The sequence below is a fragment of the Blautia caccae genome, from assembly GCF_040095955.1.
Classification (GTDB): domain Bacteria; phylum Bacillota; class Clostridia; order Lachnospirales; family Lachnospiraceae; genus Blautia; species Blautia celeris.
This window is the reverse complement of sequence record NZ_JBBMFP010000003.1, coordinates 57,672-115,342: the sequence shown is the minus strand read 5'-3', so window position 1 is coordinate 115,342 and position 57,671 is coordinate 57,672. Positions and strand designations below refer to the sequence as shown.

Here is a 57,671-nt window from a genome sequence, read left to right as displayed (position 1 = left end):
TAAAGACATCCATATTATAGCTGACGATCAGAACATTTTTCACTTTTTTAAGCCCGGTCCTGTTGCCGATCAAAGGATATGCCACGTGAAAAAGGCGCAGGTCAGAATCCTGCGGATGCACACTTGGCTCTGTGGATGCCATGTACAGGGGAATATAGTAGTTATTCGTATTGTTCATGACCTCCTGAAACATTTCACGCAGATACTTATCGTTGTCATCATCCCACATAGCCCCGTCGGAACGCTTATAACGGTCATACTGGCACATCAGGCCATCCTCACCCACAATGGCTACGGCAACTGTATTCTTAATATAATCATAGTCTGACAGGGTATTATATAATGCACTATATCCATTGCTGTCATAAAAAGATTGGACTTTATTATATATATCCGCAGATACCACCATCTCACTGCCAAAATTTATATGCTCTTTAATAGAATAATTCACATTTTTCTGAACAGATACCAATACTGCATTCTCTGTTTCAAAGCTTTGTTCCACAAGATAGTTCAGGTACTCATTTTTCAGATATCCCTGAAAAACCAGTGCCATCACCAGAACCGCCAGCGTGAACACAAGAACAAAAGAAGAAACGATATGCTCTTCAAAATATGTCTTTATCTTTCTGTATATACGCATCGAATCCCCCCTTTTCTTTTTACAGCCATACCGTTAGTGCGTTCACACCCTGGTGGCTCCTTAAGACCAAACGATGTTACCCTTCTGCCGCCTTCACTTCCTCAGCCACCACCTGGATCTGCCCGTCCACATCCTTTTTAAACTGCTCCCAGGCATCGGGGTGGTCCACAAAGTATTTGGGGCAGATTTTCTCTGTCACATCGTAGTGGCGGATCACATCACTGCTCTTTAAATCAAAACGGTAGCAGAGCCACCCAACCAGCTTCACAAGGGAATCATAGGTTGCCTGGGTAAATTCGCCGGTCTCATCCTTGTGGCAGCACTCGATGGACAAGGTGTCGTCATTGCGGGAATTGGAGGCATAGGCGATCTCTGAACTGGGAATGCACTGGACGATCTCGCCCTCGATCCCTATGACGAAATGGCTGCTCACTTTTGTCTCGTGGCTGTCCTTCAGGCCCTCAAAATAGTTTCTGTTTTCCGCTGCCGTGCTTCCCGGATTGGCGGTATAATGCACCACAACGCCTTTTATTTTCTTCAGAGGGATACCCGGCCTGGAATACTCGTTTACATCCAGCAGGTTCACGTCAAAAGGCGGCGCGCCGATAAAACTGCCGTTCTCCTGGGTGACCTGGGCCTGCAGTTTTTCCAGTTTGGCCTCCTGTATCTTTCCTGTCATTATTTTTATAACCCCTATTGCGAAAATGATTCCCAGCAGGACCAGGCCGAAAAGCATGAGCCTTCTGTTTCTCTGTTTCCTTCTGTTTATCCTTCTGTAATCCCTTCTGGTATTTCCTCTCCTTTGTCCCATAAGCGTTTCTCCCCATTTATGTACATTTCCTGTATCACAGGCTTCCCCTTTATAAGACAAAAGGCTGTTGCCACTTTAGCAACAGCCTCTGTTCTTGTATCGATAGGAGATACACAATGCCTGTGCTTCCTATTATTCGTCTACACTGTAATTCGGTGCTTCTTTTGTAATGTGAATGTCGTGCGGATGAGATTCTTTCAGAGACGCAGCTGTGATTTTTACAAACTGACCGGTCTGCTTCAGAGTCTCGATATCTTTTGCACCGCAGTAACCCATTCCGGAGCGGAGACCACCCACTAACTGGAATACGGTATCCTCCACATGGCCTTTGTAAGCAACTCGTCCTTCCACGCCTTCCGGAACCAGTTTCTTGGCATCCTGCTGGAAGTAACGGTCCTTGCTGCCGTTCTCCATTGCCGCAATGGAACCCATGCCGCGGTAAACTTTGTATTTTCTTCCCTGGTATAATTCAAAATCTCCGGGGCTTTCGTCACATCCTGCGAAGATACTGCCCATCATGCAGACATTGGCTCCTGCCGCAATGGCTTTTGTCATATCTCCTGAATACTTGATACCACCGTCTGCGATGATCGGGATGCCTGCCTCTTTTGCGGCAGCATAGCATTCCATAATTGCAGTGATCTGCGGTACACCGATACCTGCAACCACACGTGTGGTACAGATGGAACCGGGTCCGATACCAACCTTGACAGCATCCACACCAGCCTCGATCAGGGCTTTTGTAGCTGCTCCGGTTGCCACATTACCTGCAACTACCTGCAGATTCGGATGTTTTGTTTTGATCTCTCTGACTGCTTTGAGAATGTTGGCGGAATGTCCATGGGCTGAGTCCACAACAACAACATCGACCTGTGCCTCCACTAACGCGTCAACACGTGCCATGACATTGGCTGTGATACCCACTGCGGCACCGCACAGCAGTCTTCCCTGCTCGTCCTTTGCGGATAACGGATATTTTATCTGTTTCTCAATATCTTTAATGGTAATAAGACCTTTTAAGTTGAAGTTTTCATCGACAATCGGAAGTTTTTCTTTTCTTGATTTTGCCAGGATTTTTTTTGCTTCCTCTAAAGTCACTCCTTCTCTGGCTGTGACCAGATTCTCTGATGTCATGCTCTCTTTGATCTTCTTACTGAAATCCTCTTCAAATTTCAGATCACGGTTGGTGATAATACCTACCAGCTTCCTGCCCTCAGTAATGGGAACACCAGAAATACGGAATTTTGCCATCAGATTGTTGGCATCCTCCAGAGTATGTTCAGGTGAGAGATAGAAAGGATCTGTGATAACACCGTTCTCGGAACGTTTTACCTTGTCCACCTCATCTGCCTGTGCTTCTATAGACATATTTTTATGAATGATACCGATACCTCCCTGTCTCGCCATGGCGATCGCCATACGATATTCGGTAACTGTATCCATCCCTGCACTCATCATCGGAATATTTAACTTCACTTTTTTTGTCAGATTCGTCGACAAATCAACCTGATTGGGGATTACTTCGGAATATGCCGGAACCAGCAGCACATCGTCAAAAGTAATGCCTTCACCAATAATCTTACCCATTTTCGTTCTCCCTTCGTTTGTTTATAGTAAAATAATATAACAAATTACGACAAACCTGTCAATCCGTAAAAACTTTTCTCGGACAGCTTTTTTCAATATTTTTGATCAATTCCATGTCCGGCTCGATCAGCACTTTACAAACCTCTTTGTCGTCCGGGATGATCATGGCATAAATATTATGAGATGGATTTCCGGATGAAAAATCAAAAACCTTCATATTTTTATTATGATTCTGGTAGTCCAGACGATGTGACTTGAGGGGTGCCATAATTTCCATCTTGGAAAGGTCCAGGCTCTTTATTCTCTTTCTCTTTGCCTTGGAAGCGATCCTGTCAATGTCCAGTTCTCCATTCACATAGAGATATTCAAATTCCAGATCCAGGTTCGGCAGCAGAAAATAGGCAGCCACTCCCAGAACCACAGCTACAACCAGGGCAATCGGTGTAAATAAAATACCGGCAACTGCAGCCAGTACGATCAATGCGATAACCAGTACCTTGATTGCCTTCTCCTTCATCGTCTGCTCCTTTTTCACGAGCAGCTCTGAGTACGCGTCGTTCATGTTTTCCTCCTTTAGTATCAGCTTTTGCTTATAAGTCTATCACAAAGAAATGCCGGTGTCCATATGACACCGGCATAAGAAATGTGAAATTTCTATTATATATTACATCATTCCCATTCCAGGAGCACCGCCTGCCGGCATAGCCGGTGTTTCTTCTTTGATGTTGGAAACAACAGCTTCTGTTGTCAGCAGAGTACCTGCAACGCTTGTTGCGTTCTGCAGTGCGCTTCTTGTAACTTTTGTAGGATCCAGGATACCTTCTTTGACCATATCCACATATTTCTCGTTTAATGCGTCAAATCCTACACCTGTCTCGGATTCTTTTACTTTGTTGATGATAACAGAACCTTCCAGACCGGCATTTGCTGCAATGTGGTACAGCGGGGATTCCAGAGCTTTCAGAACAACCTTAGCACCTGTCTTCTCATCTCCGTCCAGTCCTGCGATCAGTTTCTCAACTTCTTTGGATGCGTGGATGTAAGCAGATCCGCCGCCTGCGATGATACCTTCCTCAACTGCTGCTCTTGTAGCATTCAGGGCATCTTCCATACGCAGTTTTGCTTCTTTCATCTCTGTCTCGGTAGCAGCACCTACACGGATAACAGCAACGCCGCCGGCCAGTTTTGCAAGTCTTTCCTGTAATTTTTCTTTATCAAATTCAGATGTTGTCTCAGTGATCTGATGTTTGATCTGAGCGATTCTTGCATTGATATCTTCTTTGTTGCCTTCGCCGTCAACGATAACTGTGCTTTCTTTCTGTACTTTAACAGATTTTGCACGTCCTAACTGATCCATGGTAACGTCTTTTAATTCCAGACCCAGTTCGTCGGAGATCACAGTACCGTTTGTCAGGATCGCGATATCCTGCAGCATCTCTTTTCTTCTGTCACCATATCCCGGAGCTTTGACTGCTGCCACGGAGAAGGTTCCTCTTAATTTATTTACGATCAGGGTTGTCAGAGCTTCGCCTTCAATGTCTTCAGCGATGATCAGCAGTTTTGCGCCTGATTTTACGATCTGCTCTAAAATAGGAAGTAAATCCTGGATGTTGGAGATCTTCTTGTCAGTGATCAGAATATAAGGATCATCCAGAACAGCTTCCATCTTATCCATATCTGTAGCCATGTATGCGGAGATATAACCTCTGTCAAACTGCATACCTTCTACCAGATCCAGCTCTGTCTTCATGGTCTTGGATTCTTCAATTGTGATAACACCGTCATTGCTTACTTTTTCCATAGCATCTGCTACCATTTCGCCCACTTCATCATCGCCGGCGGAGATAGCTGCTACTCTTGCGATCTGGTCTTTTCTTTCGATCTTGCCGCTCATCTTCTGAATAGCGTCAACTGCAACATCTGTTGCTTTCTTCATACCTTTTCTCAGGATGATCGGGTTAGCGCCTGCTGCCAGGTTCTTCATACCTTCGTTTACCATTGCCTGTGCCAGAACAGTTGCTGTGGTGGTACCATCACCTGCTACATCGTTTGTCTTGGATGCAACTTCTTTGATCAGCTGAGCACCCTGGTTTTCAAATCCGTCTGCCAGCTCGATCTCTTTTGCGATTGTAACACCGTCGTTTGTGATAAGCGGAGCGCCGAAAGATTTGTCAAGAACAACGTTTCTTCCTTTCGGTCCTAAAGTTACACGAACGGTATCAGCTAACTGGTTTACACCACTTTCAAGGGCAGCTCTTGCTTCTGCGCCGTATTTGATTTCTTTTGCCATGATTCGATTCCTCCTGAAATTAAATAATGTCTATTTCTGTTTTCTGGTTTTATTCATGTTAATAGAGTTTCCGTAAAATCAGCTTCTGCTGCTGTCTCTTCGCCGACAGCTTCCTGTTATTTTACTACTGCAAGGATATCGCTCTGCTTAACGATGATGTACTCTTCGCCGTCAAGCTTCACTTCTGTACCAGCATATTTGGAGTAGATCACCTGGTCACCTTCGGCAACTTCCATTTTGATCTCTTTGCCGTCAATCACTCCGCCCGGTCCTACTGCTACAACTTCTGCCTGCTGTGGCTTTTCCTGTGCCTGGCCCGGTAACACGATTCCGGATTTTGTGGTCTCTTCTGCAACCAACTGTTTTAATACAACTCTGTCTCCTAATGGTACTAATTTCATATCTATTGCCTCCTTTTAGAATTCTCTGCTTGTTATTAGCACTCATTTGATTCGAGTGCTAACCGTTAGTCATATATTAGTGAATCTGCCGCATTTCTGCAACTTCTTTCATCTCCAATTAATTGAGTTAATACTAATTATTTCTCATTTTTTCTCTTGTATTCTCGTTTTATCTCATCTTTTTAATTTTCATTGAATTTTATATTTATTTTAGAATCTTTATATTTCCGCATGAAAACCGGGTTCCGGGCCATCCCATAGCAAAAGTTTAGCCCAAATCTGCTGACCGCATACAGTATTTTCCGTAAAAATATAAAAACCCAAAGAAAACCGGAGGTTATTTCCTACTATATGAATAACCTCCGGTTTTCTTTCCATGCATTTACTGTTTTTTCACCAGTTTGCGTTTCTTGATCTCTTCCAATTCATCAAAGATCACTTCATTGAGCACTTTGATATAGGTTCCTTTCATGCCTGAGGACCTGGACTCAATAACGCCGGCACTCTCGAATTTTCTCAGCGCATTGACGATCACGGAACGTGTGATTCCCACTCTGTCTGCGATCTTGCTGGCAACCAAAATTCCTTCGTCCCCGTCCAGCTCATCAAAAATATGGATGATCGCTTCCAATTCTGAGAAAGAAAGCGTATTGAACGCAGATTTCACAACCTGGATCTTCCGGTTCTCCTCTGCATTCTCCTCATGTACAGAACGCATCATTTCCAGCCCAACCACTGTTGTTCCATATTCACTTACAATAATATCCTCAATATCATACCCTTTCTGATCCCTGTACATAAAAAGGGTACCCAGTCTCTCGCCGGCAATATCAATGGGGCTGATGATCGCCATATACTTACTGATGTTCTCGCCTTCAAATCCCAGTGTCTGGAGATTCACGTTCTCCTTTGTTGACAGCACGCCCAGCAGACGTTCATTGAGCAGTTTATCAATATATCCTCCCACTTCACTGTCAATCAATTCCGTAATCTCCTCCACGCCCGGACAGGTACCTACACCAAGCACCTTTCCTTTCCGGCTGATAACCAGGATATTAGAATCCAAAGTCTCCACCATCACCTCACAAATGTCGTTGAACAGCACCTTAGAAGAATTGTTGTTATGAAGCAGTTTGTTAATCTTTCTGGTTTTATCCAATAACTGTACGCTCATAGCGACCTCCTTTCACTCTATTCCTACAGAATATAACCGCTAATTTCTATTCTCTATATCCTTTTTTATTTTAACACACAATTATTCTGAAATCAATGCATGATTTTTTTATTTTCTGTCTATTTATCTCTTTCCCACAAACTTAACTTTCAAAACAATTGAAATTTCCCAGACTTCCCTTACTTTCCCCGTCTGTCAGATACTTTCCCCCATTCTCCAACTCTTCCCTCCCCCCATCCCCCAATGTCAGATACCACCCCCTTTTCCCCCAACCTTACCCCCAACTCCTCTTTCCCTACACATCCCTTTTCTCACTGCCAAATACCTGTGTGCCCCCCATCCAGCACCTTCCACATACACTGCCTTTCCCACTTCCAGATACCTGTATTAACACCTATCCAGCACTTTCCGCATGCACTGTTTTTCTCACTGCCAGATACCTGTGGACCATCTATCCAGCACCTCCCGCATACATCTCTTTTCTCTCTACCAAATACCTGTGTAAACACCCATCCAGCACTTTCCGCATGCACTGTTTTTCCCACTTCCAGATACCTGCTGCACAAAGTCCCTGGGGGCCATTGGAGGCAGATGGCTGGATGGACTTATGGGAAAAAGCGGGAAGAATGGGTGATAGAATTTGCTTCACAAAAGCAAATTCTAAGGATAGCTGAGCAGACAAAACATCAGTTTTGTCTGCGGTTCTATCCGGTTCACCCATTCTTCCCGCTTTTTTCCATTAGTCCATCCCCATCTGCCGACTGGCCCCCAGGGACTTTGTGCGGCAGGTATCGTCCGCCTTAGACAACCTCCGCTCCTGCCACCCTCTCACTTACACAGATCAGGCCTCCTGCTCCACCTCATCCTTCTTCCGTATCATCACAAACCCACAATGCTCATCCGCACAAACAATCTTATTCCCCTTCTCCAGCATATACCCACCGCAATTCGGGCATTTCTCCTTAGAAGGCTTCTGCCATGACATAAACTCGCATTCCGGATTATTCTCACATCCATAATACCGGCGCCCCTTCTTACTCCTGCGCAGCACCACATCTTTCCCGCAGACAGGACAGGGAACACCGATTTTTTCAAGATAAGGCTTCGTATTCCTGCAGTCCGGAAATCCCGGACAAGCCAGGAACTTCCCGTGCGGTCCATATTTGATCACCATATTCCGCCCGCACAGATCGCAGATAACATCTGTCACCTCATCCTCAATCTTCACTTCCTCCAGCTCTTTCTCCGCAGTCTGCACTGCATCCTCCAGATCCGGATAGAAATTCCGTATCACAGTCTTCCACTGCACAAGTCCTTCCCCCACACTGTCCAGCAGTTCCTCCATTGTGGCCGTAAAATACACATCCACAATACTGGGGAATGACTTCTTCATAATATTATTAACGACTTCGCCCAGCTCCGTCATATACAGATTCTTATTCTCCTTCGCCACATACCGCCTTGCAATGATCGTGGTGATCGTAGGGGCATAGGTACTTGGACGTCCGATTCCCAGTTCCTCCAGCGCTTTTACCAGTGTAGCCTCCGTATAATGTGCCGGCGGCTGTGTAAAATGCTGCTGCTCATGGAATCCCTGGAAGGAAAGCTCTGTGCTCTCGTCCAGTCCTTTTGCAAGGAAAGAATTCTCTGTCTTCTCCTCATCCTCCTGCACATAGACAGCCATAAAGCCGTCGAATTTCAGCTTAGAGGCAGCCATGGTAAAATAATACTCTCCGCCCTTGATCTTCACGGATGTAGTCTCATATTTTGCATTCTGCATCCTGCTGGCAGTAAAGCGTTTCCAGATGAGCTGATACAGCCTGAACTGGTCTCTGCTCAGAGATTCCTTCAGAGAAGCAGGTGTCCTTGAAATATCTGTTGGACGGATGGCTTCATGGGCATCCTGTATTTTTTTCTTCTTATCATCCTTTTTCTCCTGGGTCAGAGTGTATTCCGGCCCATACTGGGAAGTGATGTATTCATGAGCGGCAGATTCAGCCTCCTCAGAAATCCTGGTGGAGTCTGTACGCAGATAGGTGATAACACCCACTGTGCCGTTCCCTTTAATATCAATTCCCTCATAGAGCTGCTGCGCCAGACGCATGGTCTTCTGTGTGGAAAAATTCAGCACTTTCGATGCTTCCTGCTGTAAGGTACTGGTAGTAAACGGAAGCGGCGGCTTTTTCGTTCTCTCGCTCTTCTTCACCTCAGCCACTTCATAGCTGGCGCCCTCCAGCCCGGCAAGGATCTTATCCAGTTCTTCCCTTGAGCCGATGCTCATTCTTTTGTTTTTATTTCCATAGAACTTGGCGATCAGCGGCTTCTTTTCGCCTTTGACAGCAAATTCCGCATCCAGTGTCCAGTATTCCTCAGGGATAAATGCATTGATCTCATCCTCACGGTCCCCGATGATGCGCAGGGCCACTGACTGTACACGGCCCGCACTGAGCCCTCTTTTCACCTTAGCCCAGAGTACCGGACTGATCCTGTAACCAACCATGCGGTCCAGCATTCTTCTGGTCTGCTGCGCATCCACCAGATTCATGTCAATGTCGCGCGCCTCTTTAATAGAAGCTTTCACTGCAGTTTTCGTAATCTCATTGAATGTAATTCTGCGCATCTTCTTCTCGTCCAGTTTCAGCGCTTTGGACAGGTGCCAGGAAATGGCTTCTCCTTCACGGTCGGGGTCAGTTGCAAGATATACCTTGTCCGCTTTTTTCGCGGCCTTGCGAAGCCCCGCCAGGATATCCCCCTTTCCCCTGATAGTTATATATTTAGGTTCGTAATCATTCTCCACGTCGATTCCAAGCTGGCTTTTGGGAAGATCCCTTACATGTCCGTTGGACGCCATGACCTCATAATTTGAACCGAGAAATTTCTTGATTGTCTTCACTTTTGCCGGTGATTCCACAATCACTAAATATTTCGCCATCTCAACCTCCCGTTCTGGCATAATAATTTTTGACTGGCTCTGCTACAAGCCCCTTCAATTCCAGTTTCAATAATATTTCCTGAATTTCCCCAGGATTTAGTTCTACCTGAAGGAAAATCTCTTCCAGATATTTTGGCCTCAAATCCAGACAACTATACACCATTTCTTCCCGGCTTGCAAGCCTAAAGTTTGATTTTGCCTCCAAATCTGTTTTTAATTTTTCCGAAATCTGAAGTTCATCCAGAATAATATCCACGGAGTTTGCAATGCCTGCGCCTTCAAAAATCAAGTTGTTGCATCCCTCACTGAGTGTATCCCCCAGGCGCCCCGGAAGGGCATAAACGGTCTTTCCCTGCTCCAGTGCAAAGTTCACAGTGATCAGGGAACCGCTCTTTTTCCCTGCCTCTATGACCAGTACCAGATCCGCCAGTGCACTGATGAGCCGGTTCCTCCTTGGGAAATGGTAGGGAAGGGCCGGTGTCTGCGGCTCATACTCTGAAAGTACGCCTCCCCGGAACGGAATCCTTCTATATATATCCATATTCTGCCTGGGGTAACAGATATCCACACCGTTGCCCAGAACCGCAAAGGTCTCTCCTCCGCCGTCCAGCGCTCCCCTGTGCGCCCAGCCGTCCACACCTCTGGCCATTCCGCTTATGATCTGGATCCCGAACCGGGACAGCTCTTTTGCAAAGTAATACGCCTGGGAGCTGCCGTAACTGCTGCACCTTCTGGCCCCCACAATAGCCACACTCTTTTTACGGCTGTCCGGAAGTTTTCCCTTCACATACAAATATTCCGGCATGTCCTCAAAACATCTGAGCTTGTCCGGATAGGCTTTTCCTGTCTTGGAACAGCAGAAAATCTTCTCTTTTTCCATGTATTTCATACCTTCTTTCTCTCCAGTCCTCTGTAGCACACAGCCTCACTGATCTGTGCTTCCTTGATCTCTTCTTCCCCATCCAGGTCTGCGATCGTACGTGCTGTCTTTAAAATCTTATGATAGGCCCTGGCACTTAAATTCATCTTTTCGTAAGCTTTTTCCAAAAGGCGCTGTCCTTCACGGCTGACACTGCAGTATTTTTCCACCTGTTTTCCGGACAGTTCCGAATTATAGCATACCTTCAGCCCCTGATACCTGTCCTGCTGTGCCAAAAATGCCTTTTCTACCCTTTTCATAAGCTCTGCCGAACTCTGTCCTGCCTTCCCGCCGGAAATCTCCTGATACGTCATGCAGGCCGCTTCTGCGCAGATGTCTATCCGGTCCAGTATGGGGCCGCTGATTTTCCCGGCATACCTGCTGATATCCCTGTCCGTACAGGTACAGCGCTTCAGATCCGGATATCTGCCGCAGGGACAGTGGTTCATTGCTGCCACCAGCATACAGTGTGCCGGAAATTCATAAGAACCCCCGGTTCTGGCGATCATTACCTTATGCTCCTCCAGGGGCTGTCTCAGTATTTCTATGGAATTGTGGGAAAATTCAGGAATTTCGTCCAGAAAAAGAACGCCTCTGTGTGAAAGTGTGATTTCCCCGGGCCTTGGAATTCTGCCGCCTCCGGCCAGCGCCTGGGGAGAAATGGTGTGATGCGGTGCCCGAAATGGCCTTGCTGACATAAATGGCTGTTCCTCTGTCAAAAGCCCTGCGACACTGTATATTCTGGATACTTCCAGACTCTCCTCTCTGGAAAGCCGCGGCATGATGGTGGGAATCCTGCGGGCGATCATCGTCTTCCCCGCACCCTGAGGCCCTGTCATGAGAAAGTTATGGAACCCGGCAGCCGCGATCACGGCAGCCCGTTTCACAGTCTCCTGTCCCTGGATCTCCCTGAAATCCACATTATAAACAGGTTCCTTAAGATTCTCCCGGTCATATATCCTCTGGTCTTCCACACCCCATTTTTCCCTGCCAGACGTGTCCAGAAACTCCTGCAGGGACTCCACTCCCAGAACCTTTATCTTTCCTGTTGCCAATGCCTCCCTGCAGTTGCCCACAGGAACGATACAGAGCCAGCACCCGTTTTGCGCCGCGGTCTCTGCCAGAGGCAGGATACCTCTGACGCTGTTTATCCTGCCGTCCAGCCCCAGTTCACCGGCCAGCATCACACCGCTTAATTTCTCCTCTTCTATGTATCCGAACGCTGCCAGAAGTGCGGCTGCAATGGGCAGGTCAAACCGGTTCCCCTCCTTCCGCACATCTGCCGGCGCCAGATTAACCGTGATCCTTTTGGGCGGCAGGCTGATCTTCGTGTTTCTGATCGCCGTTTTCACCCGCTCCTGAGCCTCCCTCACCTGGGATGACAGGTATCCGACCATATTAAATACAGGCAGACCGCTGCTCACATCCGCCTCTACCCGTACAGGAACGCAGTTCACACCGCAGATAGCTGCTGACATAACACTGCTGAACATACAGATACTCCTTTCCCCCGCAGCAGGACAGAAATACCCCTCCGGCGCGGGTGTACATATTCTCTTTTTACTTGCTTCATTTGTTTTGGAAACAACGGTGGAACCACCTGGAAAGAAATGCGGGAATCCGCTTTCTGACTTATTATTACTGTATCATATTTTTTTCTGCCACGCAATGGCTGACTGGATTTTTTATTATAAAACCCAATCACCCTGCTTACCTGCAAATCATATATTACTCTGAAAAATTATTGGTATTCCAGGACTAAATTTATGCCAATGCCTTCTCAATTACCTATAATTTCTCTACCCTTCTTAAGAATTATTGGTATTTCAAAACCAAAAAACGGCTATTTCATCCTCGATTACCTATAATTTCTCTACCCTTCTTAAGAATTATTGGTATTTCAAAACCAAAAAACGGCTATTTCTTCCTCGATTACCTATAATTTCTCTACCCTTCTTAAGCATTATTGGTATTTCAGAACCAAAAAACGGCTATTTCTTCCTCGATTACCTATAATTTCTGTATCCTTCTTAAGAATTATTGGTATTTCAGAACCAAATACCGGCTATTTCTTCCTCGATTACCTATAATACACATAATCTTCTTAAATATTATCCGTTTTCATGGGCCTGATCCTTCCTGTACTCCCTTGGCCCTATCCCACATTTTTCCTTAAAGATATGCGAAAATGCCAGCGCATCCCTGTATCCTACCCGGGCAGCGATCTCACCAATCGTATCCTGCGTATCACGCAGAAGTTCCTTTGCCCTCTCCATCCTCACCTGCAGGAGATACTGCTGGGGCGGGCATCCCATGACTGTCCGGAATTGTCTGGTCAGACCGCTTCTGTTCATTCCATGTTCCCGGGCGATCTGCTCGATTTTCAGGCTCTGCTCCATATGCGCTTTCATATATGCGGCAATCTCCTGTATTTCTCCGGCTCTGCCCCTGCTGTCCGGCACTTTATATCCTGTCTGCCCCAGGGATCTCCTGTAATCCTCGATCAGATCGATCCATATCTTCGTCACACGGCAGTTCTGTTCCAGCCGCTCCACATAATCCGCACTTCCCGCCTCAAGCATATCTCTGACTGTCCTTGTCAGTTCCGCCAGACAGTCTGCAGAACGAAGGGGCGTCTCCCCGGCAAGACCGGCCTCCCTGACACATTCCTCCACCTGGGCACCACAGGAACACAGACGGATATAATAGAAGAAATTCTGCGCGTTTCCCTGGATTTTCACTTCCGTCTCCGGGGTGACCGCCAGCACATTTCCCACGTTTACGCCATAATCTTTCCCGCCTGCTGTTATACTTCCGCTCCCTTTGGTTATGATAAATAAAGCATATTCCCCGCTCCCTGTCCGGTACTTAGCCATCCCCTGTCCCGTACAGCTCCACTCCACAGACAGCAGGCTCATGCCGCCCTGCGTACAGTCACTTCCCTGCTGCTGACTATTGTAATTCCCGCCCATATAAACAGCCCTCTGCTTCTACTCTTTTTCATAAGATTATAGGTCAATTTCACCCTAGAGTCAATAGGTCACAACGCCATAATTGATTAACAATGGAGAGCTGTAGTAACCATTCAGACAAATCTTTGCATTTCCAGCGCTGACCGTACGGAACCCCAATGCCAATAGGCATCCGGCCTTATGAAGCGGCTTCCAGACGACCGGATGCATAAAGATGAACGGTTACAGGCTGTTTCAAAAAAGAAAAGAGGTATATGAATTGTCCAGATTAAAAGACTTAAGAATCAAAAGGGGATATACCCAGATCAAAATGCAGCACCTGACCGGCATTGATCAGAGCGATTACTCTAAAATCGAAAACGGAAAACGCTACTACACCTTTGAACAGTGCAAAAGGATTGCTCTTGCCCTGGATACCAGCATGGACTATCTTGCAGGTCTGACAGACGAGAAAAAACCTTATCCCAGAAGCATGAACTGAGTTTTTTTGCAGCCTACCCGTCCCTAAATGAGTGGGAAAAGCACAATTTGGCGGATTTGCTCATAGACTATAATTAAATCCCTTTGAGGTAAAGCTGCTTGAAAACATTTCTTAAGCCCTTGACTTCCGAAGAAGAGAAGTATTATCTTCAAGAATACAAAAGGGGCAGCCAGGAAGCTAAAAATATTCTCATAGAGCGCAATCTGCGCCTTGTTGCACATATTGTGAAAAAATATCAAGGGGTTGAGGAAGATTTAGATGATTTGATTTCCATCGGAACCATTGGGCTTATTAAGGCCATCCATACATTCAACGGAGAGAAATCCAACCGTCTCTCCACCTATGCTGCGCGATGTATTGACAATGAACTCCTTATGCTGCTGCGTTCCAAGAAAAAGACCAACAAGGAAGTTTCCCTCTACGAGCCTATCGGAACAGACAAGGAGGGCAATGAGATAAATCTTCTGGATGTGATTGAAAATGAACCGGTAGACGTGGTGGACCACTATTCGCTGAAGGAGGATATCAGAAAGCTCTACGGGCTTCTGGACCAGGTGCTCAGTGAACGGGAACTGGAGGTGCTCAAGCTGCGGTACGGCCTCTACGGAGAAAAGGAACTGACACAGAGGGAAATAGCAAAGCGGCTGAATATCAGCCGCTCTTATGTCTCCCGTATTGAAAAAAATGCTGTCTTAAAGCTCCGGAACTGCTTCCTTCCGTCTTAAAATATCGTACAGTTCAAGTCCTTCCCCCAAATCCACATACAGCACCTGCTGGGGATGCGGGGCACTTTCACAGGAATTCCCTTCCTCATCATATATGGCTTTCACAACCACCGGGCGGTTCTCTCCGTCCGGTTTCATGGCCTCTATCGTCTCTCCCACGAGGAATTTATTCCTCTGGGTGATGCGGTACAGCCCTTCCGGCGTCCTGTCTTCCAGATATCCCAGATAAGTATAGTCCTTGGCATAAGTATTGCTGTCATATATCTGTGCAGTTTCATCCGGTTTCCCATAGAAAAATCCGGTGGTGAACTGTCTGTAGGTGCATCCCATAATCTGTTCCCTGTACCAGGGCATATTTTTCTGATAAAGTTCAGGGCTGTCAAAATAGTCATCTATGGCTTTTCTGTAGGTTCTGGCCACTGTTGCCACATACAGGGCGGTCTTCATGCGCCCTTCTATTTTCAGGCTGTCAATCCCCGCTGTCAGGATATCATCCATGTGCTCGATCATGCACAAATCCTTGGAATTGAAAATATAAGTCCCTCTCTCGTTCTCATAGACGGGCATATATTCCCCCGGCCTTGTCTCCTCCACAATGGAGTATTTCCAGCGGCAGGGATGGGTACAAGCCCCCTGGTTGGCGTCTCTTCCTGTGAAGAAATTGCTCAGCAGGCATCTTCCCGAATAGGAAATGCACATAGCCCCATGGATAAATGTCTCAATCTCCATATCCCTGGGAATATTGGCACGAATCTCCCTGATCTCCTCCAGGGAAAGCTCCCTTGCACACACCACGCGCTTAGCCCCCAGTTCATGCCAGAACCGGTAAGTGCCGTAATTGGTGTTGTTGGCCTGGGTGCTGATATGCCGCTCAATCTCCGGGCAGACTTCCTTTGCGATCATAAAAATACCGGGGTCTGATATGATCAGTGCATCCGGCTTGATCTCTTTTAACTCTTCAAAATATTCCCGCACACCCTCCAAATCCCTGTTGTGAGCCAGGATATTGGCTGTCACATACACTTTCACCCCGTATCTGTGGGCAAAGGCAATACCTTCCGCCATATCCTTCATGGAAAAATTCCGGGCTTTTGCCCTCAGTCCGAACACCTCGCCGCCGATGTATACGGCATCTGCGCCGTAGATCACAGCGATCTTCAGAACTTCCAGGCTGCTGGCGGGAATCAGTAATTCTGGTTTTTTTCTCATTTTATCCATCCTGTTTCTGTTTCTTTATACTCAGAGTCACTCCATCTCCCAGAGGCAGTATGGAGGTTTCCAGTTCTTCATGGTTCTTCAGCACATAGAGATACTCCCGCATCCTTTTGTAAATGGTGCGGTTCCTGCGCTCCACGGCAAAATGGGACTCGATCAGGTCCCCGTCCTGCAGCACATTGTCGGACACTAGGATTCCTCCCGGTCCGAGAAGCCTTAACACTTCCGGCAGAAAATGGATATACTGCGCCTTGGCAGCATCCATAAAAATCAGGTCATAAGGACCCTCCAGCGTTGTTAATACCCGGGCAGCATCCCCGCAAAGCAGGGTGATCCGGTCCTCTTTGCCCGCTTTTTTGAAATTTTCCTGCGCAATGGGTATCCGCTGCTCATAGTTCTCTATGGTGGTGATCCTGCACGTCTCCGGCGCGTATTCGCTCATCAGAAGCGTGGAGAACCCAACAGCAGTCCCCACCTCTAAAATGAGGCGGGGACGTTTTATCTGAAGCAATACTTTCAGGAAACTCTGCATCTCCCTGCGGATGACAGGCACCCTGTCCTCCCTGGCTTTTTTCTCCAGTTCATTGAGAAAGGGGGTGTTTCCTCTGTCCAGGGAATTGATATAGGTTACCATTCTCTCGTCAACTATCACTTTTATTTCCTCTGCTATTCTGTTCCCTGGTCTGTGCCTTCCCCGCCGGTCTCCGAGGTATCCTGTACAGCCGAATTGCCGTCTGTACCGCCACCCTGGGTGGGCTGGCCGTCCACATTCTCCCGGGCCAGAATTGCCATCATCTCTTCTGCTGTCATATTGGTATTCAGAATATAGGTACCTGCCTGAAGTTTATTCTTATAATTGGACAGTTTCTCCTGTACTACGAAGACCTTTGCGTCCTCGATCAGGCCCTTTTTCTTCAGGATCTTGCCTATCTGATAGACAGAGGAACCATCCTTGATCACAACCGTGATATCTGTTCCCTCTCCCTCAGCCATCGGAACCTCATTGAAGATCGCATACCCGAAATCATAGGCAGACTTGCCCACAAAAATGACCGCAAATATAATACAGGCATAAACTGCCAGCCTGAAAAATCCGCTTGCCATTATAGATGCCGCACCCTGTTTTCTGATTCCTTTTGCCATGTTGTTCTCCTTATAACCCGTTTCCGGCCCGGCATGAAAAGCGCCGGCCGAAAACAGCCTGTTTTGTTAAAGATCCGGAATATCCAACTGTATTCCCTGATGAATGGAAGCGTCAATACTCTGAAGCTGTCTGCACAGCGTAAGCTCCGCTTCCAGGAAACGGTTTACCTCCGGAATCCTGCACAGTTCATCCATCTTGCTGTCTATATCATCAATCGCATCATAGAGATTGATATCGTCACCTTCTGCCTGAATCTGATAATTCAGCTTGCGCAGCTCATCTACCTGTTCCTTCAGCCCCGGGACCGCCTTGATCTCTTCCAGAGCCGTGCAGTACTGCTTGTAGACAACGCCGTTTTTGATTGCATGCACCAGCTTGTCCACGCAGACGTCGATTATACTCATCTTCTTAAGCCTCCATGATGATGGGCAGAATCATGGGATTTCTCTTGGTTCTCTTCCATAAAAATTCACCCAGGGAGTCCTTGATCACATTCTTGATTTTGCCCCAGTCTGTTATATGCTTGTCCAGGCACACATCAATGGCGTCCTCCACCACAATTCTGGCCTCATCCATCAAATCTTCCGATTCCCTTACATACACAAAACCACGGGAGACTATGTCCGGTCCTGCCAATAGACGGCTGGAACGCTTCTCCAGAGTCAGCACCACGATCATGATACCGTCCTCTGCCAGATGCTGGCGGTCACGAAGCACGATATTTCCCACATCGCCCACACCAAGTCCGTCAACCAGGATAGCGCCTGTGCGCACTTTGCCTGTAACTTTAGCAGGTTCCTCCTCATTCAGTTCCAGCACATCGCCGGACTGCAGGATAAACACATTTTCTTTCGGGATTCCCAAATCCAGGGCAAGACCTGCCTGGGCTTTCAGGTGGCGGTATTCACCGTGCACCGGGATGGCGTATTTGGGTTTTACCAGGGAATAGATCAGCTTGATTTCCTCCTGGCAGGCATGTCCGGATACGTGGGCATCCTGGAAAATAACGTCTGCGCCTTTCATGCTCAGTTCATTGATCACCTTGGATACTGCCTTTTCATTACCCGGAATGGGGTTGGAACTGAAAATGATCGTATCGTTGGGCTTGATCGTCACTTTCTTGTGAATGCTGGCTGCCATCCTGGACAGGGCTGCCATGGACTCGCCCTGGCTTCCCGTGGTGATCAGCACCACCTTCTCGTCCGGATAATTCCTAAGCTGGTCAATCTCAATAAGCGTCTTGTCCGGAATCCTCAGATATCCCAGTTCAGAAGCTGTTCCGATGACATTGACCATGCTTCGGCCCTCCACAGCCACTTTCCTGCCGTATTTGTAAGCAGAATTAATGATCTGCTGCACCCTGTCTACATTGGATGCAAAGGTGGCAATGATGATCCTGGTATTCTTATGCTCTGCAAATATATTGTCAAAGGTCCTTCCAACCGTGCGCTCGGACATGGTAAATCCCTTGCGCTCTGCATTGGTACTGTCGCACATAAGTGCCAGTACACCTTTCTTTCCGATTTCCGCAAACCGCTGCAGATCAATGGCGTCTCCGAACACAGGAGTATAGTCCACTTTGAAGTCACCGGTATGCACCACGATTCCCGCAGGTGAATAAATTGCCAGCGCGGAGGCATCCTGAATGCTGTGGTTTGTCTTGATAAATTCTATACGAAAGCAGCCCAGATTGATGGACTGTCCATGTTTGATCACTTTTCTCTTGGTACTTCTAAGCAGGTTATGCTCTTTGAATTTATTCTCGATTAATCCGATCGTAAGCTTTGTTGCATAGATGGGGATATTGATCTCCTTCATCACGTAAGGAAGCGCCCCAATATGATCCTCATGACCATGGGTGATAACGAAACCTTTGACTTTGTCAATATTGTCCTTCAGATATGTGATGTCCGGTATAACAAGGTCAATTCCCAGCATATCGTCCTCCGGAAATGACAGACCGCAGTCCACTACGACAATACTGTCCTCATATTCAAAGGCAGTAATATTCATTCCTATCTGTTCCAACCCGCCCAAAGGAATGATCTTCAATTTTGAGTTGTTGTTTTTTTTCAAGTTAATTCCTCCAATTTCTCCGTTCAATTTTCAAATTCAATGTCCTCTAACATGGCTTCAAAGACCTTAAAAACCGCATCGTATTCCGTATCGTCTTCCACGAACACGTAGCAGCCTTCTTCTTCGCCATCCTCTGAAATGTCCTTTAAAATATATGCTGCTGCCCCTTCATCGTCCGAATCGTCGGGATCCACTACCAGCAGATATACGCTTCCGTTCACTCTTGTCTGTTCCAGAATTCCTAACTCCAATTCTGTTCCGTCTTCTCCATCAAAAATAATTGTCTCCATACATTCTTCCTTTCTGTCGTTCTTTTTACGTGCATAAACGCCCAAACCCGGAAACGAGCCTTCTTTCCCTCAATAGTCCAAATACGGTATCAAGCTGAAATCAAACTGTACCCGGGTTTGCTTTTGCATCCAGATAGCCCTGCAAAATAAACACTGCAGCTATCATATCCACGTATTTACTTCTGTTCTCTCTGCGCACGCCGCTTTCCATGAGCGTACGGTTGGCCTCAACAGTAGTCAGCCTTTCATCCCACATGATCACAGGCAGTCCGCATCTTCTCTCCAGCATTTCCTTCAGCTCCAGAGACTTCTGCGCCCGTTCTCCTATGGTGTTATTCATGTTCTTGGGAAATCCAAGAACAATCTCTTCCACCTGATATTCGCTTACAAGCTCTTCAATCCGGCGAAGGGATTTTCTAAGTTTATTTTCATCTTCCCGACGGATAATTTCGATTCCCTGGGCAGTAAGACCCAGAGGGTCGCTGATCGCCACCCCTATTGTCTTAGAGCCATAGTCAAGTCCCATGATTCTCATCATCAGTCACGCTTCCAGGATTCGTTCTTGATATACTCCTTCAAAAGCTCCTCCACTAACTCATCACGCTCTACTTTCATAATGGTACTTCTGGCACCCTTGTAGCTGGTGATATAAGTCGGGTCGCCGGACATGATGTAACCAACGATCTGGTTTACCGGATTATATCCTTTCTCCGCCATAGCATTGTATACCAGGTCCAGAACTTCCTTTACCCGGACTTCCGGTTCTGTCTTCACTTTGAAATATTGAGTATTTCCTAAATTATTCTCCATAATCTCTCACGCCCTTATCTAAACTTGTAACTATTCGGGTTACCTATTCGGATCGCAACCGCCGGATAGTTCTCTAAACCATATCCTTATTCTAATATATCTTGGAGGGAAATTCAACCATTATATTGCGCAAATAAAAACGCCATCTTCGACAAATCCGCCAATTTTGCCAATTTTTATGCAATTCTCCAGGCTTTCTTTTGTCTCTGCTGCCACTTTCAAATACTCTCTGGTATGGCCGATCCAATATGTTTTACCATGGATCTGGGCCTGCTCCTCAAAGAGGATCTCCACTTCTCTGCCGAGATAATATTCCATAAATTTCTGTTTCTGCTGTTTTCCCAGCTCGATCAGCACATGACTTCTGGCTGTCTTTACCTGTTCCGGTATCTGTCCTTCCATGCGGTCAGCCCGGGTGCCCTCCCGTCTGGAATATTTGAAGATATGGGTCTCGTAAAAGCCCGCGCGCTCTATCATGTCTCTGGACTTTTCAAATTCTTCCTCTGACTCCTGGGGAAATCCCACGATCACATCCGTGGTGAGAGCCGGATGGTCAAAATATTTACGCAGAAGTGCACAGCCGTCCAGGTACTCTTCGGCAGTGTATCTCCTGTTCATGCGTTTCAGGGTTTCATCGCAGCCGCTCTGCAGGGACAGATGGAAATGAGGACATATTTTAGATAAGCTGCTTATAGTTTTGACAAATTCTTCCGTAATAATACGGGGTTCTAAAGATCCCAGGCGAATTCTTTTCACTCCCTCGATCTCATGGACAGCCAGAATGAGCTGAAGAAGCGAATCACTGCAGTCCACACCGTAGGAACTCAGGTGGATGCCTGTGAGGACAAATTCCTGGTAGCCGTTCTTAACAAGCCGTTTCACCTCGTCTACGATCTCCTGCCTTTTCCGGCTTCTCACACGCCCCCTCACATAGGGGATAATACAGTAGCTGCAGAACTGATTGCATCCGTCCTGCACTTTCAGGTAAGCTCTGGTGTGCTCCCCTGTGGAGGAGAGCTTCAGTTCCTCATACTCCACCGGTTCTTTTAAGTCTATCAGTTCTTTTTCCTGGCCCTTTTCCCTGTCATACTGCTCTAATACAGCCAGCAGATCCTGTTTTTTGTTGTTTCCCAGCACAATATCAATGGCCTCGTCTATCTGTGCCTCATCTTTTTTTGCCTGTACATAGCAGCCTGCTGCCACCACCACGGCATCCGGATTCATCTTCTTGGCCTTGTGGAGCATCTGCCTTGATTTCCTATCCGCAATGTTGGTGACCGTACAGGTATTGATGATATAAATGTCCGCCCCGGGCGCAAAAGGCACGATCTCATACCCTGCCTGTTCCAGCATCTGCTGCATGGCTTCTATCTCGTAAGCGTTGACTTTACAGCCCAAATTGTGCAATGCTACTTTTTTTTTCATTCTAAACCTCTTTATCGTGATAATTCGTTAAGCGTTTTGACGAATAGTTGTCATATTCTTTGTATTTTATTTCTCCCTTTTTTATATTGACTTTTTTTGCCATAAACGGTAACATAAGTCTTGTAAGAAGCAAAAAACGGAATAGGTAAGGGAGGATTTTTCCAATGAAAACAGTAAAAATTTCACTGAATTCTATCGACAAAGTAAAATCATTCGTGAATGAAATTACAAAATTTGATTATGATTTTGATTTAGTATCCGGAAGATACGTTATCGACGCTAAGTCCATCATGGGTATCTTCAGCTTAGATTTATCCAAAGCTATTGACTTGAACATCCATGCAGCTGATGGCGCTTTAGATGACATCTTAACTGTATTAAAACCATATTTAGTAGACTAATCGAGATTCATTCCGACAAAGCAACAGCCAGGACTGCCCGGGGGCAGTCCTTTTTTTCTGCTTATTTATTCACAGATGATCGTCTCTGCCGTTTGGATGGCTTCCTCCATCATCTCTTCTATCTTCTCCTGAAGTTTTTCCTCAGAGCGCTTGATGACCTTCAGGCTCGGCTTTGTCACAGGATGTTTGGCCACGAAAATGGTACAGCAGTCCTCATAGGGAAGGATGGAAGTCTCATATGTGTTGATCTTCAGGGCCACATCCACGATCTCCTGCTTGTCAAATCCGATCACCGGGCGGAATACAGGCATGGAGCACACTTCATTTGTGGCTGCCAGGCTCTGCATGGTCTGACTTGCAACCTGTCCTATGCTCTCTCCGGTTATCAGTCCCAGACAGCCGTCCTTCTCCGCAAATGCCTCAGCGATCTTCATCATATAGCGGCGCATAATGATGGTCAGCTCCTCATGAGGGCACTTTTCATAAATATATAACTGAATATCCGTGAAATTGACCACATGCAGACGGATGGGGCCGCTGTAGCGTGCCACCAGTTTAGCCAGGTCCACAACCTTCTGTTTCGCGCGTTCGCTGGTGTACGGCGGCGCGTGGAAATACACAGCGTCAATCTTTACACCGCGTTTTGCGATCATATAGCCGGCCACCGGGCTGTCAATGCCGCCGGACAGAAGAAGCATGGCTCTGCCGCCGGTGCCCACAGGCATGCCGCCGGGTCCCGGGATCACCTGGGAATACAGATATATCTTATCCCTGATCTCCACATGGATAAACACATCCGGTTTGTGCACATCCACTTTCATATTGGGGCAGGCATCCAGGATCTCTCCGCCCAGCTCCGCATTCAGTTCCATGGAATTCATGGGATAACTCTTTTTCGTTCTCCTCACATCCATCTTAAAGGTCATGGTCTTATCACCGTAAACCTCCTGTGTGTAGGATACAACGGCCTTCGCCAGCTCCTCGTATCCCTGGTCCTGAAGCACAACAGCAGGACAGATGCCGAAGATACCGAACACCCGCTTCAGCGCCTCCACAGTCTCCTCATAATCATATTCTCCCCGGGCAAACACATAGATCCTGCCCCTCTCCTTCACCACGTCAAATTCTCCATCCACGCCCTTTAACACGTGGCGGATCTGGTCCACCAGAGCGTCCTCGAAGATATAGCGGTTCTTTCCCTTGATCGCTATCTCCGCATATTTTATTAAAAATGCTTTATACATATTCTATTCCTTTCCTTTATCAGTGCCTTGCATACTTCCGGAGCACAGGCAGTACAGTTCTGATCTGCTCCAGTGTATAATCAAGCTCCTCTTTTGTGGTAAATTCACTGAGGCTGAAACGAATGGCCGATTCCCGCCGTTCCTGGTCGGCGGATATGGCTGTCATGGAGGCGCTTGCTGCCCGCTTGTGGCTGGAACAGGCACTTCCCGCAGATACATAGATTCCCTTGTCCTCCAGGGTGTGCAGCAGCACTTCGCTCCTCACGCCCAGAAAGCTGGCATTTATAATGTGAGGTGCCCCGTCCTTCGGCAGCGGCCCGTTGATAACCACCCGCTCCATTTCCGACAGGTTCTTTGCCAGATAAGTCTTAAGCGCTCTCAGCTTTTCCATTTTTTCCTCATGGTTCTCATAGACCATGCGTGCCGCAGTGCCAAGGCCCGCAATCCCCGGTACATTGTCTGTGCCGGAACGCATGCCCTTCTGCTGCCCGCCTCCCAGGATCATGGGATGGATCTTAACCTTTTCGCTGACATACAGGAATCCTACGCCCTTCGGCCCATGAATCTTATGGCTGCTCACAGAGAGCAGATCGATCCCCATACGCTTCGGATAGATCCTGTACTTTCCGTATCCCTGTATGGCGTCCACATGATATACGGTCTTCGGGTTCCTGTCATGTACCAGCTTAGCCGCTGCCTCCACAGGCACAACCGCTCCCATCTCATTATTCACATACATGGTGGATACCAGGATCGTATCAGGGCGGATTGCTGCCTCCAGTTTTTCCAGGGACAGATTTCCTCTCTCATCCACCGGAATGACCGTGATCTCATACCCCTGTTCCTTCAGCCATTCCAGAGGGACAGAGACTGCCGCGTGCTCAAAAGATGTGGTAATGATGTGCTTTCCCTGCCTGCAGTTGGCATACGCAGTACCCACAAGGGCCCAGTTGTCCGATTCTGTTCCACCGGAGGTGAAGAAAATCTCTTTCTCCTGTACTTTCAGGGTTTTGGCAATGGCGGAGGCTGCTTCCTTCACATACCGTTCCGCTTCCACGCCTTTTAAATGCATGGCTGATGGGTTGCCGTAATCCTCCATCATGGTTTTCACCACAATGTCCTTTACCTCTTCAAAACATTTTGTGGTGGCTGAGTTGTCCAGATACGCTTCCATTCTATTCCTCCAGTGCAAACATCAGGACAGAGAGGACGGTAAGCCCTGCTGTCTCTGTCCGCAGAATTCGTTTTCCCAGTGTGATGGCCCTGGCTCCCATGTCTGCCGCCATACGCACTTCTTCCTCGTCAAACCCGCCCTCCGGTCCGATAAAAATACCGATGGACTGGCCCGGTTCTATCTGATCAATGATCTTCTTTGTCTCTTTCATGTCTTTTGCCAGTTCGTAGGGCAGAAGCACCACGTCCAGCTCTTTCGCATGCTCTACGGCTTCGCTAAAACGCATCACATGTCTGACTTCCGGCACATACATACGTTTTGACTGCTTTGCCGCGCTCTCGGCAATGGCCTGCCAGCGGCGAATCTTATTTTCTTCTTTTTTTCCATCCAGCTTTACCACAGCGCGCCTGGTTGCCACGGGAATCACCTCATGGACTCCAAGCTCCACGGCCTTCTGGATGATCAGCTCCATCTTATCACCTTTTGGAAGCCCCTGAAACAGATAAATCCTGGAAGACAGCTCATATCCTGCCTCCTGCACATACATCACATGCGCCAGGACTTCCTTGTCACCCAGCTCCTCAATGTAGCAGGCATACTCCAGATCATCCCCTGAGCTTATGAGGATCTCCTCTCCTGTTTTCATGCGGAGCACATTTTTAATATGGTTTACATCACTGCCCAGGATGCGGATGGTGTGATCCTCCACCTGGGAAGGCTCTACGAAAAAACGGTACATGAAAACGCTCCTTATTTCTTTTTGGCAGTCACGGATACCCACTCACCCTGATGTGTCACCTCAAGGATCTCAAGGCCAGCATCCTTCACTGCCTTCACCACAGTTTCTTCCTTGTCATCAATGATACCTGATGTGATATAAATACCACCCTTTTTCAGCTGGTTCAAAATGACCGGGGTGAGCGGCACCAGCACATCTGCCAGAATGTTGGCTGCCACAATATCGTATTTCTCATATCCCACCCTGTCCTGAATGGCTTTGTCATCAATGATGTTTCCGATCATCATGTCAAAGCTCGCTGCAGGAATATCATTCACTTCCTTATTCTCCTCCACAGCCGGTACTGCACATGGGTCCAGGTCAGTTCCCACTGCGTGTTTTGCTCCCAGCTTTAAGGCCACAATGGACAGAATGCCGCTTCCCGTCCCCACATCCAGAAGCTCTGTCTCGGATGTCACATATTTCTTAAGCTGGCGGATGCAGAGCTGTGTCGTCTCATGCATGCCCGTTCCGAACGCGGTTCCCGGGTCAATATGGATGATCATGCGGTCCCTGTCTTCCTCCTTTACTTCCTCCCAGGAGGGAATGATCAGAATATCATCCACGTAAAACTGTTTGAAATACTGTTTCCAGTTGTTGATCCAGTCCTTGTCCTCTGTCTCGGATGTGGTGATGGTACCCTCACCGATATCCACGAAATTGCGGAGTTCTGACAGCTCGGCATTCACCTTCTCCAGCATTTCCTCTACATTTTCATCCTCATCCAGATAGAAATTCAGATATGCCACACCGTCATCCTCGGGCATATCCGGCAGGATGTCCACAAACATCTGCTTTTTATCCTCCTCTGTCAAAGGTTGTTTATCCTCTATCTCAGCACCCTGGATGCCGATATCCGCCAGTGTGGAGATAATGATGTCCTCCACGTCGGTCTTTGTTTTCAGTGTGAACTTATTCCATTTCATATATTATATTCTCCTTTCCTGCTGCCATCGCAGCCAGTGAAATCAATCTTGTCCTGCCTACACAAATAAAAATACCAGGGAGATCGTAACAGCCGAGAGCACAGTGGACAAAATGATCCCCTCGGATATGGCTGCGGTCTCTTTCCCGTACTGCTCGGCCATCATCATGGGCATATTAGCCACAGGCAGAGACATCATAAGTACAATGGATGCCCTCATAATATAATCCGGCAGCAGAGGTTTCAAAAGCAGGGCCAGGGCTATGGGCACTGCAAGAAAACGGATGGCTGTGAAAAGCAGAAGCCTCCTGTTCCTGAACACACTTCCCAGGTTCATTCCCACCAGGGACATACCGATCACCAGCAATGACAAAAGCGTACATGCATTGCCGCAGTAGTTTACCAGTGACTGCAAATCTGCCGGAATCCTGATATGGAACCAGTAGATAAAAAAGGCTGTGATGCAGGCAATAAAGCCGGGGCTGAAAATATCTGTCCAGGACTGTTCCACCCCTTCCACGCCTTTTTTCACCAGCATGATACCAAAGGTGAAGATCACCACATTGAACAGAAAGTTAAAGACAATCACATACACCATAGATTTAGGCCCCAGCACCGCGGAGGCCACAGGCAGCCCGATAAACCCAAGGTTGCCGAATACAGTCATCAGAATGTATGCCTCCTTCTGGGAGACAGGCACCCGCAGGATCTTCGTCAGAGCATATCCCAGTATGATGAGAAATGCAAAACAGAGAACGCCTATGAGGGCCACCAAGCCCACATCTTTTCTGGATATGGTGCTCAGGTCACTGAACATGCTGGATATGATCAAAGCCGGGGAGCAGAGGTTCAATACCAATGCTGACATGTCTTTGGATGCAGCGGAGGATATGATATGCTTTTTATACAGCAGAAACCCTGCCATAATCAACGCGAATATTATTATCATCTGCTTCATAACTACAAGACCGCTCATTTTTCCACACTCTCCGCTTTTGTTATCATTATAATTGTCTGTCGCTGTAATTGTCTGTCGCTGTAATTGTCTGTTGTCCTGATAATTACATCCAATATTCCTATTATATATAAAAAATATGAGGAATGCAACGATAAAAGAAACGGAGAGCCAATATAAAAAAACAGAGACGCGGCCTCCGAAAAGGATCACATCTCTGTTTTTCTGATACAGCGAAGCAAAACTCCGCCTTTTTACTGACCTTTTTATGGGTCTTCTTATGCTTCCTCGTAGCTGACTTCCATATGGACTTTTCCGGATCTTTTGCGGAAAAACGCGTATGCAAGACCAAATACCAGTACCACTACATTGGCAACAAACTCCCACGGTTTCAGATCACTGAACAGAAGTGTTGTCTGCAGGATCAGGGAGATACCGCCTATTACAGCCCAGAACAGAAGCACACCGTTGCTTACATGGAACCTGGATTTGTTCCACACATCCGGAATCTTCTTGACCATATTGTAGGAGGTAAACGCCAGTATTGCGAAGAATACGTTGTTTAAGATAACTGCCATGTTGCCGATCGTGGAGATCGGAACATTGAACAGGATAACGATCACACACTCCAGGTAGAACATGGTGAGGATGACTGTAGGTGTTTTGTATTTCTTATGGATCGTAGCAACCTTAGGCGGGAACCATCCGTCAACTGCTGCCTGCAGGATCGGTTTTGTAACCCAGCCAAGTGCAGAGTTCAGGGTTGTGGACAGTGCGAACATGGCACCGCCGACAATAAAGAATACATGCAGCGGATACGGAAGCACTTCCGCGGATACCAGTGTCAGCGGCTGATTGGCAACTTCCGCTACCGGAAGAACGCCGGATGCAACCACTACCAGACCTGCATAGAATACAGCGATGATACAGGTAGCTACAATGATGACAAACGGAATATCCTTGGTGGGGTTCTTACACTCCGCGCCCAAATGGATGACAACGTTCGCTCCGCCTACGGCCCAGGTAAACAGGGCACCTGCGGACAACATGGATTTCACACCGTGGGTCATGAATTCCGGCTGTTCAAAATAAGTCGGAGTCACATGGGGCAGACCGAACACGATAAATGCTGTCAGGGCCAGAATCATGATCAGCATCATGGCGTTCTGCAGTTTGGCTGCTCCCTCAATTCCCATCAGGTTCGTGATATAGAAGACTGTCAGCACGATGAGTGCGATCAACTGGCGTACAAAGCCGTTGGAAGACAATGCCGGGATCAGGCCCAGCATATAATCCGCAAAGCTAAGCGCGTACATAGCCAGTGCCGTCCAGGACAGGATATGAACGATAACGAAAAATCCTGCGCTGACATCATTCCCAAGAAGTGCAAGCTGTGTGTAGAAACCGCCTCTCAGACGAACCGTACCTGCTACAAATATCAACGGAATATTGGTAAAAATAGTAAAAATAGCGGCGATCAGCATGGAAATGCTGGCTGACCTTCCTGTCATGGCAATACCGATACCTACCATGGCAAAAATACCGGAACCGATCGTCTGTCCGATACCAATGGACAGCAGTTCTTTTCTGCCCAATACCCTCTTTAGTTCTTTGGTTGAAGCAACTTCAGACATATATTCCCTCCTCTTTTATGCGCTAATATTGTATATAGACATAACTGCATCTGATTAAACCAAAAGATGCACAGACTCCCCCTGTACTGCCCGCCCCGGGGAATCTGCATTCCCCGGGAGACAGTGCATTAGAGAAGAGGTTATGTCTATGTCCTGCCGTTATGCGTATTTTCCTGCAAAATATCCGCCGCTTACTGCCTGCAGAATCTTGCCCGGTTTGATACAGTCACCTACCGTGATAAATTCCGCGTCGTTTGTGCGGAGTTTCTCCACCTCATCGATCTTGGATCTCATGCCCACAGACAACAGAACCGTGTCTGCCGGATAGATGACCTCCTTGCCGTCTTTATCTTTTGCGTGTACACCGTCATCCTCAATGGAGGTAACTGTGACTTCTGTATACGGATGTAAATTCTCTGTGCGTTTTTCGTATTCCAGCATCATGGCTTTCAGATGCAGGATCGGTGCGTCCGGAGCCAGTTTATCCTGCATTTCCAGAACGGTCACATCCTTTCCTTCCATAGCCAGGGCCAGACCTTCCTCGCATCCCACAAGACCGCCGCCGATCACAACGACTTTCTCTCCGAATTTCAGGTCCGGGTCGCGAAGCTGTGTGACTTTTACTACATTTTCTCTGTCAACTCCCGGGATCCTTGGGATGATCGGTTCTGCGCCCACTGCACAGACTACTGTATCCGGTGCGATCTCCCGGATCAACTCCGGTGTTGCAGTTGTATTCAGGCGTACCTGGATCGCTTTTCTCTCCACCATGCGAATCAGGTACTGCAGATAACTTCCAAGATCCTCTTTGAAAGAAACATCGTGGACAGCCACGTTGAGCATACCGCCGAGACGGTCCGCTTTCTCAACCAAAATAACTTCGTGTCCCTGCTCTTCCGCTTTCAGGGCTGCCTGCATACCGCCCGGGCCTCCGCCGATCACCAGCACTTTCTTAGGCTGCGGTTTTGGCTGGTACATACCTTCTTTTAAGTCACGTCCGACTTCCGGATTTACCACACACTGGGAAATACCGGAGCACATATCTACATACGGAACGAAATCCAGAGACAGGCAGTGATTACATCTCACGCACGGGCGAACCTCATCGAAACGTCCTGCTTTTGCCTTGTTCGGGAATTCCGGATCTGCCAGGATCTGACGGCCTACATAGATCACGTCTGCCTTGCCGGATGCAATGATGTCTTCCATCTCTGCCGGATCAGACAGGGCACCTACCGTCGCGATGGGTGTCTTCACATGTTTCTTAATGGCCTCTGCCAGATATACATTGACACCGTGCGGCAAAAATGCGGACGGGAACATACGGCATCCGGAGTTCACGTCGCGGAAGGAAGTGGCGGATACATGGATCAGGTCCACTTTGCCGTCCAGCATTTTCGCAAATTCAATGGCATCCTCTATGCCGTAGCCTCCTTCCATGAATTCATCACCTGAGATACGGATCTCAATGGGGAAGTTCGGTCCCACAGCTTTGCGGATACGGTCAATGACCATAAGCGGGAATCTGGCGCGGTTTTCAATGGAACCGCCGTATTTGTCTGTTCTTGTATTGTACAGCGGGGATAAGAATTCACTGAGCAGCCAGCCATGGCCGCCGTGGATCATGACCATATCAAATCCGCCGAATTTTGCTACATAAGCGCCATGTGCAAAGGCATCTGCGATCTCATTCATGATGTCTTCGTCCATGGGTGTTACATCCACACCGTATACACCCGGCTGTGCACTTGGTCCGTAGATGATCCCGTTTGTGTACTGGGGATGGGCACGGGCACCGCTATGTAAAATTTCAATATTTGCCAGTGCGTTGTGCTGATGGATTCTGTCTGTCAGCTGCAGATGAGATGGCATAAATCCCTCGTTGTCCAGATTGCAGAGGTTTCCATGGGCACTTCCCGTGTGGGCGTGGACCAGAGTCTCACCTCTTGTGACAATGGCTGCACCGCCTTTTGCACGGTTTTCAAATGCGGCAAGGTTCTGCTCGGATAAGAAGCCGGATGTATTAGGCTCTGATCCCATGGGAGCAGTTGCGATACGGTTTTTCAGAGTTACGTTTCCGATTCGTAACGGGCTGAATAAATGTGGATAGTTAGTTGACATAATAGCACCTCATTTCTCTTTAATTGGTATATATTAATTGTTGTAATACCTTGTCAACCTTTCCGATTGGCTTATATTGATACTAGCACAATTTATAAGTATAATCAATATTTTTTTATTATTTCAGCATTAAAGTTAATTTTACGCTCACTAATTTGTGCATTTTTCACAGTCACAATATATTTTAAATAAAATTAATATATTCCAATTATATTTTTAATATATTCCAATTCTCCATAAAGTCTTTAGTCTATACCAAATCTATTTTATAACCGCTTATATGTCCTACAACATGTATATTCCGTAATCTCCAAAAAAGAAGACATAGAAAAAGCAGCGCGCCATAATCCGGCACACTGCCCTTCTCTCTTGCTTTCTGTTCTGTTTTTTGTATATCCCTGTATCATGTCAAATATTCAGCTATTCTCCGCAGCCATTCCCTCTTCCAGCCATCTTCTGAACACCAGCTCCCGCAGATGGAACAGGGAACCCTGGTCAGCATACTGGTGGAAAGGAAAACTGCTGATACCCTTTTTTCCGCACAAAAGCTGTATCTCCCTTATAAGCCCGTCTTTGTAGGAGAGGTTCTGCGGCAAAATGACTGCCTGGTACCGGTCGTTTTTGCGTTCCAGTTCGTAAATACCGCTTTTTACAGGTATGTAGGCATAAGGGCTGACCACACCGAATTCCTTCAGGAAGCATTCCACGCTGAAACGGTACCACTCACTTCCGTAAATAACGGCAATGGGCTTTTCCCCCTGCAGCTTGGCAATATTGCTGATGGTCTCATTGGATACGGACAGGACCACCTTCTCCACCGGTATCCTGTCTCCGCCTTCCACCACATGCTTCACGGTTGCCCAGACCTCATCATGATGGTTGATGGTGGTGGCGAACAGGTCGTATTTTTCTCTGTTTAATATGCCGGGCTTTTCCCTGATTTCATCTATGAGATACGCGTCCGCATGGACATTGCAGAAGTCTGCAATCTCCCGGGCTGTATCCTGCAGAAATTCCTCGCTGCAGTCTATCCAGGCAAGCTTCAGCCTCTCTCTGTCCGGGACATGCCTCCAGGCGCTTTCCATGAACATACGCTCAATCTCTTTCTGGCTTTTGCCCATGGATGCCAGCTTTTCTATGGCATCATCGATCACCCCGCATACTTTTTCGTCCATATCAGCTCTTCGGCTGGTGTCCACATAAGTACCGCTGCCTTTTTTCGTGGATGCATAGCCTTCCCTGCACAATTCCTCATATGCCTGCTTCACCGTGTTGCGGGCCACATGCAGATTCTCGCTCAGCTTCCGCTCCGGCATAAGCCGCTCCCCCTCTTTCAAGGTACCGTTCTCTATCTCTGCCATTAACTTCTGCGCGATCTGAAGATATACAGGTATCTTTCCGTTCTCTTCTAATGTCCAGCTCATATTTCGCCATTTCCCTTCTGTCTGTCCATCTTGCCTACCACTTCCACCATGTGCATCCAGGAACCCTGGTCAATCTCATATTCCATGGGAATGATCCTGCTCCTGCTTTTCCTTGCCCTTGCCACCACCTGCAGTGTCCACGCACTTGCATACTCTATGTAATCGGGAGAAATGATCAGGGGCATTCCCTGCCGGCAGCAGTTGTCAATGGCCTCACTCATCTCTTCCTCACTGGCACAGATCTGTTCATTTGTCTTGCCCAGATGCTGCAGGGTCCTCCTTGCATTCTTCAAAAATGTAGCGCTCCTGTACAAAATGCAGATGGGCTGGTCTTCCGGTATGGTGGCCAGACGTGCTATGGTCTCTCTGCTCTCCACCAGCGCAAAGGTCTCAGTGGGGATCCCCAGAGCATCCGCATACCCTATGAACTCCTGGTAATGGCTCTGGGAGATAAAGGCCAGATCACACCTGGAACTGATCACTCTGCTCCCTGAGAGCAGTTCCTCCAGCACATAGGTTTCCACCGTCAGATTGGGGATGGATTCCACCACGGGTGCAATGGAATGCAGGATCTCAATATTGCACTCCACCAGTGCTGCACAGATTTTCTGTTTTTCCTGAAAATGGCTGACCAGTTCCTGCTGTGCCAGCAGAAACACCCGGTTCATGGGCAGACCGCTGGACGACACTTTTGAAAACATTTCCTCCACGATATCCGAAGGACTTTTCCCCCTGCTCTGCCCGTTTTCCGGCTGCTTTTTCTGCACATAGGCACCTCCGCCGCGGATCTTCTGCACAACCCCTCTGTCCTGCAGCCAGGTATATGCTTTTTTCACCGTACCCACGGACAAACCGGAAACCTCGGCCATTCTGACCTCTGAGAGAAGCCGTTCCCCCGGAACCAGGATGCCATCCGCTGCCTGCTGCTCCAACTGCCGGGCAAGCTGAAGATACAGCGGTGTTCCGCTGTTCTTATCTATCTCTATTTTCTCCATCGCAACAACCTTAAACTTTCTTATTCTCTGATAAATCCATTGTATCATATCCCCACATCTAAAAAAAGAGACTGCCGGAGGGAAAATTTGTACATTCTCCCCGACAATCTCCTGATATGGCTGATTTCAGGCGAATCAGTCCTCAAAGGTCTCTTTCAGTTTGTCCATAAAGCCCTTTTTCTTTTTCTCTGTGCTGCCGGACGGGCGGTTGCCGCAGGCCTCATCGAATTTTCTGAGAGCCTCCTTGGCATCCTCATTCAGTTTGGTAGGCACCTGAACCACCAGTGTCACATAGTGGTCGCCGCGCACGCTCTTATTTCTGAGAGACGGCACACCTTTGCCTTTCAGACGCACTTTTGTGTCTGTCTGGGTACCCGGCTTCACATCATACATTACATCTCCGTCCACTGTGCTGATGCGCACCTCGCCGCCGAGGGCAGCCTGCGCAAATGTAATGGGCGCTGTTGAGAATATGTTCATATCCTGCCTCTGGAAAATGGGATGGCGGGCAACAACAACCTCAACCAGCAGGTCTCCTCTCGGCCCGCCGTTTGTTCCCGGTTCTCCCTTATCTCTGATACGGATACTCTGTCCATTGTCAATACCTGCCGGTACAGAAACCTGGATTTTCTTTCTCTGGTTCACGTATCCGGTTCCGCGGCAGTCTGTACATTTGTCCTTGATCACCTTACCGGTACCGTGACACTCCGGACAGGTCTGTACATTTCTCACCATACCGAACATGGACTGCTGGGTATATACCACCTGGCCTTCCCCGTGGCATTTCGGACAGGTTTCCGGGGAAGTTCCCGGCTTCGCACCCGTTCCGTGACAGGTATTACAGGTCTCCTTCAGGTTCAGATCCAGCTCTTTTTCACAGCCAAAGACTGCTTCTTCAAAGGTAATGCGGACGGACGCCCTTACATTGGCACCCTTCATAGGGCCGTTGTTGGCTCTTCTTCTTCCGCCGCCGCCAAATAGATCGCCGAAAATATCGCCGAAAATATCACCCATATCGGCGCCGTCAAAACCGCCGAAGCCTCCAAAGCCTCCTGCTCCGCCGGCACCTCCGTTTTCAAAGGCCGCATGGCCGAACTGGTCATACTGTCTTCTCTTATCCGGGTCACTCAAAACGCCGTAGGCCTCTGTAGCCTCCTTGAATTTCTTCTCCGCTTCTTTGTCTCCGGGGTTTACATCAGGATGGTACTTCTTTGCCAGCTTACGGTATGCGCTTTTGATAGTGGCGTCGTCAGCGCCTTTGTCCACGCCTAAGACTTCATAGTAATCTCTTTTATCTGCCATTGGTCTTATTCCTTTCTAAACATACAGTCAGGCATGGAGTGCTGTAAACACCCCATGCCATCCAAGTCATTTACTGACAAAGCTATTTTATACTTCTCTGTAGTCTCCGTCAACCACATCATCACCGTATGCTTCATTTCCTCCCTGAGTGCCTGCGTCCGGGCCCGGACCTGCCTGTGTTCCCTGGGAAGCCTGTGCCTGCTCATACATCTTGGCGAAGAGTTTCTGTGCGCTCTCCATCAGTTTGTCTTTGCCGGCCTTGATGTCAGCCACCTGAGCATCTGTGATCTCGTCTGTATTTGCACAGCTGTTTAACAGTTCTTTTAATGCGTTCAGATCTGCTTCTACGGCAGTCTTGTCATTGGCATCCAGCTTGTCGCCTGCCTCTTCCAGAGCTTTCTCTGTCTGGAATACCATAGCATCAGCATCATTCTTGGTGTCTACAGCTTCTTTTCTCTTCTTATCCTGTGCTTCGTACTCAGCAGCTTCTCTTACTGCTTTATCAATATCATCATCGGACATGTTGGAGCCAGCTGTGATGGTGATGTGCTGTTCTTTGCCTGTTCCCAGGTCTTTTGCAGATACATTTACGATACCGTTGGCATCAATATCAAAGGTAACCTCGATCTGCGGAACACCTCTTCTTGCAGGCGGAATTCCGTCCAGACGGAACTGTCCGAGGGATTTGTTGTCTCTTGCAAACTGTCTCTCACCCTGTACCACGTTGATATCCACTGCTGTCTGGTTGTCGGCTGCTGTGGAGAAGATCTGGCTCTTCTTGGTAGGAATCGTTGTATTTCTTTCAATCAGCCTTGTTGCGATACCGCCCATGGTCTCAATGGACAGAGACAGCGGAGTAACATCCAGAAGAAGGATATCGCCTGCGCCTGCATCGCCTGCCAGCTTACCACCCTGTACGGAAGCACCCAGAGCTACACACTCATCCGGGTTCAGAGTCTTGCTCGGCTCTTTGCCTGTAAGCTGTTTTACTTTGTCCTGTACAGCCGGGATACGTGTGGAACCACCTACTAACAGTACCTGGCCCAGTTCGGAAGAGTTCAGTCCTGCATCAGACAGTGCGCGGCGAACCGGCTCTGCTGTTCTCTCTACCAGGTCATGTGTCAGCTCATCGAATTTGGCTCTTGTCAGGTTCATATCAAAGTGCAGAGGTCCGTTGCTGTTCATGCTGATGAACGGCAGGTTAATGTTGGTTGTGGTTGCGGAAGAAAGTTCTTTTTTCGCTTTCTCGGCAGCCTCTTTGATTCTCTGCATTGCCATTTTGTCTGCGGAAAGGTCTACACCTTCGGCTTTTTTGAATTCAGCGATCATGTAATCTGCAACTTTCTGGTCAAAGTCATCGCCGCCCAGACGGTTGTCGCCTGCTGTGGATAATACTTCGATCACACCGTCACCGATCTCAATGATGGAAACATCGAAAGTACCGCCGCCTAAGTCGTATACCATGATCTTCTGCTCTTTTTCATTGTCCAGGCCGTAAGCAAGTGCTGCTGCTGTAGGCTCGTTGATGATACGTTTTACTTCCAGGCCTGCGATCTTACCTGCGTCTTTTGTTGCCTGACGCTGAGCATCGTTGAAGTAAGCGGGAACTGTGATAACTGCCTCTGTTACTTTCTCGCCCAGGTAGTTCTCTGCATCACTTTTCAGTTTCTGAAGGATCATTGCAGAAATTTCCTGCGGAGAATATTTTTTGTCGTCAATTGCCACTCTGTAATCCGTTCCCATATGTCTCTTAATGGAAGAGATTGTTTTATCTGCATTGGTAACGGCCTGACGTTTTGCCGGCTCACCTACCAGTCTTTCTCCTGATTTTGTAAAAGCAACTACGGACGGTGTTGTTCTTGCGCCTTCTGCATTGGCGATAACTACCGGCTGACCGCCTTCCATAACACCTACACAACTGTTTGTTGTACCTAAGTCAATACCTATAATTTTACCCATGATAAATTCCTCCTGAATTTAAAATCAATTACTTTTCCTGTTCTAAGCGGTTTAACGCTCCGCCAGAGCGTTTCATCTATGAGATATAATCCGAGCGGGCTGTCCCGCCGGAGAATTTGGGTTGCGCCTCCGGCGCACCATCTAAAACTAATTGGCAACCTTCACCATGCTGTGTCTCACTACGTGGTCTTTGTAAAGGTAACCTTTCTGAAACTCTTCTACAACTATATTCTCACCGGCTTCTTCATCCTCCACATGCATCACTGCATTGTGGTAATCCGGATTAAATTCCTGCCCTACTGCTTCGATGGCCTTTACGCCAATCTCTTCAAAAACGGTCATCATCTGCTTGTATATCTTTGTCATGCCGTCCGCAAAAGGGCTTTCCTTTTCATTTTCGGGAACTGCAGCCAAACCTCTTTCAAAGTTGTCAACCACCGGAAGGATCTTATCGATCACTTCACGCGCACCGATCTCATACATGGAAGCTTTTTCCTTCTCCGTACGCTTTCTGAAGTTGTCGAACTCTGCCATCTGGCGCTTTACCATATCGGTGAGCTCTTCTATCTTCTCATCTTTTTTATCTTTTTTCTTTTTACCGAACAGGCCCTTTTTCTCGGCTGTCTTTCCTTTTGCCTGCTCTTCTGTCTGGCCTTCTGCTGCCTCAGCAGCCTGGTCATCTTCCTCAACGGCCTCTTCGCAGGTGGCCTCCTCTGCCAGAGCCTTGTCGTCTTCCTCTAAGATTTCTTCTGCCTTCTCTTCAGAAGCCGCATCCGGCTGCATCTCTTCATATAATTCTTTTTCTTCTGACACGAATCCGTACCGCCTTTCTAGGTTTTCTTAAATATATTGTCCAACTGCGTCTTCAGCGTCTTCAAATTGTTCACAACATTCTCGTAATCCATACGCTTTGGGCCTATAATACCGATGGTTCCCTGCATACCGTCTCCCAAATCGTATGTGGCTGTCACAACGCTGCAGTCTTTCATAGTTTTAACAGGGGTTTCATTTCCAATGTATACCTGAATGCCGGTATTCTCTTCGGAATTCATAGTATCCTTTACCAGATCCACCAGCTCCTGCTTTTCTTCAAAAGCGGAAATCAGTTCACTGGCCTTGGAGGTGTCTGCCAGCTCCGGATATTTGAAAATATTCGTTGTTCCGCTGGTGTATATCTCCACCTCATCATCATCCACCGCAATGGCATTGGCCACCGCGTCAATGACGCTTCCCACAACCGCGCTGTGGATACCTGCCTGTTCTTTCATCTTAGTGATCATACCCAGATTGATCTCCTCAATGGTGAGGCCGTTTAGCTGGGTATTAAGAAGCAGGTTCAGCTTCAGCACTGTGTCATCATCCATAGGCTCCTGAAGGGTTATCATGTGATTCTTCACTATATTTCCTTCAATCACCAGAACTGCCAGAAGCTGCATCTCAGCCACTTTGGAAAGCTGGATGAATTTTAATTTGTTCCTGTGATAGGTCGGGCCGGTAATCATGGTCGCATAGTTAGTGTTGGATGCAAGAACCTTCACCACCTGTTTGAGCACCTTCTCCATTTTGTCGGTCCTCTCAATCATCAGTTCCTTGATCTCCGAAACTTCCTGTTCCTTCTCCCGCATCAGCTCATCCACATAGAGACGATAGCCCGCGTCTGAGGGAATCCGTCCTGCTGAAGTGTGGGGCTGTAAAATGTACCCCAGTTCCTCCAGGTCTGACATTTCGTTCCGGATGGTTGCAGAGCTGAGATTCAGGTCAGTGTATTTTGAAATCGTTCTCGATCCAACCGGTTCGCCGGTTTCCAGATACGTCTGGATAATGGCTTTTAATATCTTTTTCTTACGCTCATCCAGTTCACTGTCCATTATAATCTCCTTTCTGCTTCCGCATTGATGGCCCCGGATGCTGTTTCCGGTGTTGTTAGCACTCGTTTGTGTGGAGTGCTAACATCTATGTTCTTAAGATAGCACCAGCGTGTTTATTTGTCAAGGGCTTTATATTTTTTTTAGAAAGTTTCAGAATCCGCAATAATAGGAAAGAAAAGGGACGCAAAAAAAACAGAGGGGAGCCGTTCAATATTAACAGCATTCCCTCTGTTTTATTATAATATCAGTAATTTCTTCCCGCTGTCCTTTATTTGGCAGGGACTATATAATAGTTTTCCTCTGTCAGTGGCGCTCCGTCCTCCGGAATGGATTTAAGAAATAAAAAGCTCTCGATCCGGTCAGTATCCAGTACCCTGTTGAGTCCGAATGTGTGGACATATTCTTCCCCCTCATCTGAGGAAAATCCACGTCTGCCCGGCCCGCCGTATAAATAGGAATATATGGTGCCGTCTTTCATCTTTACACCTTTCAGCTCCGGCGGATCTTCTGTTAACTCCACATCAATCTCTTCCCCGGAGTCATTATACCCCTTTTCTTTCGTCTTGGTTCTCGGAAACCGGTATGCCACCTGGGCAGAAATCGGTGATATCTCTATCTTTTCCACCACGGCACCGGTGTCCCCCAGAGCTGTGCCCGGGCTGCATATTCTTACCATGTCAGACCTTTCCAGGTTCCAGTCAAAGCTCCAGGTCCCTTCGATATTTGGTCTGTATCCATCCAGATACAGACCACCGAGTCCTGTCAGCTCCAGATGGATGGGTTTTTCCATAAAATAATCTTCACTCTCTGCGTTAAAAAGAATGATATTGTATTCCATACTGCCGTCTTCCAGCACATAAGAAATCTCCTGGTCTTCCGTAAAGGGCGTTCCATCCAGATTCACTGCCTTCCCATCCTCAGGACTCTGTACAATGTTATCAAAAAAATAAGATGAGAGGTTTACATAATCCTCCTCATTTTCTGCATCATCTATATTTTTCCCATCAATGGTAATCAATGTCCGGCCGAAATCAGGCTGTTCTCCCTGCGGCGGTTCATACCCCTCCACCTTTAAAGAGATGCGCAGAAAATGCTGATCCACAATTGTCTGTACCATCGTAACCGTAACCCCCTGGTCCGTCACAGACTGATCAATGGGAGCTGCCATATGGGCATCTTCCAGTTCACGCTTCTGCTCCTCCTCCACTGCCATTCCGTCGGAAAGGCTTTTGCTCCACTTCATATAAGCTGCTGCGCCCGCGGTAACCGTACCGAAGGCAAGAATGGCTGCCGCAGCCAGAATCCAAAGCTTTTTCCCCGGCATTCTGCCCCCTGTTCTTCTTTCTGCTGCTCTTTCCTCTGCCGCTCCTGCCCCAGCGTCCTTTTTTATAGAAGCAAAGGCTTCATTGGCTTTCTGCCGGACTTTATCAGGAATCTCTACCTCTTTCCTGAGTTTCTCTATCATCTCCTCTTCTTTCATGCTCATATCAATTTCCTCCTCTCTGCCTTCGGATAATACTCCTCTGACATCTTCTTTCTGGCCCTGGCAATCCTGGTCCGGACAGTTGCCTCCGGTATCTCCAGGATCTCAGCGATCTCTGACATTTTAAAGCCTTCCACATAGTACAGGATGATCACAGTTCTGTACTTCCCATCCAGCATATCAAGCGCCTCATTCCATTCCAGATTGCCGTAGCCCTCCTCTTTTACTTCCACCTCAGGCATCTCGTCTGTGAAGAAAAGGTTCTCTTTTTTCTTCCTTATGTCATTGCATTTGTTGATCAGTATTCTGGTCATCCAGGTACGGAAATACCTATCTTCCCTGAGCCGGTCTATTTTCTCCCAGCAGGTGAGGATTGTTTCAGAGATGGCGTCTGCCGCGTCCTCCTCGTTGGAAAGCAGAGAACGCGCAGCTTTGTACATGTTCTGCATCTGAGACTGCATCAGCTCCGTGAATGCGTCCGCATCCCTCTCCTTTGCTTTTTTGATCAGATTATTCATATCAGGTTCCTTTCTTCCGTACGTACGTTTCCACATGTTTTTCATGTTTCTGCTTATTAGACCTAAGGATCGCCGGAAATGTTTCAACACATTCTTAATTTCTTCCAGACCTCATTTCCAAAGCACGGCCGCCTGCTGTTATTATCTTTTATATAAAAATGGCCGGCGTCCCGTAATATCCGGTGCGCCAGCCATTTTTATGCTGCTGCTTTTTTATTAAATACTTTATTGATCACAAATACCACAACGATCAGAGCCACAACTGCAAATCCCAATGATACAGCGCTCTTGGTCGCCCCTGCAATGATAAACGCAATAAGAGCGATCACACCGTTCACAAGCGCATAGGGCAGCTGGGTCCTCACATGTTCGACCAGATCACATTCCGCACCTGTGGAGGACAGGATCGTGGTGTCAGAGATTGGCGAGCAGTGGTCTCCGAACAGTCCTCCGGATAAAACCGCGCCTACGGCAATGGCAAACGGAATGGAGAATGCCTGCGCCATTGGTATGGCAAGAGGCATCATGATCGCAAAGGTTCCCCATGAACTTCCTGTGGAAAAGGACACGAATGCACCGAACAGAAAGATTGCCGCAGGAACCAGTGCCGCGGAAAAGCTCATGGATTTCAGCACATCCACAATAAACTGCGCCGTGCCCAGTTCACTGATCATGCTCCCCAGGGACCAGGCAAGAATCAGGGTGATTGCCACATCCGTCATCCCTTTCATACCGCCCACATACACCTTGAATGTCTCGCCGAAATTCATGACTTTGAAAAGACAGATCATTAGGATCAGAACCAGCGCCCCGAAAAAGTATCCCATAGTAAGTGCAACCCTGAACTCGTTGCCGTCCACCTTCTTAAACGGAAATCCCAGCGGTGCCAGCGTGGCAAACAAAGTGACAAATACAACTATGATGGGAAGGATCACCATGATCGGTTTTGCGTTCTTTTTGGAGTATACCCCGGTGTTTTCTTTTTCCTCCTCATGCTCTGTAAAGTTATAATCTGCCTTTTCTTTCTCTGCCTTTTGCTCCGCTTTTTTCATCTGGAAAAAATCGATCTTTGTAAATGCAATCAGCGGAATCATGATAATTGCCAGAATGGCATAAATCTGAAACGGAATGGCCTGCACAAAGGTAGTGTAATCTGATGCCTTTACGCCCAGATTGTCAAACTCTGACTGGATGAGTCCCATAATATACACACCCCAGCCGATAAACGGAATCAAAATAGCCACCGGAGATGAGGTGGAGTCCAAAATCCAGGCCAGTTTTTCCCTGGAGATTTTCAGCTTGTCAAACAAAGGCCGGAACACAGGTCCCACCAGAAGCGGGGTTCCCAGGTCGGAAAAGAAGATAATGATCCCGCCTGCCCATGCGCAGAGCTGTGCCTTTAACTTGGTGTTAACATAGCGGTATGCGCTCTGCCCGAAAGCCTGCGCGCCTCCTGACTTTTCCATCAGCTTGATAAATCCGCCGATGAACACCACCAGTACGATAACACCCGCATTATAGCTGTCTGTAAGCTGTACGAATAAATAATCACCGATCATAGATTTTACCGCTAAGAACGGGTTACCGTGGCTGAATATCAATACACCTGTAAGTCCTCCGCAGAAAAGGGAAAGAATCACATTTCGGCTCTTGATCGCCAGGATAACAGCTATGATGGGCGGCAGTAAACTTAAAATACCGTAATTCATAGGTTTCCTCCCAATATATAATATTTTCACGCAGAAAGGGCCGTGACCGGTTATCTGAAAGCGGCCATGGTCCTGTATTTCTGCCCTTTTTATGGGCAGTCCATGAGTAATATTACATGATTCTGAATAAATTTACAAGAATTTTATTTCGTTCCTGAGAGATATTTCCAGAAAGATATTTCCGGAGAGCTTTTTTCGGCAAAATAACGGCGGAGTAAAATACCCCGTAAGGGACTTTGCCTCCGCCGCTCATCTATGCTTGGGCTTGTGAAGATTAGCTTGTGAAGATTTAATTCTCTGATATCTCTTCCAGATTTTTTCTCAGCTCTATCATCTTGTCACGCAGCTCTGCTGCCATCTCGAAATTCAGATCCGCTGCTGCTGCCCGCATCTGTTTCTCCACGTCCTTTATCAGCTTCTGCAGTTCCTTTTTGTTCATGGATTCCGGGTCCTTTATCAGTTTCTTCTCCGTCTCGGCTACACTCTTGGAGATACTGATAAGGTCACGGACTGCTTTTTTGATGGTCTGCGGTGTGATGCCGTGGGCCTCGTTGTACTCCTGCTGCAGCTTACGGCGGCGCATGGTCTCGTCAATGGCAAGACGCATGGAGTCTGTTATGGTATCCCCGTACATAATAACACGTCCGTCTGAGTTACGGGCTGCACGGCCGATGGTCTGGATCAGGGATGTCTCGGAACGCAGGAATCCCTCTTTATCTGCGTCCAAAATGGCCACAAGGGTGATCTCCGGAATATCAAGCCCTTCACGGAGCAGGTTGATTCCCACCAGCACATCAAAGACATTCAAACGCATATCACGGATGATCTCCGTGCGTTCCAGGGTATCAATATCAGAGTGCAGGTATTTGACACGGATGCCCAACTCTTTCATATAATCCGTCAAATCCTCAGCCATCCGTTTTGTCAGCGTGGTTATGAGTATCTTATTGCCTTTTTCCACTTCTTTATTGACCTCTCCCACAAGGTCATCAATCTGTCCTTCCACAGGCCGCACTTCCACCATGGGGTCCAGAAGCCCTGTGGGACGGATGATCTGCTCAGCACGAAGCAGTTCATGGTTTGCTTCGTAATCTCCCGGGGTGGCGGATACGAACATGATCTGGTCTATTTTGCTCTCAAATTCCTCAAAGTTCAGAGGACGGTTGTCAAGGGCTGACGGCAGACGGAATCCGTAGTCCACCAGCGTGCTCTTTCTGGAGCGGTCACCTGCGTACATACCACGTATCTGGGGGATGGTCTTATGGGATTCATCTACAATGATCAGATAGTCATCCCCGAAATAATCCATCAGTGTATATGGCGCCTCCCCGGGTTCCAGCCCGGAAAGATGACGGGAATAGTTCTCGATTCCGGAACAGAATCCTGTCTCCTTGAGCATCTCAATGTCAAAGTTAGTCCGCTCTGAAATCCTCTGGGCTTCCAGCAGCTTATCCTCACTGCGGAAGTATTCTACACGCTCCTTCAGCTCCTCCTCGATGCCAACAGCCGCCTTCCGTATCTGCTCAATGGGCACTACATAGTGGGAGGCCGGGAAAATAGCAATGTGATTGAGCTGAGATTTTATTTCACCGGTCAGGGTGTCAATCTGGGTGATCCGGTCAATCTCATCCCCGAAAAACTCCACCCGCACTGCCATATCTGTATAATCCGCCGGAAAGATTTCAAGAACATCCCCGCGCACACGAAACGTACCGCGGTGAAAATCCATGTCATTCCTGTCATACTGGATATCGATCAGCTCTCTCACCACATCGTCACGGTCTTTCTCCATACCCGGTCGGAGCGAGATGATCATGTTCTGGTAATCCTTCGGGCTTCCGATACCGTAGATGCAGGATACACTGGAGATGATGATGACATCCTTCCGCTCACTCAGGGAGGAGGTGGCGGAGAGACGAAGTTTGTCTATCTCGTCGTTGATGGATGAGTCTTTGGCGATATAGGTGTCGGATGAGGGGACATAGGCTTCGGGTTGGTAGTAGTCGTAGTAGGACACAAAGTATTCTACTGCGTTCTCGGGGAAGAACTCTTTAAACTCGCCGTAGAGCTGTGCAGCCAGGGTTTTATTGTGGGCAATGATAAGGGTCGGCTTCTGGATCTGCTGGATGACATTGGCCATGGTAAAAGTCTTTCCAGACCCCGTAACCCCTAGTAAAGTCTGGCATTGGTTGCCTTCCCGGAAGCCTTTCACGAGGGCTTCGATGGCCTGCGGCTGGTCGCCGGTGGGCTGGTATTCTGAGTGTAATTTGAACTCCATAATGTATGTTTACCTCCGTGGTGACCCAACAAAAAGTTCGCCTATAGACCAAAAATTCGTAAAACAGAGTATTCAGTACCGTGGTCTATAGGCGAACTTTTTCCATTTTACGAATAAAGGTCACCAAAACCTGTTTTTGGATACGTCGTAACACCAGATAATACCTGGTGGAAATAGTATTCTTTAATGTCACTAAAAATTATAACATAGGCATATAAAAATGTATAGGCAAAAGCGGAACATTTGTTCTTTTTCGTTTTTTTGCATACCAATATAACGATCTGCATACTGCTGTCCGCCCCGCCCTATGGATAAAATATCTTATCGCAGGGAATAATTAGATGATGGTATATTAATTAATCTGGAGGTTAAATATGATTACAGTAAGCCCAATTGACACAGCCGTTGTTATTACAGATTCGCAGAACGATGTCTTGTCACCTAGCAGAACAGGATACGAACCTATGTTCCGGATGGGCGTGTATAGATATGATTGCATCTAAATTGCAATAGTGAAATTATGGCCCCCTTAAACTCGCCGCAAAACTGGGCTGTGAGGATTTTATTGCAGGCGATGATGAGGGCCGGTTTTGGGATCTGCCGGATGACATTGGCTATGGTAAATGTCTTGCATTATATATACAGAGACTTTTTCCATATATATTCTATCCGTTAATTCATTATCCATAACGTCCCGCTTTCTCTTTTTGGTAGGAAATACTCTTTATTGCCGCATCCATCTTCCTATTGCCCGGAAAAGAAAACATACCCGGTTCATTTCCATGTCCTCTTCCCTCACTAAAATAAACATCAAGAATACCTTTTAATAAAAACTGTATTCCCAGGTGTTCCTCTCCATCACTGTGTACATATAAAAGATAGTCAGCCTGATTTTTATCCTTCCTATGTGCTTTATGAATAGACCAGCTTTTCAGTGTCCCTACAAATCCAGGCATTTCCTCATAGGATATGCACTTTTCGATTTGGCTCTCTTTAATAGACTCTATAACTATTTCAAAAGATTCTTCAGGATGGTCTGTTCTTATTTTATCGTCCATACCCACAAGACCGATAAAAGGACCTTTCTTGTTTTTCTGAGTACACAATTCCGCCACGTTTTTCAAAGCTTCAAATTCATGTTTCAGTTCTCTCCGATATAAGTGCTTCTTAACTGAAATCACAGCAATAACCCCTTCCGGAGGAACTACCGCTGTATCCCCAAACCGCTGATACACAGGCATATGTTCTGTGTCATAAACGATCAAATCCAGCTGTGTGGAATGTTCATCTTCATCCCGTCGTCTCTTCTTTCCCGAATCTGGGCTTTTTACGCCTGCACGCAGGATAAAACCGGTTAATATATCTAAACCATCGGGTAAAAACTTCTTCAGTGTCGTTTTTAATATACTTTCAATATATCTGCCGTCTTCTCCCCTGTGACCAGCCCCTTCTCCTGAAGCTGCCGGAATCAGTATCTCAAACTGACGATATTTTTCTATGGCAGAACGCATCTCTGCTGCCCAGTATTTTTCTATCCTCTCTCCGCCCATCTCTGTTTTTCCTCTTCACATCTGCTCAATTCACTTAAAAGCATTTCAATCCTTACCTTAGTTTTCCCTAGATTTCTCCGTGTCCTATTATCCTCTGTCCTCATTTGTAAAATTGCGATCAGCCACGATCTGCATCCCGCCAGATAATTTATCAGCTCCAGGCTATTGGCAAAATTGTTTCTTTCCGAATTGTTTTTTTCCATAAAACAATTCAGCTCCTTTAATGACTCAATTGTTTTTTTTACTTTTAATTTATCAATTCTGTAAAGTTCATGATTCTTATTCCTAAAAAAATAAAGAATCCTTTTCAGATCCCGCATTTTTCTCCTTGACAGCCAGACTGCATTTCCAACCACATACCCATTTAAAACAATCTGATCTTCACTAATGACCGTCTTATCACGGTTTAATTCAAATCCGTAATCTTTCAGGATTCTGCTAATCATTTTCATAAAATACTCTTCCTTTGAAAAATCAAAGAAATCCGAACTAAACAACATATCATCAGCATATCTCGTATAATACAAAGTATTTTCGTTCCCGGCAGCTTCCGGCCTATATCTGTTCTTACTACAGCGCTCTGTGATTGTCTGACAATATTTTAAAATCCTCTGATCAGCTCTTCTGAACAATATATTGGAAAGTGCCGGTGAAGTAACTGCTCCCTGAGGCAGAGTATTCTCCCATGTGCACAACTCGCAAATCATATCCAACGCTTCTGCATTCTCTACGAACTCATGCAGGCCTTTCCATATCAAATCTTCAGAAAATGAACTAAAAAAATTACGGATATCTAACCTCATAAAATACTTGCTGCCTATATGCGGTTCAAGGAAACTCTGATAGCTTTCCTCTTTTACAAACCCTTTTGCGCAGACAGCAATCGGGATTTTCCGCAGAAAGCGGTGCAACAGATTTTTCTGCAGTCTCTTTACTTTCTGCCCGCTTTCCTCATCTGACAACGCACAGATTTCTCTTTTTCCGTCTTTTTTTGATATTTCAAAACACTTGTACCATTTATTCTTTTCCACCAACAGTTTTTCAAAAGGCTGTTCTTGTATTTCAAGTATTCCGTCTCTTAAAAATTCTTCTGTATATATCTTCATAAACATTCCTCAATGACAAGTCTTCCACGTTTTTCATGATACTTTTAAGCAGAAGAATTCTCGTCAAAATCCTATAAAAAGAGCAGGCACTCACTTGAAGATTCCGAAAAGGGATTAATCCAGGATAAATAAGGAAAATCATGGATATATTTCTCAGCCGGTTAAAATTTAAATCAAAAGTATCCTGTCACCATAGTTTTAACAGCATTCCCATGCCATCTTATGGCTTACATATATGATATGTAAATTTTCTGCCTGCTCAAATTTAAGTTTATCACCTTTTTAAGCCAAAGTCATCTGTATTTTTTCTATAAGAGCATGTAATTCGACAAAATCATTTTTGAACTTTCTAATGGTTTTTCTTTGATTCTCTTCTTTTTCCAGCCAGTTGCAGAATTTTCGAAACCGCATTTCATCAGAACTATCGAGTCCGGCCAGACCCAGAAAATACAATTCCAGCCAAAAACCGACCCAATTTCCTGTCTTAGGAATTTTATACAGGGTATCCCATATATCATCATTGATTTTTTTATTTTCTTTTTTCAGCTGCTTTTTTGTAAGCAGATAATCGCTTTTTCCGGAAAAAATCATTCGCAGATAATTCAATTTAATATTTGGTTCTCGGTCATATTTCTGCAGATATGTATATATATCATTCCAGATAGCTGGCTTTACTTTATCTTTTATATATTTACCCATACAGCTAATAAACTGTATACAATTCTTGCTCGTTATCAACGCGCCTTCGATTGTGGTATCCCAGATAAACATATCATAATTTCTGTAATACGTTTTAATAAGTTCCCGCAGACACCTGAAATTTTGATCCTGACAGCTGTACAGCGGATACTGAAAAGTAAAATTACATTTTTCACACATGCTCTGAATTCTTCTTCTTACCTGAAGTGTATCTGCTCTTTTTTTACCATACCAGTAAATTTCCCTGTCATTTGGAACATCTTTCAGCTTTTTAAACTGAAACCTGTTTTTCCCCTGCCGCTTCTCCAGTACCTTGTCCATATCGATTACCGAAAGTATGGGTACCTGATAGTTTCTGCTTCCCGGCGATGCGAGATTCTGAATCACACTATTGCTCATTCCCAATACAAACTCCGGCTCTTTGAGAGCAGGGAATATCTGTCTGAGATATTTGTTTTTTAATACTTCCAGTTCTGTTTCGCCTTCTACGCTTACCACCATTTTGGCAAAACAACTGTTTGCATACGTTTCTGTAACAATGGCCCGTTCCCGTGACTCCTCTTCTGCAAGATTTTTTACTTTTGCAGTCCGCGTGTACTTTTCACTCAAAGTCACATGATAAATACTGTAATCCCTTTCTTCTCTTTCCAGCAGCATTTTCATACAACGTGGCGAATGTGTGGAGACAAAAAACTGAATCCTGCCGGACATGGCAAACATGTTTTCCATTAGCCTGTCTACCATTACCTGATGAAGGCTTATCTCCGGTTCGTCCAATATAATGACAGGTTCTTTCAGCTTATACTGTTTCATTTGTCCCAAAATAGCAATCATCAGGTTTGTGTAATTATATGCATTTGTCCCGTTTGAATACTCCTGAAGATTCCGTTCTGCATATTGAAACATCTGCCCGCCAAGAGCGATTTCTGCCAGTATTTTCCCCATCTGTTTTGACGTGAGACTTCTGATGTTTACTTGCTGCTCTTCAAAGATCTGTTCAAGCTTTTCCAATTTTTTTGCTGTTGTAAAATCACTTTCCACTCTATTCCGAATCTCTTTGCGAATTTCCTGAGACTTTTCAGTTTTCAGTTTAACAAAATCCCCTATCAACTCCCAAAGATTTGTCCAATCAGTCAGTACGATCTTTCTGGCATCGATAAAATAGACCGGAAACACTGCTGCTATAATCTGCCGTGCATTATAATCTATATTCCATTCAACCGCTTTCATCTTCCTTCTGACCAGCCGTACAACGATTTCATCATTACGGGCCATGGCTCGGATTTTCTGATAGTACGTCTCATACTCTCTTCTTCCTTCCTCTTCCTCCCCGGCGGCAGACTTAAGATTATGCTGTACAATTTTAAGTATTTGTCTTAAGTCATATGTAATCTTTATACAGATTTCATTGCGTAGGCTGTTGGCCGTATCAAATATTCCCTCTTCATCATACACACCTGTAAGATTTCTGAAAAAATAATTCAGGGCTGAAAGGATATTTGATTTTCCACTCCCATTGCGCCCAATGAACGCTGTAATATTGTCAGTATCCAGAATAAGATGGGGGATGGAACGATATCCTGTTATTTCTATTGATTTGATTGCCATAATACTCCTCCAATAATACAGATAACTCAGTCCGATGAACAAACATCTTCCGTCTGCCCTGCAGCTTTACTCTTATATCAAACATTCTCATCCTATATCCAAAATCATTATCATATACAGAATTTCAATTTTCAGCAGTCTGTATGTGAAGCTTTACTGCTTATAGGAGAAAGAACTACTCTCTCTTCCCCCTCCTGTCCAACTCCATCCAGACATCACCATACTCCTCATCCAGCCCATACCTCCTCAGCACCAACGCCACCACTCCGCAAACCACCAAAGGTATCACCATAAATCCCAGCACCGCCAACTGTTTCCGGCCATCGGGCCGTATAGATGCCTCCGCTAATCCGGAAAAATTCTGCTGATTCATGATAAACCCTGCCAAACTCTGTCTCAGAGCACCGGCCAAACCGCCCCCTATCGATACAACAGCGGCGATAAATGCTACCGGAAATACGGCGCGCGCTCTTCCGGTCATGTAGTCCACATGATCGAACACATCCGGTTCCATGGCCCACAGCATTGCCCACATAAATCCGTTTCCGATTTCTCCCAATACAAACGCCGGATAATAGACGGGCTGTATTTTCATACTCACAAGCATCAGCAGGCAGGCCGCTGCATAGATTCCTGTTCCCAAAAGGGCACACTGTTTTTTGGTAAGTTTCCTGTTCAGAAGCAGTACGGCAAAAAACGCAGCCAGGGGGATTCCATAACGAATCCCATTCATAACTGCAGCGTTTCCGGTTTCTCTTAAAATCCAGAAAGAATATTCCCCTGTAAGAGTGGCGAACACAGAGGTTCCGAACATCAGAAGGCACCCATAAACCACCAGGATCAGAAAATACCGGTTTGTTAAAAAGGCTTTAAAATCCCCTGCGCAGTTTTTCAGGCTCATGCTCTGGCTCTCCGGAATCCGGGGAATATTTATCTCTTTCAGAAGAAAACTTCCTGTTAATATGGCGATAATTATGAGAACTGTAAATACTGTCACATACCGTTTTCCTCCATCTGCCCCCATGATTCCCGGCGCGGCGAGCCGGCCCGCAGGAAACACAGCACAAATCGCCGCCAAACTGCCTGCTATGCCCTTGACAGACGCCAGATTCCACCTCTCTGCCGTGTCCGCGGTCATCCCTGCTATCAGTGCATCTGCCGGGTAAAGAAGCAGCTTTACACTGGAACTCCAGACAAATAACACAATCCCCGCATATACTAATCTCGCTCCCATGGCGTTTCCCGGAACATGCATACTCATCAGTACGCTTACCGCCAGCAGAAGAATCCCGCTGTATATCCAGGGTTTGCTGCGGCCTGATCTTTTACGGGTTCTGTCCATCACGAAGCTTAAAATAAATACCGTCAGTGACGAAACGATCAGAGCAGCCATCATGATCATCCATACCCCGGAACCGGAAACCTCCATCCCCTCCAGCATATAAGACATCATACCCGATGCCGTGAGAAACGGCAGTAACCTTCTTCCAAATTCCACCGCTCCCAGGCCGCACCTCTGCTTCCGGTTAAAAGCCTTTACGCTTGCTGCAGTATTATCCATACCTTCTCCTCCCCTCTCCGAATCTCATCTTATACACTAATATACCCTAATACAATCCCGCTCACATATCATGTTTAATACCTGTCAATATTTATTTTAATTATACAATTTTCAGTCAAATCCTTCAATCCTAAACTCCGGTCCGCACCAGGCAACCGCGTATCCTTGCTTTATCATCACAAATCAATAGGGTATAATATTACTGCATAACACTATGACCTTTCCGTGTATACAGTACCCCCAAAAATTACAGCAAGTAAAATCAAGCATGCCCCCTCCATTTTCTTTATAATGCATATAGGGTGGTTGAAACGAGGTAAACTGAAAAATGTATGAATGGCAGAAACAGATTCAGATCATTGTGGATGAGATCGATCAAAGTATCAAAAATTATAATGACGAATCCCTGACACTGCACGCTCTATCCGGCAGGCTGGGTTATTCTGAATTTTATACAACAAGGAAATTCAAAGAAATATCAGGTATGCAGTTCCGGGATTATCTCCGGCACAGAAAATTGGCATTCGCGTTAAAAGAAGTCCGGGACAGCGAAAAAACGCTTATTGATATTGCTTTTGCTTACGGTTTTTCATCCCATGAAGCTTTTACCAGAGCATTTAAGACAGAATACGGCGTCACTCCAAGTGAATACAGGAAAAAACCGAAACCTGTGGTTCTCCGGACAAAAATAAACCCTTTCGACCGCTACTTTCTAGGATTAGGAGAAATTGGAATGATAAAATCTACAGATGATATCAAAATTTATTTTATAACCATTCCCGCGCATAAATACTTACACATTAAAAACTATGAGAGCAATGGGTATTGGGACTTCTGGCAGAAACAGGCTCTGATCCCCGGACAGGACCGGGAAACGATCTGCGGCCTGCTGGACAGTATCAAGGGCAAGCTGGATGATGACGGCGGCAGTGAATCAGACAGCGGCAGCGGCCAGATCACAGCTTATATCAATGATCCGGACGGCAGACTCTGTGATTGGGGTTTTCCGCGCACAGAGTGTTATGGCGCACGTCTACCTGCTGACTACAGCGGTGAAGTTCCGCCGCAGATGCTTATGATCGACGTTCCCGAAGCAGAATATATTGTTTTTGAACATGGACCCTTCGATTATGAACAGGAAAACCGCAGCGTGGAAGAAAAGATTGAAAAGGCAATGTCCTCCTTTGATTTTACGGACACCGGTTACTGCTATGATACATCCCCCGGAAGAATCATATATCTTTATTATAATCCCGAACGTTTCTTTAAGTATGTCAGACCAGTGAGAAGATAAATATTAAGTTTAAGACGGCGGTTTTGTCATATCATTCAAAACCGCCGTTTTCACTGCGATCATGAATCTCCGAAAATCCTCCCCCTGTAAAAAATATAAAACTCTCTGTTGACATTATCCACACCTTATGCAACAATAGTTATGTAACATATGTTGCCTTACAAACTTTACATAGAGAGGTTCGTACATGCCGCCCAAAGCCAAAATATCGAAAGAAATGATTTTGAATACGGTTCTGGATATCACAAGAGAATCCGGATTTGAAACGGTCAACGCCAGAAGCATTGCAAATAAACTGCAGTGTTCTACCCGGCCAATTTTTACCTGTTATGAAAACATGGAGGAATTAAAAAAAGAATTTCTTACATTCGCATATGAATATTACAAACAGTACATGATACATTATCAAACTTCCGCCCATACCCCCTTCTGCTTATTACTTCCTCTTTCATACCTGGAATTTGCCGACAGGGAGCCGCATCTGTTTAAACTGCTGTTTGTAAATGATATGGATCTGATGATGACCGATGCAGAGGACTTTTACAGGGAAAGTGACAATGAAAGAAATGCAGAACGTTTCTCCGCGTCCATGGGATTGGAACCGGAAAACGGGAAAGTCATATTTCTGGATCTATTTCTCTATACCCACGGCATCGCCGTTCTGACCGTGACGAAAAAAACAGCTCTAAACAGAGAAACCGCTGAAAAAATGCTCAGAAATGTATTGTCTGCTTTTATAAAACAGGAAAAGCCGGATTGGGAATTTCCTGACGAAAGGGGCGCCGTATGAAAACAAATCCATACCTGACTGACTTTTACAAGCATTACGACGAGGACAGCCGGCTGATATCAAAACACGGCTCTGTTGAGTTTCTCACCACAATGCATTATATCGAAAAATATATAAAACCCTGCCACCGGGTACTGGAGATTGGTGCCGGAACCGGCCGGTACTCCCATGCATTGGCGCGTCAGGGATACACGGTAGATGCCGTGGAACTGGTTGCGCACAATATAGAGGTTTTCCGCAAAAACACCCGGGAGGAGGAACGCATATCCATCACCCATGGAAACGCCATGGATTTATCCGCCTTCCCCAACGATACCTATGACATTACGCTGCTTCTCGGCCCTCTGTACCACCTGTACAGCAGGGAGGATAAACTGCAGGCACTGCGCGAAGCCATCCGTGTGACGAAAAAAGGAGGCGTGATCTTTGCCGCTTATGTGATATCTGACGGCTGCCTTTTGGATGAAGGATTCCACCGGGGCAATATCAATGTTGCGGAATATATAGAAGGGGGCCAGCTTGACCCCCATACATTTGCCGCCATATCCAAACCGAAAGATTTGTTTGAACTTGTAAGAAAGGAAAACATTGATGACCTGATGTGTGAACTTCCCGTAACCCGGCTGCATTACGTGGCAGCAGACGGTTTCGCCCTGTGTATGCGCGAAGCAGTGGACGCAATGGATGACCGTGCATTTGCGCTTTATCTGAAATACCACTTTGCCACCTGTGAACGGGAGGATCTGGCAGGTATCACAAGTCATGCGCTTGATATATTCCAAAAATAGACATCTATTCTGTCAAATCAGGTCCTTCTTCTCCGCCCCGCATACGGAAAGAAATGCAAACAGCAGGGAAATCAGTGTCAGAATTACCGGAAACACAGCATTGTCCGCCAGCGTAAAGTCGCCTACATTTGCCTGCGTCAGAAAGATCAGCAGAAATGAAGTAACGATCACTGCCTTGGAGGATTTCATCGCCAGGCCTGTGAACAGGGCGATAAAACTCATGCTGACAATAACGGCTGATTTCAGAAGCAGTTGGATATAAAACCCCAGACTCCCCATATGATAATCCAGTATAAACGATGACGCCATGAACCTGGAACCTATTAAAATAGTGCCGTAAAGCAGTAATTTTGTAAGCACCAGCGCTGTAAAATTAAAGATCCACACAGCCGCCATCTGCGAAGCAATAATCTTCTGGCGCTTAATGGGATAAGAAAACATAAGATTCATGGTCTTATTCTTATAAGCACTGACAATAAAAGTGGACAGCATCACACTGGTAAATACAAGGAATACCATACTGGTAAACAGCTCCACCGACGCGGAGATCACTTCATTTCCGGGTGCCGCATCCGGCACCCCCGTGTCGGGATCATTGGCAATACCGAGAAAAGCCAGGGCAAACATAAAAATCCCCAACAGCACTGCTGCTGCCACAGCACCCCACAAATATTTCTTAATGTTATTTTTTCTATATTCCAGTTTTATTAATTTCCACATATCCATATTCCTCACTCCCCATCTGCCGTCAGCTTCAAAAAATAATCCTCCAGAGTCTCCATCTGTTTTCCAATAGAGATCACTTCCACTCCATTGTCATGCATGACCCTGGTGATCTCCTGTGTGGTGACACGGCTGTCATAAATACGGATTCTGTGTCCGTCCATGATCTTGAAGTTATCCAGTTCCAGTTTGTCGGCCAGCACATAGGATGCCCGTTTGTTATCATTGACCTCCAGATAGATATAAGAAGTATTCATCTCCGCAACCTCTTTCATTGGCACTTCCTTCACCAGCTTACCATGGTCAATGACGCCAATAGTGTCTGCAATGCTTTCAATTTCTGATAGAATATGGGTGGATATCATAACCGTGATATGGTATTCTGCGCAGAGCATTTTAAGCAGATCGCGGATCTGTTTCATTCCTGCCGGGTCCAGGCCGTTGGTCGGCTCATCCAGAACCAGAAGTTCCGGTTTCGTGAGGATAGTCCTGGCGATTCCCAGACGCTGCTTCATGCCCAGAGAATAGCTTTTGACCGGCTTGCTCCCTGCTTCTGTTAAATGCAGCAGTTCAAGGGCATTTTCAATGCTCCCCGGATTGTGGTATCCCATGTATTCACAGTGCAGTACCAGGTTGTCATACCCGCTCATGGTTTCATAAAAAGTTGGAAATTCTATGATACTTCCCATCCGTTTCAGCACTCCATAGGATGTGGGTGTAAGTTTTTCCCCGAAGATTTCGATTTCTCCCTCTGTAGGCTTCCACAGATTAGTGATCATTTTCATAACCGTTGTCTTGCCTGCCCCATTCGGTCCCAGAAATCCGTAAATCTCTCCCTTTTTTATATGGATGTTCACATCCCGGACCAGTTCCTTCTTTCCTATAGATTTTGTCATGTGGTTCGTCTGAAGAATATATGTCATTTCTCTTCTCTCCTTCCCTTGATACTTCTTATTATAGAGAGCCCGATTTGCAAAACTCTTGCATAATTCTTACGAATTTCTTTCGCGGGATGCTAAAATGTCATTTTCCTCAGTTTTACGGTAAAGGTTGTGCTGACATCCGGTTCACTCACAAGTGTAATGTCCCCTCCCATCTTTACAGCCAGATTCCTGGCAATGGTCAGGCCCAGGCCGTTCCCCTGGATTTCCCGGTTTCTGGAGTCCTCCATGGTGAAAAGCCGCTCAAACACGGTACCGGCAAAGGCTTTCTCGATTCCCTTTCCTCTGTCCGTCACATGGATCAAGGCAAATACCCCTTCGGTACGAACAGCTATGCCCAGATACTTTCCGTCAGAACCATACCGCACGGCATTGGAGATCAGATTAAAAAGTATACGCTGAAGCGCCTCCTCATTGCCCTCAACAAACACCGGTTCCTCCGGGATCTCGATCTCCACCTGAAATTCCTTCTGGGTGAGCAGCTCATAAAAATCCAACACATTTTCCCTGCAGCACTCACTCAGATTCACACGTCCCATCTCTACTTGTGTGTCCCCGGATTCCAGCTTGGCAAGTGTGAAAAACTGGTTGATCAGCTCCATAACTTTCCGGGCCTTCTGTTCCACCTTCGCAACCATCTTGTCCTTCCCCTCCGCTTCCAGGCGCATGATTTCCAGATAACCCAGGATAACGGTCATAGGTGTCCTGATGTCATGGGAAATGTTGGAGAGCATATTTTTCGCAGAGATCTCGGACCGCCTGAAATCTGCCTGGATTCTCTGCCTGTCATCCAGAAGACGGTTGATCTGTGAGGACAGGTGAATGAGAGCTTTATCATCCGTAAAGACCATAACCTTTTCGTCACTTTTTTCGTCCAGTATCTGCTCCAATGTATCTCCCATATCCCCGATTTTCTTCTGTATTCCCTTCCGAAATACGAACCGCTGGTACAGGACCATAAAAGACAGCACTGCAATAACTGCAGCCAGAAAAAATATGATCGTATCCTGACTCATTTGATCTCTCCTAACTTATAACCGATTCCCCAAACGGTTACGATATATTTCGGTGTACGGGGATTATCCTCAATTTTAGTCCTCAGTCTGCTCATGTGGACGTTTACTGCGTTCTCGTCCCCACAATAGGCATCATTCCAGATAAGGGAATAGATCTGGGCCTTAGTGTATACCTTTTTCGGATTCTGCAGAAGCAGCTTCAAAATGCCGAACTCTTTTGCGGTCAGTTCCACGCTCCTGCCGTTTTTCAGCACAGTGTAATCATCGGGATTCAGTACCAGCTCCCCATATGCGATGCTGCTGTTATTGTCTTCTGATCTGCCCAGGGCCGCTGCTGCATACTGGTTGGACCTGCGCAGATTGGCTTTAATGCGGGCCAGTGCCTCAGTCACGGAAAATGGCTTTGTGATATAATCATCCGCGCCAAGGCCCAGCCCAAGAGTTTTGTCAGAATCGCTGTCTTTTGCCGAGATAATAATAACCGGAACCACACTTTTTCTTCTGATTCGCTGCAATACCTCCATACCGCTGATTTTAGGTATCATCAGATCAAGCAGCACAAGATCATAAGACACAGATTCAAACATACTGCAGGCTTCTGCCCCGTCATGGGCTGTATCAGCCTCAAAATTTTCCGTTATTAAAAAATCCTTCAGCATTTCACTGATTTCCGGATCATCTTCTACGATCAACAGTTTCATATATCTTCTCCTTCTTCTGCGGATACCTGTACCGTATGAACTACCATAGAAAAAGAAACTGCTGATACATAGAATTTCCTGTATTCTATGAGTCAACAGCTTCTCCATTTTCATTTTCTGCCAGTGTTATATTCATCCGCCCATTTGTCCGGGAAACAAATGTTAAGCCTTATCAGCCTTTCCTCCTTCGCCAAGACGGCCGGAGAAATCTGCGCTTACCTTGTTGACAAG

At 46.6% G+C, this 57,671-nt stretch carries 51 protein-coding genes (1 of these 51 only partly in view); 6 read left to right on the top strand and 45 right to left on the bottom strand.

Translation table 11 applies throughout. From position 1 onward, the window contains the following. From WMO65_RS04070 to WMO65_RS04020, 11 genes are all read right to left on the bottom strand, one after another. Positions 1-643: the start of a sensor histidine kinase gene (locus WMO65_RS04070; RefSeq protein ID WP_103732562.1), read on the bottom strand. The gene continues 1,196 nt to the left of window position 1, outside the view; only the first 643 of its 1,839 coding nucleotides appear in the window; its start codon is at positions 641-643; its stop codon lies off the left edge, out of view. Between the two features lie 76 nt (positions 644-719). Further along, positions 720-1,454: a peptidoglycan recognition protein family protein gene (locus tag WMO65_RS04065; protein ID WP_033143760.1), complete on the bottom strand. Its 735-nt coding sequence runs from the start codon at positions 1,452-1,454 to the stop codon at positions 720-722. A gap of 132 nt (positions 1,455-1,586) precedes the next feature. Continuing rightward, positions 1,587-3,041, bottom strand: a complete 1,455-nt coding sequence (gene guaB, locus WMO65_RS04060) for an IMP dehydrogenase (RefSeq protein ID WP_033143761.1) — start codon at positions 3,039-3,041, stop codon at positions 1,587-1,589. Between the two features lie 58 nt (positions 3,042-3,099). Next, on the bottom strand, positions 3,100-3,603 hold the full coding sequence (locus WMO65_RS04055) for a DUF6106 family protein (protein WP_033143762.1): 504 nt from the start codon (positions 3,601-3,603) through the stop codon (positions 3,100-3,102). A 102-nt stretch (positions 3,604-3,705) separates the two neighbouring features. Beyond that, the gene (gene groL, locus WMO65_RS04050; RefSeq protein WP_033143763.1) at positions 3,706-5,331 is read right to left on the bottom strand and encodes a chaperonin GroEL; all 1,626 of its coding nucleotides are present in this window, start codon (positions 5,329-5,331) and stop codon (positions 3,706-3,708) included. 116 nt (positions 5,332-5,447) lie between these two features. Next, on the bottom strand, positions 5,448-5,732 hold the full coding sequence (gene groES / locus WMO65_RS04045; protein ID WP_033143764.1) for a co-chaperone GroES: 285 nt from the start codon (positions 5,730-5,732) through the stop codon (positions 5,448-5,450). A gap of 382 nt (positions 5,733-6,114) precedes the next feature. After that, on the bottom strand, positions 6,115-6,906 hold the full coding sequence (codY, locus tag WMO65_RS04040; RefSeq protein WP_018596076.1) for a GTP-sensing pleiotropic transcriptional regulator CodY: 792 nt from the start codon (positions 6,904-6,906) through the stop codon (positions 6,115-6,117). A gap of 841 nt (positions 6,907-7,747) precedes the next feature. After that, on the bottom strand, positions 7,748-9,838 hold the full coding sequence (topA, locus tag WMO65_RS04035) for a type I DNA topoisomerase (protein WP_033142381.1): 2,091 nt from the start codon (positions 9,836-9,838) through the stop codon (positions 7,748-7,750). Between the two features lies 1 nt (position 9,839). Beyond that, positions 9,840-10,727: a DNA-processing protein DprA gene (gene dprA / locus WMO65_RS04030; protein ID WP_103733226.1), complete on the bottom strand. Its 888-nt coding sequence runs from the start codon at positions 10,725-10,727 to the stop codon at positions 9,840-9,842. Further along, on the bottom strand, positions 10,724-12,250 hold the full coding sequence (locus WMO65_RS04025; RefSeq protein WP_349063699.1) for a YifB family Mg chelatase-like AAA ATPase: 1,527 nt from the start codon (positions 12,248-12,250) through the stop codon (positions 10,724-10,726). Before WMO65_RS04025 ends, dprA begins: the two co-directional genes overlap by 4 nt. A gap of 618 nt (positions 12,251-12,868) precedes the next feature. Further along, positions 12,869-13,729, bottom strand: coding sequence for an AraC family transcriptional regulator (locus tag WMO65_RS04020; RefSeq protein ID WP_148392639.1), 861 nt, complete (start codon positions 13,727-13,729; stop codon positions 12,869-12,871). Positions 13,730-13,943: 214 nt separating this feature from the next. Here WMO65_RS04020 and WMO65_RS04015 point away from each other — a divergent pair, with 214 nt between their 5' ends. Together WMO65_RS04015 and sigK are read left to right on the top strand one after the other, a co-directional pair. Next, entirely contained in the window at positions 13,944-14,210 is a 267-nt protein-coding gene (locus WMO65_RS04015) for a helix-turn-helix domain-containing protein (protein ID WP_081960452.1), read from the top strand. Between the two features lie 98 nt (positions 14,211-14,308). Next, on the top strand, positions 14,309-14,935 hold the full coding sequence (gene sigK / locus WMO65_RS04010; protein ID WP_033142378.1) for an RNA polymerase sporulation sigma factor SigK: 627 nt from the start codon (positions 14,309-14,311) through the stop codon (positions 14,933-14,935). On the opposite strand, the gene WMO65_RS04005 is transcribed toward sigK, so the two are convergent. The 9 genes from WMO65_RS04005 to mtaB all read right to left on the bottom strand — a co-directional run bounded on the left by WMO65_RS04005 (position 14,903) and on the right by mtaB (position 21,895). After that, positions 14,903-16,144: a peptidase U32 family protein gene (locus WMO65_RS04005; RefSeq protein ID WP_033142377.1), complete on the bottom strand. Its 1,242-nt coding sequence runs from the start codon at positions 16,142-16,144 to the stop codon at positions 14,903-14,905. The two genes, sigK and WMO65_RS04005, sit on opposite strands and share 33 nt — an antisense overlap. A gap of 1 nt (position 16,145) precedes the next feature. After that, on the bottom strand, positions 16,146-16,802 hold the full coding sequence (locus WMO65_RS04000) for an O-methyltransferase (RefSeq protein ID WP_148392640.1): 657 nt from the start codon (positions 16,800-16,802) through the stop codon (positions 16,146-16,148). Between the two features lie 14 nt (positions 16,803-16,816). After that, entirely contained in the window at positions 16,817-17,293 is a 477-nt protein-coding gene (locus WMO65_RS03995) for an endolytic transglycosylase MltG (protein ID WP_052099587.1), read from the bottom strand. Between the two features lie 66 nt (positions 17,294-17,359). Further along, entirely contained in the window at positions 17,360-17,698 is a 339-nt protein-coding gene (locus tag WMO65_RS03990; protein ID WP_033142375.1) for a YlbF/YmcA family competence regulator, read from the bottom strand. Between the two features lie 4 nt (positions 17,699-17,702). Further along, positions 17,703-19,370 carry a ribonuclease J gene (locus WMO65_RS03985; RefSeq protein ID WP_033142374.1) on the bottom strand — a complete coding sequence of 556 codons (1,668 nt, stop codon included), beginning with the start codon at positions 19,368-19,370 and terminating at the stop codon, positions 17,703-17,705. A gap of 23 nt (positions 19,371-19,393) precedes the next feature. Continuing rightward, positions 19,394-19,660, bottom strand: a complete 267-nt coding sequence (locus WMO65_RS03980; protein WP_033142373.1) for a DUF1292 domain-containing protein — start codon at positions 19,658-19,660, stop codon at positions 19,394-19,396. Positions 19,661-19,760: 100 nt separating this feature from the next. Beyond that, positions 19,761-20,195, bottom strand: a complete 435-nt coding sequence (gene ruvX, locus WMO65_RS03975) for a Holliday junction resolvase RuvX (protein WP_033142399.1) — start codon at positions 20,193-20,195, stop codon at positions 19,761-19,763. Between the two features lie 2 nt (positions 20,196-20,197). Next, complete coding sequence (locus WMO65_RS03970; protein WP_018596061.1) at positions 20,198-20,470, bottom strand: IreB family regulatory phosphoprotein; 273 nt, start codon at positions 20,468-20,470, stop codon at positions 20,198-20,200. Positions 20,471-20,590: 120 nt separating this feature from the next. Then, positions 20,591-21,895 (bottom strand): tRNA (N(6)-L-threonylcarbamoyladenosine(37)-C(2))-methylthiotransferase MtaB, encoded by a 1,305-nt coding sequence (gene mtaB, locus WMO65_RS03965; RefSeq protein WP_148392641.1) that lies wholly within the window; start codon positions 21,893-21,895, stop codon positions 20,591-20,593. Between the two features lie 164 nt (positions 21,896-22,059). Between mtaB and WMO65_RS03960 the strand changes: the two genes are divergently transcribed. After that, positions 22,060-22,296: an HPr family phosphocarrier protein gene (locus WMO65_RS03960; protein WP_018596059.1), complete on the top strand. Its 237-nt coding sequence runs from the start codon at positions 22,060-22,062 to the stop codon at positions 22,294-22,296. 65 nt (positions 22,297-22,361) lie between these two features. Here WMO65_RS03960 and thiI read toward each other — a convergent pair whose 3' ends face one another. From thiI to WMO65_RS03855, 21 genes are all read right to left on the bottom strand, one after another. Further along, positions 22,362-23,540 carry a tRNA uracil 4-sulfurtransferase ThiI gene (gene thiI, locus WMO65_RS03955; RefSeq protein ID WP_148392642.1) on the bottom strand — a complete coding sequence of 393 codons (1,179 nt, stop codon included), beginning with the start codon at positions 23,538-23,540 and terminating at the stop codon, positions 22,362-22,364. A gap of 19 nt (positions 23,541-23,559) precedes the next feature. Beyond that, a complete protein-coding gene (locus WMO65_RS03950; protein WP_148392643.1) occupies positions 23,560-24,714 on the bottom strand; it encodes a cysteine desulfurase family protein in 1,155 nt (384 codons plus the stop codon). A gap of 1 nt (position 24,715) precedes the next feature. Beyond that, positions 24,716-25,453 (bottom strand): 16S rRNA (uracil(1498)-N(3))-methyltransferase, encoded by a 738-nt coding sequence (locus WMO65_RS03945; protein WP_103731485.1) that lies wholly within the window; start codon positions 25,451-25,453, stop codon positions 24,716-24,718. A gap of 11 nt (positions 25,454-25,464) precedes the next feature. Next, the gene (gene prmA, locus WMO65_RS03940) at positions 25,465-26,418 is read right to left on the bottom strand and encodes a 50S ribosomal protein L11 methyltransferase (protein ID WP_054351939.1); all 954 of its coding nucleotides are present in this window, start codon (positions 26,416-26,418) and stop codon (positions 25,465-25,467) included. Positions 26,419-26,475: 57 nt separating this feature from the next. After that, a complete protein-coding gene (locus WMO65_RS03935) occupies positions 26,476-27,393 on the bottom strand; it encodes an AEC family transporter (protein ID WP_033142367.1) in 918 nt (305 codons plus the stop codon). Positions 27,394-27,650: 257 nt separating this feature from the next. Further along, complete coding sequence (locus tag WMO65_RS03930) at positions 27,651-29,006, bottom strand: APC family permease (protein WP_103731484.1); 1,356 nt, start codon at positions 29,004-29,006, stop codon at positions 27,651-27,653. Between the two features lie 159 nt (positions 29,007-29,165). Next, positions 29,166-31,127, bottom strand: a complete 1,962-nt coding sequence (locus tag WMO65_RS03925; RefSeq protein ID WP_148392644.1) for an oxidoreductase — start codon at positions 31,125-31,127, stop codon at positions 29,166-29,168. Between the two features lie 416 nt (positions 31,128-31,543). Further along, entirely contained in the window at positions 31,544-32,551 is a 1,008-nt protein-coding gene (locus WMO65_RS03920) for a GntR family transcriptional regulator (RefSeq protein WP_033142364.1), read from the bottom strand. Continuing rightward, positions 32,548-33,546, bottom strand: a complete 999-nt coding sequence (locus tag WMO65_RS03915) for a GntR family transcriptional regulator (RefSeq protein WP_158587220.1) — start codon at positions 33,544-33,546, stop codon at positions 32,548-32,550. Before WMO65_RS03915 ends, WMO65_RS03920 begins: the two co-directional genes overlap by 4 nt. 135 nt (positions 33,547-33,681) lie before the next feature. Then, on the bottom strand, positions 33,682-34,848 hold the full coding sequence (dnaJ, locus tag WMO65_RS03910) for a molecular chaperone DnaJ (protein WP_033142362.1): 1,167 nt from the start codon (positions 34,846-34,848) through the stop codon (positions 33,682-33,684). An 87-nt stretch (positions 34,849-34,935) separates the two neighbouring features. After that, positions 34,936-36,807, bottom strand: coding sequence for a molecular chaperone DnaK (dnaK, locus tag WMO65_RS03905; protein ID WP_033142361.1), 1,872 nt, complete (start codon positions 36,805-36,807; stop codon positions 34,936-34,938). Between the two features lie 147 nt (positions 36,808-36,954). Continuing rightward, positions 36,955-37,590 carry a nucleotide exchange factor GrpE gene (gene grpE, locus WMO65_RS03900; protein ID WP_033142398.1) on the bottom strand — a complete coding sequence of 212 codons (636 nt, stop codon included), beginning with the start codon at positions 37,588-37,590 and terminating at the stop codon, positions 36,955-36,957. A gap of 47 nt (positions 37,591-37,637) precedes the next feature. Beyond that, positions 37,638-38,675, bottom strand: coding sequence for a heat-inducible transcriptional repressor HrcA (gene hrcA, locus WMO65_RS03895; protein WP_181014503.1), 1,038 nt, complete (start codon positions 38,673-38,675; stop codon positions 37,638-37,640). Positions 38,676-38,943: 268 nt separating this feature from the next. Further along, on the bottom strand, positions 38,944-40,161 hold the full coding sequence (locus WMO65_RS03890; RefSeq protein ID WP_148392645.1) for a DUF4179 domain-containing protein: 1,218 nt from the start codon (positions 40,159-40,161) through the stop codon (positions 38,944-38,946). Next, positions 40,158-40,712, bottom strand: coding sequence for an RNA polymerase sigma factor (locus tag WMO65_RS03885; protein WP_225305378.1), 555 nt, complete (start codon positions 40,710-40,712; stop codon positions 40,158-40,160). Before WMO65_RS03885 ends, WMO65_RS03890 begins: the two co-directional genes overlap by 4 nt. A gap of 161 nt (positions 40,713-40,873) precedes the next feature. Next, positions 40,874-42,385: an SLC13 family permease gene (locus WMO65_RS03880; protein WP_033142358.1), complete on the bottom strand. Its 1,512-nt coding sequence runs from the start codon at positions 42,383-42,385 to the stop codon at positions 40,874-40,876. Between the two features lie 289 nt (positions 42,386-42,674). After that, positions 42,675-44,663: an excinuclease ABC subunit UvrB gene (gene uvrB / locus WMO65_RS03875; RefSeq protein WP_187370594.1), complete on the bottom strand. Its 1,989-nt coding sequence runs from the start codon at positions 44,661-44,663 to the stop codon at positions 42,675-42,677. A gap of 680 nt (positions 44,664-45,343) precedes the next feature. Next, positions 45,344-46,213 carry a DUF6602 domain-containing protein gene (locus tag WMO65_RS03870; protein WP_349063689.1) on the bottom strand — a complete coding sequence of 290 codons (870 nt, stop codon included), beginning with the start codon at positions 46,211-46,213 and terminating at the stop codon, positions 45,344-45,346. Beyond that, on the bottom strand, positions 46,195-47,319 hold the full coding sequence (locus WMO65_RS03865) for a reverse transcriptase family protein (protein ID WP_187370595.1): 1,125 nt from the start codon (positions 47,317-47,319) through the stop codon (positions 46,195-46,197). The genes WMO65_RS03870 and WMO65_RS03865 overlap by 19 nt, the downstream gene beginning before the upstream one ends. Positions 47,320-47,601: 282 nt before the next feature. Beyond that, positions 47,602-49,626 (bottom strand): retron Eco8 family effector endonuclease, encoded by a 2,025-nt coding sequence (locus WMO65_RS03860; protein WP_148392649.1) that lies wholly within the window; start codon positions 49,624-49,626, stop codon positions 47,602-47,604. 175 nt (positions 49,627-49,801) lie between these two features. Then, positions 49,802-51,187, bottom strand: coding sequence for an MFS transporter (locus WMO65_RS03855; protein ID WP_148392650.1), 1,386 nt, complete (start codon positions 51,185-51,187; stop codon positions 49,802-49,804). Positions 51,188-51,515: 328 nt separating this feature from the next. Between WMO65_RS03855 and WMO65_RS03850 the strand changes: the two genes are divergently transcribed. The 3 genes from WMO65_RS03850 (at position 51,516) to WMO65_RS03840 (ending at position 54,059) form a co-directional block, all read left to right on the top strand. Then, positions 51,516-52,481, top strand: coding sequence for a helix-turn-helix transcriptional regulator (locus WMO65_RS03850; protein WP_033142340.1), 966 nt, complete (start codon positions 51,516-51,518; stop codon positions 52,479-52,481). Between the two features lie 187 nt (positions 52,482-52,668). Next, complete coding sequence (locus tag WMO65_RS03845) at positions 52,669-53,271, top strand: TetR/AcrR family transcriptional regulator (protein WP_148392651.1); 603 nt, start codon at positions 52,669-52,671, stop codon at positions 53,269-53,271. Further along, the gene (locus tag WMO65_RS03840; protein WP_148392652.1) at positions 53,268-54,059 is read left to right on the top strand and encodes a class I SAM-dependent methyltransferase; all 792 of its coding nucleotides are present in this window, start codon (positions 53,268-53,270) and stop codon (positions 54,057-54,059) included. The genes WMO65_RS03845 and WMO65_RS03840 overlap by 4 nt, the downstream gene beginning before the upstream one ends. Before the next feature lie 12 nt (positions 54,060-54,071). On the opposite strand, the gene WMO65_RS03835 is transcribed toward WMO65_RS03840, so the two are convergent. From WMO65_RS03835 to WMO65_RS03820, 4 genes are all read right to left on the bottom strand, one after another. Further along, complete coding sequence (locus WMO65_RS03835) at positions 54,072-54,779, bottom strand: hypothetical protein (protein ID WP_033142393.1); 708 nt, start codon at positions 54,777-54,779, stop codon at positions 54,072-54,074. 11 nt (positions 54,780-54,790) lie between these two features. Further along, positions 54,791-55,705 (bottom strand): ATP-binding cassette domain-containing protein, encoded by a 915-nt coding sequence (locus WMO65_RS03830; protein ID WP_148392653.1) that lies wholly within the window; start codon positions 55,703-55,705, stop codon positions 54,791-54,793. 92 nt (positions 55,706-55,797) lie between these two features. After that, positions 55,798-56,739 (bottom strand): sensor histidine kinase, encoded by a 942-nt coding sequence (locus WMO65_RS03825; protein WP_148392654.1) that lies wholly within the window; start codon positions 56,737-56,739, stop codon positions 55,798-55,800. Continuing rightward, entirely contained in the window at positions 56,736-57,440 is a 705-nt protein-coding gene (locus WMO65_RS03820; RefSeq protein ID WP_103732828.1) for a response regulator transcription factor, read from the bottom strand. The genes WMO65_RS03825 and WMO65_RS03820 overlap by 4 nt, the downstream gene beginning before the upstream one ends. Between the last annotated feature and the right edge of the window lie 231 nt (positions 57,441-57,671).

What these genes read in the sequence shown, in the direction of transcription:
- WMO65_RS04065 (WP_033143760.1), bottom strand. Translation starts at nt 1,454, where the DNA reads ATGGGACAAAGGAGAGGAAATACCAGAAGGGATTACAGAAGGATAAAC.
- guaB (WP_033143761.1), bottom strand. Translation starts at nt 3,041, where the DNA reads ATGGGTAAGATTATTGGTGAAGGCATTACTTTTGACGATGTGCTGCTG.
- WMO65_RS04055 (WP_033143762.1), bottom strand. Translation starts at nt 3,603, where the DNA reads ATGAACGACGCGTACTCAGAGCTGCTCGTGAAAAAGGAGCAGACGATG.
- groL (WP_033143763.1), bottom strand. Translation starts at nt 5,331, where the DNA reads ATGGCAAAAGAAATCAAATACGGCGCAGAAGCAAGAGCTGCCCTTGAA.
- groES (WP_033143764.1), bottom strand. Translation starts at nt 5,732, where the DNA reads ATGAAATTAGTACCATTAGGAGACAGAGTTGTATTAAAACAGTTGGTT.
- codY (WP_018596076.1), bottom strand. Translation starts at nt 6,906, where the DNA reads ATGAGCGTACAGTTATTGGATAAAACCAGAAAGATTAACAAACTGCTT.
- topA (WP_033142381.1), bottom strand. Translation starts at nt 9,838, where the DNA reads ATGGCGAAATATTTAGTGATTGTGGAATCACCGGCAAAAGTGAAGACA.
- dprA (WP_103733226.1), bottom strand. Translation starts at nt 10,727, where the DNA reads ATGAAATACATGGAAAAAGAGAAGATTTTCTGCTGTTCCAAGACAGGA.
- WMO65_RS04025 (WP_349063699.1), bottom strand. Translation starts at nt 12,250, where the DNA reads ATGTTCAGCAGTGTTATGTCAGCAGCTATCTGCGGTGTGAACTGCGTT.
- WMO65_RS04020 (WP_148392639.1), bottom strand. Translation starts at nt 13,729, where the DNA reads ATGGGCGGGAATTACAATAGTCAGCAGCAGGGAAGTGACTGTACGCAG.
- WMO65_RS04015 (WP_081960452.1), top strand. Translation starts at nt 13,944, where the DNA reads ATGAACGGTTACAGGCTGTTTCAAAAAAGAAAAGAGGTATATGAATTG.
- WMO65_RS04005 (WP_033142377.1), bottom strand. Translation starts at nt 16,144, where the DNA reads ATGAGAAAAAAACCAGAATTACTGATTCCCGCCAGCAGCCTGGAAGTT.
- WMO65_RS03995 (WP_052099587.1), bottom strand. Translation starts at nt 17,293, where the DNA reads ATGGCAAAAGGAATCAGAAAACAGGGTGCGGCATCTATAATGGCAAGC.
- WMO65_RS03990 (WP_033142375.1), bottom strand. Translation starts at nt 17,698, where the DNA reads ATGAGTATAATCGACGTCTGCGTGGACAAGCTGGTGCATGCAATCAAA.
- WMO65_RS03980 (WP_033142373.1), bottom strand. Translation starts at nt 19,660, where the DNA reads ATGGAGACAATTATTTTTGATGGAGAAGACGGAACAGAATTGGAGTTA.
- ruvX (WP_033142399.1), bottom strand. Translation starts at nt 20,195, where the DNA reads ATGAGAATCATGGGACTTGACTATGGCTCTAAGACAATAGGGGTGGCG.
- WMO65_RS03970 (WP_018596061.1), bottom strand. Translation starts at nt 20,470, where the DNA reads ATGGAGAATAATTTAGGAAATACTCAATATTTCAAAGTGAAGACAGAA.
- mtaB (WP_148392641.1), bottom strand. Translation starts at nt 21,895, where the DNA reads ATGAAAAAAAAAGTAGCATTGCACAATTTGGGCTGTAAAGTCAACGCT.
- WMO65_RS03960 (WP_018596059.1), top strand. Translation starts at nt 22,060, where the DNA reads ATGAAAACAGTAAAAATTTCACTGAATTCTATCGACAAAGTAAAATCA.
- thiI (WP_148392642.1), bottom strand. Translation starts at nt 23,540, where the DNA reads ATGTATAAAGCATTTTTAATAAAATATGCGGAGATAGCGATCAAGGGA.
- WMO65_RS03950 (WP_148392643.1), bottom strand. Translation starts at nt 24,714, where the DNA reads ATGGAAGCGTATCTGGACAACTCAGCCACCACAAAATGTTTTGAAGAG.
- WMO65_RS03945 (WP_103731485.1), bottom strand. Translation starts at nt 25,453, where the DNA reads ATGTACCGTTTTTTCGTAGAGCCTTCCCAGGTGGAGGATCACACCATC.
- prmA (WP_054351939.1), bottom strand. Translation starts at nt 26,418, where the DNA reads ATGAAATGGAATAAGTTCACACTGAAAACAAAGACCGACGTGGAGGAC.
- WMO65_RS03935 (WP_033142367.1), bottom strand. Translation starts at nt 27,393, where the DNA reads ATGAGCGGTCTTGTAGTTATGAAGCAGATGATAATAATATTCGCGTTG.
- WMO65_RS03930 (WP_103731484.1), bottom strand. Translation starts at nt 29,006, where the DNA reads ATGTCTGAAGTTGCTTCAACCAAAGAACTAAAGAGGGTATTGGGCAGA.
- WMO65_RS03925 (WP_148392644.1), bottom strand. Translation starts at nt 31,127, where the DNA reads ATGTCAACTAACTATCCACATTTATTCAGCCCGTTACGAATCGGAAAC.
- WMO65_RS03920 (WP_033142364.1), bottom strand. Translation starts at nt 32,551, where the DNA reads ATGAGCTGGACATTAGAAGAGAACGGAAAGATACCTGTATATCTTCAG.
- WMO65_RS03915 (WP_158587220.1), bottom strand. Translation starts at nt 33,546, where the DNA reads ATGGAGAAAATAGAGATAGATAAGAACAGCGGAACACCGCTGTATCTT.
- dnaJ (WP_033142362.1), bottom strand. Translation starts at nt 34,848, where the DNA reads ATGGCAGATAAAAGAGATTACTATGAAGTCTTAGGCGTGGACAAAGGC.
- dnaK (WP_033142361.1), bottom strand. Translation starts at nt 36,807, where the DNA reads ATGGGTAAAATTATAGGTATTGACTTAGGTACAACAAACAGTTGTGTA.
- grpE (WP_033142398.1), bottom strand. Translation starts at nt 37,590, where the DNA reads ATGCAGCCGGATGCGGCTTCTGAAGAGAAGGCAGAAGAAATCTTAGAG.
- hrcA (WP_181014503.1), bottom strand. Translation starts at nt 38,675, where the DNA reads ATGGACAGTGAACTGGATGAGCGTAAGAAAAAGATATTAAAAGCCATT.
- WMO65_RS03890 (WP_148392645.1), bottom strand. Translation starts at nt 40,161, where the DNA reads ATGAGCATGAAAGAAGAGGAGATGATAGAGAAACTCAGGAAAGAGGTA.
- WMO65_RS03885 (WP_225305378.1), bottom strand. Translation starts at nt 40,712, where the DNA reads ATGTGGAAACGTACGTACGGAAGAAAGGAACCTGATATGAATAATCTG.
- WMO65_RS03880 (WP_033142358.1), bottom strand. Translation starts at nt 42,385, where the DNA reads ATGAATTACGGTATTTTAAGTTTACTGCCGCCCATCATAGCTGTTATC.
- uvrB (WP_187370594.1), bottom strand. Translation starts at nt 44,663, where the DNA reads ATGGAGTTCAAATTACACTCAGAATACCAGCCCACCGGCGACCAGCCG.
- WMO65_RS03870 (WP_349063689.1), bottom strand. Translation starts at nt 46,213, where the DNA reads ATGGGCGGAGAGAGGATAGAAAAATACTGGGCAGCAGAGATGCGTTCT.
- WMO65_RS03865 (WP_187370595.1), bottom strand. Translation starts at nt 47,319, where the DNA reads ATGAAGATATATACAGAAGAATTTTTAAGAGACGGAATACTTGAAATA.
- WMO65_RS03860 (WP_148392649.1), bottom strand. Translation starts at nt 49,626, where the DNA reads ATGGCAATCAAATCAATAGAAATAACAGGATATCGTTCCATCCCCCAT.
- WMO65_RS03855 (WP_148392650.1), bottom strand. Translation starts at nt 51,187, where the DNA reads ATGGATAATACTGCAGCAAGCGTAAAGGCTTTTAACCGGAAGCAGAGG.
- WMO65_RS03850 (WP_033142340.1), top strand. Translation starts at nt 51,516, where the DNA reads ATGTATGAATGGCAGAAACAGATTCAGATCATTGTGGATGAGATCGAT.
- WMO65_RS03845 (WP_148392651.1), top strand. Translation starts at nt 52,669, where the DNA reads ATGCCGCCCAAAGCCAAAATATCGAAAGAAATGATTTTGAATACGGTT.
- WMO65_RS03840 (WP_148392652.1), top strand. Translation starts at nt 53,268, where the DNA reads ATGAAAACAAATCCATACCTGACTGACTTTTACAAGCATTACGACGAG.
- WMO65_RS03835 (WP_033142393.1), bottom strand. Translation starts at nt 54,779, where the DNA reads ATGTGGAAATTAATAAAACTGGAATATAGAAAAAATAACATTAAGAAA.
- WMO65_RS03830 (WP_148392653.1), bottom strand. Translation starts at nt 55,705, where the DNA reads ATGACATATATTCTTCAGACGAACCACATGACAAAATCTATAGGAAAG.
- WMO65_RS03825 (WP_148392654.1), bottom strand. Translation starts at nt 56,739, where the DNA reads ATGAGTCAGGATACGATCATATTTTTTCTGGCTGCAGTTATTGCAGTG.
- WMO65_RS03820 (WP_103732828.1), bottom strand. Translation starts at nt 57,440, where the DNA reads ATGAAACTGTTGATCGTAGAAGATGATCCGGAAATCAGTGAAATGCTG.